The sequence below is a fragment of the Mesorhizobium mediterraneum genome (genome assembly GCF_002284565.1).
Taxonomy (GTDB): Bacteria; Pseudomonadota; Alphaproteobacteria; order Rhizobiales; family Rhizobiaceae; genus Mesorhizobium; species Mesorhizobium mediterraneum.
Map to the genome: position 1 here is coordinate 1 of NZ_NPKI01000004.1, position 57263 is coordinate 57263.

Sequence of the window (57263 nt, forward strand, 5' to 3'; positions counted from 1 at the left end):
CATCCCGAATCTCCCTGCTCCAACCTTCACCACAGAATCACCGTTCGGCTTCTGTGCAAAGGTCTCACAAGGGGAGAAGGGAAGAACTCACCCTGCCATTGTCTCCAAGGCTGGCAAATCCCTGCGGCGCGTCACCTTCATCGAACGGCATCATCGCCTGGCAAGCAGGAAGTCGATGAAGACGCGCAAGGCCGGCGGAACCTGCCGGGAGCTCGTATGATATAGGTAGAAGCCGGGAAATCGGGGCGACCAGGCTTCGAGAAAACGGATAAGCTTGCCGGCCTCGATCCACGGCCGAACCTGGTATTCCAGCATGTAAGCCACGCCGACCCCGTCCAGGGCCGCCCCGATCATCAGTTCCGTGTCGTTGACCGTCAGACCGCCGTTCACGGCTATTTCCAAAGCGCGCTGGCCTCGCGCAAACTCCCATCGATAGATGTTGCCGCCACCGGGCCATTGGAAATTGATACATTCGTGATGATGCAGGTCAGCGGGATGGCGGGGTATGGGGTGATGCTCCAGATAGCTGGGCGCCGCTACCGCGGCCATCTCCAGCTCCTCACTGAGCTTCACCGCCACCATGTCCTTATGCAGCCGCTCACCAAGCCTGATACCGGCGTCGAATCGTCCCTCCACAATGTCGGTCAGCATGTCATCGATGATTATGGTGAGGGCAATATCGGGATAGGTGCGGCGGAAATCGCCGAGGATGGGCGCGATGAAACGCATCGCGGCAATGCGTGGAACATTGATGCGCAGCGAGCCTGCCGGTCGATCGCGTGAAGCATGCGCGTCGGCGACAGCCCCTTCGAGCTCGCTGAATGCCGGAGCGAGGCGGGCAAACAGCGTTTCGCCTGTTGCGGTCGGCGACACGCTGCGGGTCGTGCGGTTGAGCAGCCGGACACCGACACGCTCTTCCAGCCCGCGTATCGTCTGGCTAAGTGCGGATGGGGAAACCCTGAGCCTGGCCGCGGCGCGGACGAAGCTGCCTTCCTCGACGATCGCCGCAAACGCGTTCAGCTCGGAGAACTCGGTTCCTCGCATTATGTACCCCAAACTTAACAAGCCTATTCGATAATAGGCTATTATCTGAGCAATAGCATGCCCCTAACTTCGACATGGCACTGCCGCCCGATTTGGTGCGGCCGCACACTCAGACGAACAAAGGGACAGCTATGTATCGTTCGCTTGAAGGCAAAACCGCGCTCGTGACGGGCAGTTCGCGCGGCATCGGACGCGCCATCGCCGAGGGGCTCGCGGCAAACGGCGCGGCCGTGGTCGTCAACTATGTCGGTAACGAAAAAGCCGCTCAGGAAGCCGTTGCTGCCATCCGCGAGAATGGCGGAAAGGCCGTCGCCATTCGGGCCGATATCTCCAATATTTCCTACATAAGCCGGCTTTTCGATGAGACCGAAAAGCAGATGGGGCCAATCGACATCGTTGTCGCCAATGTCGGCGTCGCCGTCATAAAGCCGTTCGTCGAGGCCACCGAAGCCGATTTCGACCATGTCTTCGGCGCCAATGCCAAAGGCACCTTCTTCACGCTTCAGGAAGCAGCGCGCCGCGTGCGCGACGGTGGCCGCATCATCGCCGTCTCCACCGGTGGAACCAAAATGTTCTTCACGCAGACGGCCCTTTATCTCGGCAGCAAAGGGGCCGTCGAGCAGTTCGTCCGCGTCCTCTCGCGCGAGCTCGGACCGCGCGGCGTCACCGTGAATACGCTTTCGCCAGGCTTTACCGACACCGACCTGCTTCCGGAGCGGGACCGGGCCGTGGCCGCCGACATGTCGCCTTTCGGCAGGATCGGAGCGCCGCGGGATGTTGCCGATGTCGCGGTTTTCCTCGCCTCCGACGAGGCGCGCTGGCTGACCGGCGAGAACATCCAGGCCGGCGGCGGCGTAGCCTGACCTGCGTATGGCCTAATCCGCCATCGTCTCCAGGCTGGCAAACCCCTGCGGCGCGTCGCCTTCGTCGAACGGCGTTGTCACCTCGACGAATGTGTCGGGATAGAAGCCGTTGAACCGTGTCCTGAGCGACAACGAATAGGCGCCGATATGGCCGATCTCGATCCAGTCACCGGTATCGACCGTTTCCGGCAGCCAGAACGGCCGCGACAGGATGTCGACGGAATCGCAGGTCGCACCGCACACCTTGAACGGCACGATGGTCTTCTCCACGCCATTGCGCGAGCGGATCGCCGGGTCTGGAATGAAGCGCGCCGGCAGCGTGATCTTGCCGGTCCATGAATCCGACAGCGACGCCCAGATGCCGTCATTGATGTAGAGCCGCTTGCCCTTGCGCAGCAGCACGCGCACGATCAGCGACAGGCAGCGCGCCACGATCACCCTGCCCGGCTCCGCCACCAGCGGCATCTGGTCGAACTGGTATTCCTTCAAATCGCCCGACAGCCGCGACATGATCTGGCCGAGCGACGGCATCTCGATCAGCTTGCGGTTGGGATCATGGCCGTACTCGGCGGGAAAACCGCCACCGACGTCGAGCCCGGCAATGTCGAAGCTGACGCGGTTGCGCACCCAGTCGGCCGAGGCCAGCGCCCGCTCATAAGTGTCGGGATCCTCGATCTGGCTGCCGACATGAAAGCACAGCCCGACCTTGTAGCCCGTCCGGTTCAGCCTTTCGGCCAGATCGACCGCATTGGCCGGCCCGGCGCCGAATTTCTTCGACAACTCGTAAGCCGCCGATCCTTTCGTCTGGATGCGCACGAACACCGTGATCGCACCCGGATCGATATCGAGCGCCCGAACCACGCGGGTCAGCTTGGTGATCTCGTCCTCATGGTCGAGCGAGATAACGCGGATGCCATATTTCTCCAGCGCCAGCTTGATGTCCGACTGCGCCTTGACCGGATGCATGTAGAGCATCTCGGCGTCGGGCGAGACCGCGCGCACGGCGGCGAACTCACCGGGCGAGGCCACGTCGAAGGCATTGACGCCGGCCTCGACCAGCGCCTTCAGCACGATCTGCTCGCCGTTGGTCTTGACCGCATAGGCGGTCTTGCCGGGAAACATGCCCATGAACTGCCTGGCGTCCGCCTTCAGCACCTGCGGGCGGAAGCAATAGATCGGATCGTCCGGGCGAAGCGCCAGCGCCGCCTCGCGGGCATTTTCGAATCGCTGCATGGACGAATCCCTTGACCTGAACTGCGCACAATTAATCCAACCTATGCGTGAATGAAAACAATTCTGTGTCTCGCGCCGCTGAAGCTGCGGCGCTACGCCGGATGACAGGCCAGACGACAGGAAAGCTAGCCCACCGATCTGGTTTCGGGTGGCCCTTGCCATCGAACAGGATATGGCCTGAACAGACGCTTGATTGGCTTGGCATTCAGGGCCATCTGGGAGGACGATCCATGGCGATCACAACCACGACTGTAATGCGCGGCCCAATGGCCCTGAAAGACTGGGGGCAGCTTCTGCTGCTCGGTGCGATCTGGGGCGGCTCGTTCTTCTTTGCCCGCATTGCCGTTGCTGAGCTCCCCCCGCTGGTGCTGGTGCTGTTTCGCGTCGCCATCGCAGCGCTGGCGCTGCACCTCTATCTTGGCCTGCGCGGCCCGTCCTTCCGCCTCGCCTTGCCGCATGCCGGCCTGTTCTTCCTGCTGGCGCTCGTCAACAACGTCATTCCCTTCTCGCTGATCTTCGCCGGGCAGACCGAGCTTGGCGCCGGTGTCGCCTCGGTGCTCAATTCGACGACGCCGTTCTGGACGTTGATCCTCGCCAACGCGCTTACATCAGACGAAAAACTCTCCTGGAACAAGCTTGCCGGCATCGCGCTCGGCATCGTCGGCACAGCGGTGATGATCGGTCCCGGCCTGCTTGCCGGGCTCGGCGGACCGGTCTGGGCAAAATTCGCGCTGATCGGCGCGTCGCTGTCCTATGCCGTCGCCCTGATGGTGGCCCGCCGCTTCAAAGGCGTGCCGTCACCGATCATCGCCACCGGACAATTGACCGCCTCGACCATCATCATGATCCCGGTCGTGCTGCTCGGCTATGGTCCCGCCAACCTGTTTTCGGCCTCGCCGCCGGTCTGGGCGGCGGTGTTAGCGCTGGCGTTGCTGTCCACTGCCTTCGCCTACATTCTCTATTTCAACCTCGTCGCTTCGGCCGGCGCCACCAACGCCTCGCTGGTCACGCTCATCGTGCCGGCCAGCGCCATCCTGCTCGGTTTCCTGTTCCTGGGCGAACGGCTTGAATTGTTCGAGCTCGGCGGCATGGCGCTGATCGTGCTCGGCCTCGTAACCATCGACGGCCGCATGTTCAGCCGACGGTAGCGTCATTCCTGCGACATCGGTTTCGGGAACGACGGGTTGGCTCAGATGAAGCTGCGTCCCGATCGGTCGGTTCATGAGGTCGGCGAGCGGCACAGCCTGGCCTTGAGCGAGCACGCCCCCCTGCTCCACCTGTATGATGTCATCGGGGAAGACGTCGTCGATCCGTAGTACCCGCGACCCTTCGTAGAACCTGCTCATCAGTTGGCACCCGCGGGATTTTCGACGAGGACGGGGCCGGCGATCGGCGGAGCTGGAATGGTTGCTGTCATGGTTCCAAACGCGCCCTTGCAGACCGGACGTTGGCTAAACGCCTCGTGTTACATTGCTTTACGCTGGGTCAAGATAAAGCAAGCCGCGCATCGGGACAGTCGTCATATGCCGACTGTCGGCAATCCTGATTTCAGAACCGAAAGTCCGCGCAAAAGACGAATCCGGCTTTTGGGCCGACGCGGTAGCGCTGCCATCCTCGATATTGCCCAGGCTTCGCCACAATTTATTCACAGGTCCGAAGCCGGCTTTTGCCGAAGAGTTTCAATGCCTAACGGCAAAGAGCCGGTCGCAAATTCCACAATGTCGTCGCATTGCAACATATTTTCCGCTTGCCTGTGGCACAAATGACCCTAGACTCTGGCCATAGCTCTTTAAGAGGAGGCTATGACATGGGACTCACGAGGCCAATCAACGCATTGATGATTTGTGCTGCATTTGCATTTATCGGAGCCCTGATTATGGGCTTTCTTCCGTAAGACCCGCCAAGCGACGGAAGGCCAGCACCGAATAGTTCCAACTCATTGAAAAGGCCGGGTTTTTACCCGGCCTTTTTGGTTTTCAAAACGGCGATAGAGATTACGCCGCGGCAGACCCCGCAGCTTCCGCCTCATGCGAGCGGATGCCGATCATGTGGCAGATGGCGAACACCAGATCGGCGCGGTTCATGGTGTAGAAGTGGAAATCGCCGACCCCGCGCTCGACAAGGTCGAGCACCTGCTCGGCCGCAACGGCCGATGCCACCAGCGCGTGCGTCTGCGGGTCCTTCTGCAGCCCGTCGAAGCGCTCGGCCAGCCATGCCGGCACCAGCGCGCCGGCGCGCGACGAGAAATTGGCCACCTGGGTGAAATTGTGGACCGGCAATATGCCCGGCACGATCGGTATGTAAATGCCGGCCCGCCGCGCCCGCTCGACATAGCGCTCATAAAGATCATTGTCGAAGAAGAACTGGGTGATCGCCCGTGTCGCGCCATTGTCGACCTTGCGCTTCAGCATGTCGATGTCGGTGGCGAAATCCGGGCTCTCCGGATGCTTTTCCGGATAGGCGGAGACCGAGATGTCGAAATCGCCGACACCTTTCAGCGCCCCCACCAGTTCGGCACCGTTGGCGTAGCCGTCCGGATGCGGACGGTAGGCGGCGCCGACGCCCTCGGCCGGATCGCCGCGCAAGGCGACGAAGCGGGTGACACCCATCTCGGCGAATTCCTGAATGACCTCATCGACCTCGTGACGCGCCGCGTTGACGCAGGTCATGTGCGCCGCCGGCGTCAGCGCCGTTTCGTTGAGGATGCGCTTGACCGTGCGCGCCGTGCGCTCTCGCGTCGAGCCGCCGGCGCCATAGGTGACGGAGACGAATTTCGGCTTGAGCGGCTCCAGCCGGGTGACTGTGTCCCACAGCCTTGCTTCCATCTCGTCGCTCTTCGGTGGGAAGAACTCGAATGAAACCCGGATCTTGTCGCCAATGTCAGGGCGGCGGGAGAAGCGGAACTGGTTCATCAGGCGGTTTCCCCTATCGGATAGGCATTGGCCGGTTGTGCGTGGCTGGAAGGATCGGCGATCAGCATGCGCTGGTCACGGCCGAGCCACAGCTTTACGGTGAGCCTGGCCTCGTTGCCGCCGCGCGGCTCGAATTCCTGGCTGTCCTCGAGGTCGAGCCCGGCCTCGGAAAACCACTCAGTGATCTGGCGGTCGGAAAAGCCGAGCCGCACATGCGCGTGTGCATCGCGCAGGAATTCCAGCGCATGCGGAGCGAAATCGACGATCACTAGCCGGCCTGCCGGGCGCAACAGCCGTGCTGCCTCGCGGATGGCGCGGGCGGGATCGTCGAGATAGTGCAGCACCTGGTGGATGGTGACGAGATCGAAGGCATCGCGCTCGACCGGCGGCGCAAAAATGTCGCCCTGGCGCACCTGCGCATTCGAAATGCCTGCCTTGTCGAGGTTGGCGCGCGCCACGGTCAGCATCTCGCGCGACATGTCGATGCCGACGCCGCGCCGGTAGAGCGGCGAAAAGATTTCGAGCAGCCGCCCGGTGCCGGTGCCGAGATCGAGCATCGACTGGAACGGCCGCTTGCCGACGAGCTTGAGCAGCGCTGCCTCCACGGCGCGGTCCGGCACATGCAGCGAGCGGATATGATCCCAGCTTGCGGCATTTACGGAGAAATATTCGGCGGCGCGATCCTGCCGCTTGCGCTTGACCGCCGCCAGCCGCTCGAGGTCACGCTCGACCTGCGGGTCGGCGCCACGGATGCTGGAAACCAGCCGCAGCACGAAATCGCGCGCCGCATCCGAATCCGACAACCGGAAGAAGGCCCACGAGCCCTCCTGGTAGCGGCCGATCAGTCCGGCTTCCAGCAGCAACTTCAGGTGGCGCGAGACGCGCGGCTGCGACTGGCCGAGGATTTCGGTGAGATCGGAAACGGTCAGGTCACCGCGCGACAGCAACGCCAGGATGCGCAGCCGGCTGGATTCGGCCGCCGCCTTCAATGTATCTACCATAGTGTCGAGAGCGACATGCATGCGAGCATTCTCTTTGAAAAAGATATAAACATATGTTTATGTCGATTTTGATGGCCTTGCAAGCGCTATGTCGCTTCCGGACAAGAAAATGACGCATGCGTGGTGGATTGCGCAAAGCTGGAAGCATGATCGAGGCGAAAACTATGTTCGAGACGCGCAACGGCGAAAAGCTTCTGGACACCGATCCGGCTGATATGCCGCCGGACGGCCATATCGTCTTCATCGGCCGTATCGCCTCGCCCTGGACCGCGCGGGAAACTTGCCCCAAGAACATGAAAGCCGCGCGGGAGACGGGACAGCCGGCGGTTCTCACGATCGACCAGCCCTATCGTGACGGACTGCTCGGGCTGGAGCGTGCCAGCCACGTCATCATCCTGTCCTGGCTCCACCACGCGCCGCGGGCCCTGATTGTCCAGAAACCCCGCCATGCGGCTGAACCGAAAGGCGTTTTTTCGCTGCGCTCCCCTGCCCGGCCGAACCCGGTCGGGCTGCATATCGCCAAGCTCGTCGCACTCGACATCGACACCGGCCGCATCGATCTCGACGCCATCGACGTGCTCGACGGCACGCCGGTCGTCGACATCAAGCCCTACTTCGCCTCGACCGACGCCTTCCCCGAGGCAACCGTGGCCGGACGGGACGAGCCCGGAAGGGTCGAACGATGAGCGCGCCGACCGGCCGCCGCCGGGCCATCGCCAAGGCGCTGACAGCCCTTCTGCCACTGGCGCCCTATGCCGACATGGAAAAGATCCGCGCTGACGCCGGCGCGGTGCACATGAAGACCTTGCCGCCGACGATCGCCGTGTGGCTGGCGACGACAGCCCATATCCGTCATGTGCACACCGACTACGAAAAGCTGCTGGCAGAAGGCTACGACCGCGACTCGGCGCGCTTCTTCGTGATGGAACAGATCAACGTTGTGCTGACCCGCTGGCGCGCCACGCGTCTGCTCGATGACAACGAGGAAGAATAGCTGGTTCTTCGATGGCCCAGCAGCCAATGGTCCAGTGGCAAGCCCAGCCTGTGTCTTGTGCCACCCACCGTGCCGCTCTATTCCGCCATCTGGTCGGCGAAAACGACCAGAGGGGGGCGTGATGAGCAAGTCGATCGATCCGCAAGCCAACCGCCTGCCTGAGCTCTCCGCTCATCATCAAGACCCGCACTCCTATCCGGATGGCATTGCATTCCTGGACGGGCAATATCTGCCGATGTCGCAAGCCAAGATCTCGGTGCTGGATTGGGGCTTCCTGCATTCCGACGCCACCTATGACACCGTGCATGTCTGGAACGGCCGATTCTTCCGTCTCGACCTGCATCTCGACCGCTTCTTCGGCGGGTTGGAAAAGCTGCGCATGACGATCCCGTTCGACCGCGAAGGCGTGGCCGAAATCCTCCACAATTGCGTGGTGCTGTCGGGTCATCGCGCCGCTTATGTCGAGATGCTGTGCACGCGCGGCGTCTCCCCGACCTTCAGCCGTGACCCGCGCGACGCGGTCAACCGCTTCATGGCTTTCGCCGTTCCCTTCGGCTCGGTCGCCAATGCCGAGCAATTGCAGCGCGGCCTTCATGTGGCGATCAGCGACAAGGTGCGCATCCCACCGGCCTCGATCGACCCGGCTATCAAGAACTATCATTGGCTCGACCTGGTGCGAGGCCTCTACGACGCCTATGACCGCGGCGCGGAGACAGCACTGGTCCTCGATTTCAACGGCAATGTCGCGGAAGGCCCCGGTTTCAACGTCTTTTGCGTGAATGATGGCAAACTGTCGACGCCGGCCGTCGGCGTGCTGCCCGGCATCACCCGCCGCACCGTCTTCGATCTCTGCGCGGAGGCAGGACTTGCCGTCACAGCGGCCGATGTCAGCGTCGCCGCGCTGCGTCAGTCCGACGAGATCTTCATCACCTCGACCGCCGGCGGCATCATGCCGGTGACGGTGATCGACGGTGTTCCGGTCGCGGACGGCAAAGTCGGCGCGATTACCAAGCGCCTCATGGCGATGTATTGGCAGAAGCACGAGGACCCGGCCTGGTCGAGCCCGGTGCGCTATCCCTGACCCCTGACCGACATCTTCTGGCGTCGGGTCTCATCAACAAAATGTGCTCGACCTTGGAAAAACGGAGCGTGCTTCGTATATGCCGGAAGCGGAGCAGCCTCCGTTTAGACCATGATCCCGAACCGAAGGTCCGCGTCAGTGAAAAGTGGAATCCGGTTTTCGGAATATCATGGTCAGACAAGAACTCACAATCAAAGACCCGCAAGGGCAGGAACTGGTGGATCATGACATACAAGGTTTGGTTTATTACCGGATCGTCGAAGGGTTTCGGCCGCGTCTGGGCGGAAGCCGCGCTCGCCCGCGGTGACCGCGTCGCGGCAACGGCCCGCAATGTCGGCACGCTCGCCGATCTCGTCGATAAATATGGTGACCACATCGCCGCAATAGAGCTTGATGTCACCGACAAGAAAGCCGTCGATGCCGCCATTGCCGAAGCGCATGGCCGTTTCGGCCGGCTCGACGTCGTCATCAACAATGCCGGCTATGGCCATTTCGGCGCCATCGAGGAAGTCAGCGAACAGGAAGCCCGCGACCAGATCGAAACCAATGTGTTCGGCGCTCTTTGGGTGACCCAGGCCGCCCTGCCGATCATGCGGGCGCAGCGTTCCGGCCACATTATCCAGATCTCGTCGATCGGCGGCGTCAATGCCTTTGCGTCGCTCGGCCTCTATCATGCGTCGAAATGGGCGCTGGAAGCGTTTAGCCAGTCGCTCAGTATCGAGGTCGCGGAGTTCGGCATCCATGTGACGCTTGTCGAGCCGGGCGGGTTCTCCACCGACTGGGCCGGCCCGTCCGCCAAGGTTTCGAAGCCGATCGCTGCCTATGAGCCGGCCCGTGCCGCGATGGCGGAGCGCCGCAAGCGCTCGGTGGCTGGTGATCCCGCCGCCACCGGACCGGCAATGCTTGAAATCGTCGATGCGGCCGAACCGCCGCTGCGGGTATTCTTCGGCGATGGCGGCCTGCCGATGATCCGCCAAGAATACGCCAACCGCATCGCGCTCTGGGAAAAGTGGGATCACGTGTCCGTCATGGCGCAGGGCGAGAACAAGAACCGCAAGGCCGCCTAGAGGCGATCCGGAAATCGCTACGCCGCCATGGCGGCGTAGCCCCAGTCTCACCTGCCCTAAGCTCGGTAAATCCACTGCTCCGGCACGCGCACCGAAATCTCCTCGCCTGCCGTGATGCGGCCTGGCTTTTCGACCCAGGCGACGAGGCCGCGCAACCGCTTTGCCACCTTCGGAAACAGCAGCGCGCCGGCCTCATGGTCGGCCATTCCGGCATTTTCGGCGACCGAGCGTCCGGCGATGCGGCAAGGCCCGTTCTGCGCGTCGACCTTGATGGTGACGCCGCCTTTGAAGAACAGCAGCGTGCCGGACGGCAGCATGGAGAGATGCGGCAAGCCTTCGATCAAGAGGTTGGCGCCGATCCACTCCGGCTTGATCTCGGCGATGCCCATCCGCTGGGCGACGATCGCCAGCTCGTCCGCCGCCACGACGGACAATTGCCGCTCGTTGCGCATTTCGGTACCGCGTGGATACCAGGGTTCGCGCCCGCCGGAGCGCCGCGTCGCGCCGGCGTGGAAATCGCCGTCGATGCCGTCGAAGCCAAGCCGCAATTCATTCACCGCGCGGGTCTCGAAATGATCCGATGGCGCGACGTAAAGCGCTGCCACCTGCGCGGCAAGCTTCCGCGCCGGGATGATTTCGATCGGATTTTCGGCCTCGGGGAAGAGATCCAGCATAGGCTTCGCTCCTTGCGTGATGCCGCGCAATTAGCCGCAGTCAGCTCATCAGGTCCAGTCTAAAGCGCTGATGCTCCGATCAAGGAGACTGATGCGATTGTACCGGCTCGTTCCAATGCTGACGCGTACGCGCCAAAATAGATCAGAGCATGCGCAATAGCGCCCCGCCAATCGAATAGCCGGCACCGAAGGCGCAGAGCAGGCCGTAGTCTCCGGCCTTCATGTCGGCGTGGTTCTCCGACAGGGCGACGATCGCGCCGGCGCCGGCGGTGTTGCCGAGGCGCTCCAGCACCATCGGCGCGCGGTCATGATCGACCTCGTGGCCGAACGACAGTTTCAGGATCATGGCGTTCATCCGCGCATTGGCCTGATGCAGCCAGAAGCGCCGGATCGCCTGCGGCGTCAGCCCGTGTTCGGCCAGGAACTCGACGATGAATTTATGCCCGGCAACGGTAACTTCCTTGAACACCTTGTTGCCGACCTGCTTGATCAGATTGCCTTCCAGATTGATCATATACGGATCGTCCTGGGCGGTGCGCGTGTGGTAGCCGAGATTGGTGCGGATATTGTTGGACATCTGCGTCCAGGTGCGCGTGTCGAGCACTTCAAAACGTCCGGGCCGCTTCTCGCCCTGGGCAAGCCCCCCGACGATCATCGAAACAGAGGCATCGCCGAAGATGAAATGCGTCTGCCGGTCGCGGAAATTGAGATGGCCGGTGATGATCTCGGGCGTCGTCACCAGCACGCGCCTGTGGGCGCCGGCCCGCACCAGATTGACCGCAATGTGCAATGCCGCCGCCGCCGACGAGCAGCCAAGCCCCATGTCGAAGCCGGCGCCCTTCGTGCCCATCGCCTGCTGCATCTCGATGGCGATCGCCGGATAGGGCCGCTGGTGATGCGAGGCCGAGCAGATCACCAGGTCGATATCCCCAGGCTCCAGGCCGGCATGGTCGAGCGCTTTCCTGGCCGACGCGATGCCGAACTCGGCTTCCAACGACAGCGCATCGTCCGGCCGCGCCGGAATGCGCGGCGCCATGCGGGTCGGGTCGAGAATGCCTTCCCGCTCGATCACATGGCGGGTCTGCACGCCCGAAGCATGAACGATGAAGGCGCTGTCCGACTTCTGCAGCAGCGTCTCGCCCGTGGCCCGGCGGCGGACATTCTCCATGTCGACCCAGGCATTGAAGCTGCCGACCAGTTCTTCATTGGTGATCGAAGGCTCGGGGATTTCAACGCCGATGCCGCTGATGATGACGCGATGCATTTTCAGTTCGTCCCCATGCGCAGGCGTTGCGGCTTGATGTGGGCGCCGCGAGAGCTCGGCGCAACATCTTTCGCATCAAGCAAGTTTATGCGGGCTTAAATCAAGTGCCTGAGCAAAGCGGCGCGCCGCGCGACGATGAAGAGGCGGGGAAAGCGCAGCAGCACCTTGCCGTTCGCCGTCTTCGGATAGGCTTGCGCGATCGCTGCCGTGTAGCGGTTGAGGAAAAGCCGCCGCTCGTCCTCGTCGAGCGGATCGAGGAACGGCTTCAGCCCAGTCGACTTCAGCCACTCGACGATGGCTTCGGCATCGGCCAGCGGGTGATTGTAGGCCGTGTGCCAGATGTCGAGCCGGTCGGAGAACGGCGACAAAAGATCGTAGTAGAACGATACCGGCGGCAGTTGCCCGCGCGCTGCATTCCTCAGCTTGTCGGCAAACGGCATTTCGGCCGCCGTCTCCCGCATCAGCCGGTGCGAGGGCTCGCTCATATTGTCGGGCATCTGCACGGCAAGCGCGCCGCCGGGCGCCAAAAATCCTATCAGCCGCTGCAAGATCGCCGGATGCTCGGGCAGCCACTGGAACACTGCGTTGGCGAAGATCACGTCGACCGGTTTTTCGGGCTGCCACGCCGCCGCATCGGCCAACTCGAAGGTTACATCAGGCAAACGTGCCCTCGCCTTCTCGATCATGTCGGGCGAGGTGTCGAACCCGCTGACCTGCGCGCTCGGCCAGCGTTCGACCAGCAATCCGGTCGAATTGCCAGGTCCGCAGCCGATATCGACCACCCGCTGCGGTGCCTCCACCGGCACCTGCGCGACGAGATCGCGCGACGGCCGCGTGCGCTCGTCCTCGAATTTCAGATATTGGGCGGCGGACCAATCAGCCATTTCAGCTCCTCAGGTCATTCGAGAATTCGCCGCCCGATATGCGCACTCTACCTCGTCAGCCGCTTATACGTCATCCTGTGCGGATTGACGGCATCGGGGCCCAGCCGGCGGATCTTGTCCTGCTCGTAATCCTCGAAATTGCCCTCGAACCATTCGACATGGCTATCGCCCTCAAAGGCGAGGATGTGCGTCGCCAGCCGGTCGAGGAACATGCGGTCGTGCGAGATGATGACGGCGCAGCCGGCGAAGTTTTCCAGCGCGTCTTCGAGGGCCGCCAGCGTTTCCGTATCGAGATCGTTGGTCGGTTCGTCGAGCAGCAGCACATTGCCGCCGGTCTTCAGCATCTTGGCCAGATGCACACGGTTGCGCTGGCCGCCGGACAGATTGCCGACCTTCTGCTGCTGGTCGCCGCCACGAAAATTGAACGACGCGCAATAGGCGCGGGTGTTGGCCTCGAACTTGCCGAGCTTGACCACTTCGGCGCCGCCCGAGATTTCTTCCCACACGGTCTTGGTTGGGTCGAGTGCGTCGCGGCTCTGGTCGACGTAACCGAGCTTGACCGTCTCGCCGACGCGGATCGTGCCGGCATCCGGCTTTTCCTGGCCGGTGATCATGCGGAACAAAGTCGTCTTGCCGGCGCCGTTCGGGCCGATGACGCCGACGATGCCGCCCGGCGGCAGCTTGAATTCGAGATCGTCGATCAGCAGCGTGTCGCCAAAGCCCTTCGACAGGTCGTCGACCTCGATCACCACATTGCCGAGCCGCTCGCCATGCGGAATGACGATCTGTGTGTCGCTCGGACGCCGCTTGTCGGCTGCGTCCAGCAGATCCTGGAACGCCTGGATGCGCGCTTTCGATTTGGTCTGCCGGGCCTTCGGGCTGGACTGGATCCACTCGCGCTCGCGGCCGATCGCCCGCTGGCGTGCGTCGTCCTCGCGGCCCTCCTGCTTGAGCCGCTTGGCCTTGGCTTCGAGATATTTAGTGTAGTTGCCCTCATACGGAATGCCGCGGCCGCGGTCGAGCTCGAGGATCCAGCCGGTGACATTGTCGAGGAAGTAGCGATCGTGGGTGATGATCATCACGGCGCCCGGATAGGCGCGCAGATGCTTTTCCAGCCAGGCTGTGGTCTCGGCGTCGAGATGGTTGGTCGGCTCGTCTAGCAGCAGAAGGTCGGGCTGGCGCAGCAGGAGCTGGCAAAGCGCGACGCGGCGGCGCTCGCCGCCCGACAGCTTGGTGACGTCGGCTTCCTTAGGCGGACAGCCCAGCGCTTCCATCGCCATCTCGACCTGTTGTTCGAGATCCCACAGGTTGAGCCGGTCCATCTCGTCCTGGAGCTTGGCCGACTCGTCGGCCGTGTCGTCGGAATAGTTCATCATCAATTCGTTGTAGCGCTCGATGATGGCAGTCTTGGCGGCGACGCCTTCCATGACGTTCTCGAACACGGTCTTGCTCGCATCGAGTGCCGGCTCCTGCGCCAAGTAGCCGACGGTCGCGCCTTCGGCCAGCCACGCCTCACCGCTCCACTCCTTGTCGATGCCGGCCATGATCTTGAGGATCGTCGACTTGCCGGCGCCGTTCGGACCGAGGATGCCGATCTTGGCATCCGGGTAGAAGGAGAGGTGGATATTCTCGAGCACCTTCTTGGTGCCATAGGCCTTGTTGAGGCCGGCCATGTGATAGATGAACTGGCGTGCCACGCGCGCTTTCCCTGAAAAGTCGACTGGAATGTCGGATTGAATGGAAGTTGCGCGCTATGTAGGCGATGCCGCGCCGAACGGCAAACTGTTTTGGCATTTGTGGCTCATCTTCGGGCCGAAGACGCTCATCGAACTGTCGCCGCTTTCGGTTCGCTGCATAGCCCGGCGCAAGCTCCGGTTAACCATTCCGCGTCAAAAAGGTGTCGGATGGGGAATCGCCGGCAAGCCGCGATTTCTGCGGTGAAAGATCGGATCGACGGCGTTGTTGAACAGTTGCCTGCTCCTTGCCGAAGCGGTTCTCTATTTCGGTGTCATGGTCACGCTTTTCCGGTTCAGGCACCGCATCGGCCTCGGCGTGTTTGTCTGCGCGCTCGGGGTCATGCATTTCCTCGAAACCTACCTCGCCAGCGTCTTTTACGTCGCGCTACCGTTCGGCATGGTTTCGCCCGGTTCCGCCGTGCTGTTTTCCGGCAAGCTTGTGATGCTCCTGCTGCTTTACATCAAGGAGGACGCGGCAACCGTCCGGCAGCCGATCTACGGCCTGTTGCTCGGCAATGCCCTGATGATCGGGCTTGTGCTCGTCCTGCGCCTGCATGAGATCGCACCGCTTCCCAGTGGCAAGCTTCCCGACATCGGCTTCATCGACCAGATGGGCTGGCTGATGGTGTGGGGCACGATGCTGCTCTTCGTTGACGCCATCCTGATCATCCTGCTCTACGAAAAGCTTGGGCGTTATCTTCGCAAGGCGCTTTTTACCCGCATCCTGGTCTCCGTCGCCTGCGTGCTGACATTCGACCAGGCTGGGTTTTTCACCGCGCTGCACTTCGTCACCGGCGCACCAATCGCGGTTTTCTTCGGCGGCGGGTTCGCCAAGATGGGCGCGGCGCTTGCCTACAGCATCATGCTTGTCGCTTACATCAGATGGTTCGAGGCGCGGCAGATCCCGGCCCCGCGCGGGCTGTCCGACATATTCGACACGCTGACCTACCGCGAGCGCTATGAGGCGCTGATCGAGCATGTCGGCCGCGACGGCCTCACCGGCCTGCTGCACAGAGGACGCTTCGACAGCGACGGCGAAGCGGCCGTTGCCGCCAGCCTGCGAACGGCCAAGCCGCTCAGCCTGCTGATCATCGACGTCGACCACTTCAAATCGATCAACGATCGCTTCGGCCACGCCGAGGGCGACAAGGTGCTGAAATCCGTCGCCGCCCTGCTCGGCGAGATTGTCGGTCCCGAGGATCAGGTGTTCAGGATCGGCGGAGAGGAATTCGCCATCCTCTGCTCACGTCCGCATTCGGTCGCCAGGCTGCTTGGCGAAAGCATCAGGCACGCGGTCAAGACATCCGCAAACACCAGCCGGTTCGACATCACCGTCAGCGCCGGCATCTCCACCGTTAGTGAGACAACCCGCTGCCTTGCCGATCTTTTTGCGCTGGCCGACCAGCGCCTCTACAAGGCCAAATCGACCGGGCGCGACCGCGTCGTCGGCGAACCGGGCGGCCACGAGGCCGACAGCCTCACCGCGTGGACCAGGTCAGGGCGCAGCGCCGAAGCATAATTTCCGGCCTGCCTGCTGGCTTGCCTGTTATTGGAATCCTGTGGGATCGACAACGCCTTTCGGGCAGCCGGCTTTGCTTGTCGGCGCGGCAGCCTGCATCAGGTCGCCGAGCCGACTGCTCGGACCGATTGGGCCGGTGAGGCCAAGCGTCAGCTCACCGATCAGCCGCCTACCACTCGTCGAATCGACCAGGCAGGATAGCCGGACCCGCTCACCTGCCCCGGCGCCAAACGCGCTATCGAAGGCACTGCGGATCTGATCCGACGTCAGTTGCTTGCCGATGTTCTTTGCAAACAGATCACGCACCGTTGAAGCATTTACCGCGCGCGTCAGGTTCAGCGCATCGGAAAAATACTCTTGCTGGCTCTTGCCGTAGCAGGTGCCATGCTTGATCCATTCATGTCTTTCCAAGTCTGATGCGGTGCCCGGCATCACCCGATCGAGTTCCGAACGCGTGTTCGGGGCGAGCTCGACCGGCGGCAGATCCTGCCAGTGCGCCGGATTGTCGTTCGCCTTGTCGGCCGCTGCCACCTGGCAATAGAAATTTCCGTTCGGCTGCGGCCACAGCCCGTGCAAAGTGAAATGCGTGGCGTCGAAACCGGCCGCAGTCTGCGCCTTGCATTCAGTCTTGCCGGGCCTGGTTTCGCAAAAGGCCGGCTGCCAGCTCAGCGCGAGGACATATTCGGGCTTTCCCGAAACCGGCGCAGCAGATTTGTCCCCTTCGGTCGGCACCGGCGCGGCCGTGGATGCGCTGCCACCCGAAACATGGCCGCAATCGACCTTCACCCATCGGCGCTCCGGATCCGCACCCGGCACGCGGATCAGATAATGCGTGGGAGCATCCTTGTTGCCGGCCAGAAGCTCGTAGCTCTGTCCCGCATCGGTCGAGATGTCGCCGGGGTTCTTGCCGCTCTTGATGGCCTGCGTCGCTGGACAGGTGGCGTCGGCTACGAAAGAGCCGCTCATCTTGACCTCGGCCCGCGCAGCACCCGTTAGCAACGCGGCGACAAGCGCCAATCCGAAAACAAGACCTGTCCGCATGCGCATAGAAGGACCCCCGGCTGAAAGATGCTGCGGCAACAGACTGCCGCCCTCTCTCGGTATCAAATTTTCCATGTCAGAATTGCGATACCGCGCGTTGCGACGCAAGAACAGCGTTGCGAAAACACCGCCAACGGATTGACGCAAAACCGGCGTCGGCGCACACAAACGCCGGAGGCGCGAAAACGCGTTGGAGACGAAGCGACAATGTCATTCAGCCAGCAGCGCGTGCTCCGATCGCCGACCGGTGCTGCGCTAAACCTTTATGTGAAACGCGCCGAGGGCCGCCCGCGCGCCGCTGTCCAGATCAATCACGGACTGGCCGAACACGCCGCGCGCTATGTCCGCTTCGCTACCTTTCTGGGTGAGCGCGGCTTCCATGTCTACGCCCATGACCATCGCGGCCATGGCGCAACCAAGGCGCCAGACGCGCCGCTCGGCCAGTTCGCTCAATCAGATGGCGGCGCCAAGGTCATCGCCGATGTCGCCGCCGTGCACGATCTGATCGCCGACGAACATCCCCACCTGCCCGTCATCGTGTTTGGCCATTCCATGGGCGGCCTCGTCGCCCTGAATTTCATGCTTCATCATTCGAACCGCCTGCACGCCGCCGCCATCTGGAACGCGAATTTTTCAGCTGGGCTCGCTGGCCGTGCCGCGCAAATGATCCTTGCCTGGGAAAAGTTCCGGCTCGGCTCCGACATGCCGTCGCGCATGCTGCCGAGACTGACCTTCCAGGCTTGGGGCAAAGCCGTCCCCGATCACCGGACGCCGTTCGACTGGCTGTCGCGCGACGCAGCCGAGGTCGACAAATACATCGCCGATCCGCTGTGCCGCTGGGATGCCTCGGTGTCGATGTGGCGCGATGTGTTCGGCTTTGTCTTCCAGGGCGCCGCCGACGCCAATTTTTCCGGCGTCCGCAAGACCCTGCCGATCTGTCTGGTCGGCGGCCAAAAGGACCCCGCCACCGACGGCGGCAAGGCAGTCAGCGACCTCGCTGGACGCCTGCACAGGATGGGCTTTTCGAATCTCGTTTCAAAGGTTTACGCCGAGACCCGCCACGAAAGCCTGAACGAAGTGAATCGAGATATCATCATGGATGATTTCGCCGCATGGAGCGACCGCGTGCTGAAACAAGCGTGATCAAGATAGGCATGGCCGACATTGACACAATCGGATTGGCCTATCTCAAGGACCGTGACAGCAGCACGCGGGATTGATAGTGCATGTTGCCCAAAAGTGCGCAGCGGTTTTGGGACAACGACATGCACAAAAAAGAAATCCAAGGCTGCGCTTCCGACCAATCACGGTGATCCATGACTGAGCCTCCGCTGAAAGGCATCCGCGTAATCGAACTCGCCCGCATCCTGGCCGGGCCGTGGGCCGGGCAGCTGCTTGCCGATCTCGGCGCCGATGTCATCAAGGTCGAGAGCCCGGAAGGTGGCGACGACACCCGCAAATGGGGTCCGCCCTTCGTCATGAGCCATGACGGCGAGAACCTTTCGGCCGCCTACTACCATTCCTGCAATCGCGGCAAGCGCTCCATATCAGTCGATTTCTCGACGCCCGAAGGCGCCGAGACGATCCGCCGGCTGGTCGCGACCTCAGACGTGCTGATCGAGAACTTCAAGCTCGGCGGCCTGAAGAAATATGGGCTCGACTATAACAGCTTGCGCAAGAGCAACCCGCGGCTGATCTATTGCTCGATCACCGGCTTCGGCCAGGATGGGCCCTATGCGCCACGCGCCGGCTATGACTTCATCATCCAGGGCATGGCCGGCATGATGTCGATCACCGGCGAGGCTGGCCGTGAGCCGCAAAAGGCCGGCGTCGCCATCTCCGATATTTTCACCGGCCTCTATTCGGTGATCGCCATCCAGGCCGCACTTCGTCACGCCGAGAAGACCGGCGAAGGCCAACATATCGACATGGCGCTCTACGACACCCAGATCTCGGCGCTCGGCAACCAGAACCTCAATTATCTCGTCTCCGGCAAATCGCCTGTGCAGATGGGCAATGCGCATATGAACATCGCGCCCTACGAAGTGGTGCCGGTGAAGGACGGCCACATCATCCTGGCCATCGGCAATGACGGCCAGTTTGCCAAATTCTGCGCGGCCGTCGGATTGGTCGACCTGCCATCGAACCCCGACTTCGCCACCAATCCCGCTCGGGTCGCCAACCGGGCGAAACTGCGCGAACACATGATCGATGCGCTAAAAACCTTCGATCGCGATCCGCTGCTGACCAAGCTGGAGGCGGCAAATGTGCCTGCCAGCCCGATCAACACGATCGGCGAGATGTTCGCCGACCCGCAGACCATCGCGCGCGGCATGCGGCTCGACCTCGACGACGGCCACGGCAATCTCTTGCCCTCGGTGCGCGCGCCGATGGTCATGTCGGGCACACCGCTGGTCTATGAGCGGCCCTCGCCGCGTCTCGGCGAGCACACAGAAGAAATCCTAGCCGAACTGGAGAGGTCAGGAAAATGAAGACCGGCGGACAACTGATCGTCGATGCGCTCGAAGCCAACGGCACCGACCGCATCTATTGCGTGCCCGGAGAATCCTATCTTGCGGTGCTCGACGCGCTGCACGATTCGACGATCCGCACCATCGTTTGCCGCCAGGAAGGCGGAGCTGCGATGATGGCCGACTGCCATGGCCGCCTTACCGGCAAGCCCGGTATCTGCTTCGTCACCCGCGGACCCGGCGCCACCAACGCCTCGGCCGGCATCCACATCGCGATGCAGGATTCGGTTCCCGTCATCCTGTTCATCGGCCAGGTCGCCAGCCACGCCAAGGAGCGCGAGGCCTTCCAGGAGGTCGACTACGTCAGGTTCTTCGGTGACATCGCCAAATGGGTGGTCGAGATCGATGATGCCTCGCGCATCCCCGAATTCGTCACGCGCGCCTTCGCGGTGGCGACGTCCGGCCGCCCCGGCCCGGTCGTCATCTCGCTGCCGGAAGACATGCTGACCAGCCTTGCCGAGGCGCCAGCAGCCCTGCCCCACACGCCGGTCGAAACGCGGCCGGGCGAGGCCGAGCTCGATGCTCTCGAAAAGCTCCTCAACAGGGCGAAGCGCCCCTTCGTTATCCTCGGCGGCACGCGCTGGGATGCGGAGGCCGTCGCGCGGATGCGGACGATCGCCGAAGCCTGGTCGCTGCCGGTCGGCTGCTCCTTTCGCCGCCAGATGCTGTTCGATCATCTACACCCGAACTATGCCGGCGATGTCGGCATCGGCATCAACCCGAAGCTGGCCACCGCCATCAAGCAGGCCGACCTCGTGCTGCTCGTCGGCGGCCGCATGGGCGAGATGCCGTCCTCCGACTACACGCTCCTGAAGAGCCCCTACCCCGACCAGACGCTGGTCCATGTCCATGCCGATGCCGGCGAGCTCGGCCGCGTCTACCGGCCAACGCTGGCGATCAACGCCTCGCCGTCCGCTTTCGTCGAAGCCTTCGCCGGGCGCAAGCCGGCCGCCACGCCGGTCTGGGCGGATGAAACGCCAAAACTTCACGCCGCCTATCTCGACTGGTCGACACCGCCGGAAAGCGGTCCCGGCTCCGTCCAGATGGGGCCGATCATGAACTATCTCGAAACGGTGCTGCCCGACGACGCCATCCTCACCAATGGCGCCGGCAATTATGCCACCTGGGTCCACCGTTTCCACCGCTCCCGGCGCTTTGCCACGCAGGCAGCCCCCACTTCCGGCTCGATGGGCTACGGCACGCCGGCCGCGGTCGCCGCCAAGGAGCTCTTCCCCGATCGCGACGTGATCGCCTTTGCCGGCGACGGCTGCTTCCTGATGAACGGGCAGGAATTCGCCACCGCCGTGCAATACGATCTGCCGATCATCGTCATCGTCGTCAACAACGGCATCTACGGCACCATCCGCATGCATCAGGAGCGCGAGTATCCGGGCCGCGTCGTCGCCACCGATCTCAGAAATCCCGACTTCGCGGCTTTGGCTCGCGCCTATGGCGGCCACGGCGAAACGGTCGAGAAGACGGCCGACTTCGCGCCGGCCTTCGAACGCGCCCGCGCCAGCGGCAAGCCGTCGATCGTCGAGATCAGGCTCGACCCCGAGGCCATCACGCCGACCCGGACGATGACCCAGATCCGCGACAAGTCCTGAGCGTCAGACGCATAGGCCGAGTCCCTTCGCGCCCCCCTCTGTCCTACCGGACATCTCCCCCACTGGTGGGGAGATTGGATGTCGCGACTGCTTTCGCCAATTTTCGAAGTTGAACAGGCGCCAACGCCAAAGCTGCCGATCTCCCCCCTTGTGGGGGAGATGTCCGGCAGGACAGAGGGGGGCGCTGTCCCGCAAACTTCGACGGGCTAATGCAGCGCTATAGTCACCCTCGGGCGACATTGCGCTACATCGTCGCCGCCTTCTCGATCTGCCCGCGGATCTCGCCATCCTCGTGGGCCGCCGTATGGATGTTGATGTAATATTTGCCGGCCATCAGGTCGGCAGCCTGCGCGTCGGTCAGCACCGCCGCCCCCTTGAACGGGCTTTTCGGAGCGCCCTTGAACGGGACGGCGACGCCGGCATTTTCACCCTTTGCTGCCGGACCGTGAATATGTCCGGCCGTCGCAGGCCCACTGAGACCTGAATACGTCACGTTCCAGGTGAGCTGTTTCGTGGCGGTGTCGAAGACGAGAGCGGCGGTACCCTTGCCCTCGGTGGTGATGGGCGGATTCTGCTGAGCGCCATCCAGCGTCGCCTTCATCTTCATCATGTCGGCCAAAGCCGGTGAAGCGCACAGGAACGAAGCCGAAACGGCCAGCGCCGAAAGCATCGGCGAGAAGGATTGCATGCGCATGGAAATCTCCGTTGTGGCGATGACATCCGCTGAAGCTGGATGCACCGCAACAACGGTTGTGCGAGCAGATGTTTCCACCGGTAACGGCTATTTTACGTCCCAACAAAAAGGGGCGGTCGCCCGCCCCTTTTCGAATGCAGGCTTCAGAAGCCCAGTTGATCGCCCTACTTGATCGCCTTGTCGGTGATGGCGGTCGTGTAGGCGCCGGTCGGCTCCTTGGTGATGATCTTCTGGTCAAGCAGCGCCTTGGCGGTGCGTGCGTAGGTCGCCGGGTCGAGCTTGCCGTCGGCGTTGTCGATCAGCTTGGCGACTTCGCCCATCATGCGCTTCTGATGGTTCTCGTCCTGGCCGCCATTGTCCATGACGATGCCGGCCGCCTCGTCGGAATTGTCGACGGCGTATTTCCAGCCCTTCATCGAGGCGCGCACGAAACGCACCATCTTGTCCTCGAAGGCCGGATCCTTGAGCTTGTCCTCGGACGCATAGAGCCCGTCCTCAAGCAGGTCGTTGCCCATCGCCGAGTAGTTGAACACGATCAGCTCTTCCGGCTTGTAGCCGGCGTCGATGAGCTGCCAGTATTCGTTGTAGGTCATGACCGAAATGCAATCCGCCTGCTTCTGGATCAGCGGCTGCACGTCGAAACTCTGCTTCAGCACGGTGACGCCGTCCGGACCGCCGTCGGTCTTCAGGCCGAGCTTGTTCATCCAGGCGTAGAACGGATATTCGTTGCCGAAGAACCAGACGCCGAGCGTATGGCCCTTGAAGTCGGCTTCGGTCTTGATCGGGCCATCCTTCGGACAGACCAGCTGCATGCCGGCCTTCTTGAACGGCTGGGCGATATTGACCAACGGCACGCCCTTTTCGCGTGCGGCGAGCGCGCCGCCCATCCAGTCGACGATGACATCGGCGCCGCCGCCGGCGATCACCTGCTCGGGCGCGATATCGGGGCCGCCCGGCTTGATCTCGACGTCGAGGCCTTCGGCCTCATAGAACCCCTTGTCCTTGGCGACGTAGTAGCCGGCGAACTGGGCCTGCGTGACCCATTTCAGCTGCAGCGTCACCTTGTCTGCAGCCATCGCCTGGAACGCGGCAAGCGACATCGCGCCGGCCAGCATCGAAATAACAAGTCTTTTCATGTTTTTACCCTCTGAAGTTAAGTGTTCACCCTTTAGGATCAGGACCTTCAATGCGCTCCTGATTCCAAACCCGCCACCGCCCTATCCACCACGGACGGAGGGATGCCAAAACGTGACTGCTCTCTCGAAAAGAGCGACCACGCCATAAAAGACCGAACCCGCAAGTGCTGCAACTGCGATTTCGGCCCAGACCATGTCGATGTTCATCCGTCCGACCTCGGTCGAAATCCGGAATCCCATGCCGACCACCGGTGTGCCGAAGAACTCCGCGACGATGGCGCCGATCAACGCCAGCGTCGAATTGATCTTCAGTGCGTTGAAGATGAAGGGGGCTGCCGCCGGCAACCGCAGCTTGAACAGCGTCTGCCAATAGCTCGACGCATAGGTGCGCATCAGGTCGCGCTCCATATGGCCGGAGGCGGCAAGGCCGGCGACCGTATTCACCAGCATCGGGAAGAAGGTCATGATGATGACGACGGCGGCCTTCGACTGCCAGTCGAAGCCGAACCACATGACCATGATCGGCGCCACGCCGATGATCGGCAACGCCGACACCATGTTCCCGATCGGCAGCAAACCGCGGCGCAGGAACGGCACGCGGTCGGCCGCGATGGCGGCGAGGAAGCCGGCACCGCTGCCGACGACATAGCCGAAGATCACCGCCTTGAAGATGGTCTGCCGCACGTCGGCGGCCAGGACCGGCAGCGAATTGGCGATACGCACGCCGATGGCGCTTGGCGGCGGCAGCAGGATGAAAGGAATGCCCGCGCCGCGCGTCACCGCCTCCCAGATGATCAGGATCCAGGCACCGAAAATCGCCGGGATGATCAGCCTCAAAGCGGTCGCCGCCCAGCGCGAGGTCGGGCGAAGCGCGGACAGAACCGTCACGCAGCGCCAGGCCAGAAGCCATGCCGCGGCAAGCATCAGATAGAAGGAGGCGCGAGCGCTCCCCTCATTGCCGGTTATGCCGGCGAGCAGCAGCCACGCCGCGCCATGCGCGCCAATGAAAAGGAATATTGCCCTGGCTACGGGCGGAAAATGGTCAAACTGAATTGCGAGGAGCAGCAGGAAGAAAATCAAAACACCAGTCGTCACATCGTAACCGGGAGTGACATCGACAAGCGGCCAAAGAAGGAACGCGCCGGCAAGGAGGGCAAGCGCTGCAAACCCCTGCCATGAACGAGGCGCGATCGACGAAAGGCTGAGGAGATCGCTCATGCCGGCCTCCCGCCCATGGCGCGATCGACGATGCGCCCGGCGATGCCGACGACCATCACCAGCAGAGCCGCCACCACCGAGCCGGCCACCAGCGCTGACCAGATGTCGATGGTCTGGCTATAATAGGCGCCGGCGAGCAGCTTGGCGCCGATGCCGGCAACGGCACCGGTCGGCAGTTCGCCAACGATGGCGCCAACCAGGCTGGCAGCGACCGCGACCTTCATCGAGGTGAACAGGAACGGCACCGAAGCCGGTACGCGCAATTTCCAGAAGGTCTGCGAAGGGCTGGCATTGTAGGTGTACATCAGATCGAGATGAGTGAGCTCGGGCGAACGCAAACCCTTGACCATGCCGACGGCGACCGGGAAGAAAGACAGATATGTCGAGATCAGCGCTTTCGGGATCAGGCCGGTGACGCCGACCGCCGCCAGCACGACGATGATCATCGGCGCCACCGCCAGGATCGGAATCGTCTGCGAGGCGATGATCCATGGCATCAGGCTGCGGTCGAGCGTCGCCACATGCACGATGCCGACGGCGATGACGATGCCGAGCGCGGTGCCGAACGCGAAGCCGAGCAACGTCGAGGACAGCGTCACCCAGGCATTGTAGACAAGGCTGCGGTTGCTGGTGATCTTGCGCAGAAACGTGTTCTCGAAGAAATTCACCGCCACCTGATGCGGCGCCGGCAGTGTCGGCTTCGGCTGCGACATCGTCTTGCCGATAAATTCCACAACATCAGGCGTCTCGCCGGCGCGGCGATCGAGATCGCGCTGGAACGGCGCGTTGAGGATGACGGCCATAATGTACCAAACGACCATCACGCCCGCGAGGATCGAGGTCACCGGGATGAGCTTGTCGCGGAAGGAGTCCATCAGCGGCCCTCGCCAGACTGGCGCACGCTCTGCGTGACGCGAGAGGGTGACCGCGCTTTCGTCATCCTAGGGCAGAGCACCCGCGAAGCGGCGTGCGCAGACCCTAGGATCCATGCCGTGACGTTGGCCGAAAAACCCAAACGCTTCAGAATGTCCGCAGGGCAAGCCACGACGGCTGATGGTTTCTTTAGGTCGGGAGCAATGTTTCGCACCGTTGCGGGGCGGGAAGGTAACGGCATGGATCCTAGGGTCTGCGCCGCGTCGCTTCGCTCCTTGCTTCGCCCTAGGATGACGAGGGCGTGGTTTGGCGCTCCCTTTACGCACGCCGGTTCGCGGCGGGTCCGCCCTAGGATGACGAAGGGAGGGTCAGCCACTCCCCCGTCAGGAGGCAGCCCATTCTCCACCGCCTCAATCATCATAGCTGTGCCCTGCCCTGAGGCCATCACGCACGCGCGCGGCGATCGCCAGGAATTCCGGCGTCTCGCGGATGTCGAGCGGCCGCTGCTTGGGCAGCGTCGATTCGATGACGTCGCTGACGCGGCCCGGACGCGGCGACATGACGATGATGCGCGTCGAAAGGTAGACCGCCTCGGGAATGGAATGGGTGACGAAGCAGATGGTCTTGTTGGTCCGTTCCCACAGTTCCAGCAGTTGTTCATTGAGATGGTCGCGCACGATCTCGTCCAGCGCGCCGAACGGCTCGTCCATCAACAAAAGATCGGCATCGAAGGCCAGCGCCCGCGCGATCGAGGCGCGCTGCTGCATGCCGCCGGAAAGCTGCCAGGGGTATTTCTGCTCGAAGCCGGACAGGTTGACGAGATCGAGCGTGCGCTTGATCCGCGCCGCCTGCTCTGCCTTTGACAGGCCCATGATCTCCAGCGGCAGCGCCACATTGCGCGAGATCGTGCGCCACGGATAAAGGGCGGCCGCCTGGAAGACATAGCCATAGGCGCGGCTCTCACGCGCCTGCTCGGGCGTCATGCCGTTGACGGAGATGGCTCCCGAGGTCGGCTTCTCCAGATCGGCGATGACCCGCAGCAAGGTCGTCTTGCCGCAGCCGGATGGCCCGATGAAGGACACGAATTCACCCTTGCCGATGGTCAGGTCGACATTCGACAATGCCTGCACCGGACCGTCACTGGTTTGGAAGGTCAGGCCGAGCTTGCTTGCCGAAACGACGGCTGGCGATGCTCCCGTCATAGGCCGCAGCCTGCCTTTTCGCACCGCTGCCGCGCCGGTCGGAATCCGGTTGATCTTTCCTCGATGTTGCTTTCCACTCGCCCTGTCCTATCCGGCTGAGAGTTCCCACTCGATCGAGAGTCGCCCCGATGTCGCCCAAACCCACTTGTCATCTTATCCGCCCTGAAAGCTCTTATGAAGGCAAGCAGGGACTGAGTTATTTCACCGGCATCGCCGCCGAGACCGTCGGCTCCTCCGGTATCTGCATGCACCTGCTCACCATGCCCCCCGGTGCCCGCGCCAAGGCGCACATGCATGAAAGCCATGAGACGGCGATCTATGTGCTCTCCGGCGAGGTCCATACCTGGTATGGCGACCGGCTCGAACAGCACATTATCGTCAAGGCCGGCGACCTCTTCTACATCCCGGCCGGCGTCCCGCACCTGCCCGCCAATCTGAGCGACAGCCCCTCTTCGGCGGTCATCGCCCGCACCGATCCCAATGAGCAGGAAAGCGTCGCTCTGCTGCCGGAACTGGATGCTCTGGTCGCCTGAGGCGAAAACCAAGCAGCTCAAACCCCGGTCGCCGGAATACCTGTGCGTTCCACTTTGCGCGGCGCAGAAATCTCCTTCCAGGTCGACAGCGCCCGGTTGACCGCTGCATTCGGCTCGCGGCCGACGAACTCGCCATGGCCGGGCTTCGCCTTGACCTCAGCCTCCTGGATCGACAGTTCGCCGCGCGAGAAGACAAAGCGCGGCAGGCCGGTGACCTCAAAACCTTCGAAGACGTTGTAGTCGATCACCGATTGCTGTTTCTTGGAGGTGATCGTCTTCTTTCGCTTCGGGTCCCAGACGACGATGTCGGCGTCCGCGCCTTCGACGATGGCGCCCTTCTTCGGATACATGTTGAGGATCTTGGCGATGTTGGTCGAGGTCACCGCGACGAATTCGTTCATCGTCAGCCGGCCGGTGTTGACGCCCGCCGTCCACAGCACCGGCAAACGGTCCTCGAGCCCGCCGGTGCCGTTCGGGATTTTGGTGAAATCGCCGACGCCGTTGCGCTTTTGGCTGGTGGTGAAGGCGCAATGGTCGGTCGCCACCACTTGCAGCGATCCGGCCTGCAGGCCCGCCCACAGCGAATCCTGATGCAATTTGTTGCGGAAGGGCGGGCTCATCACCCGGCGCGCCGCATGGTCCCAGTCCTTGTCGAAATATTCGCTCTCATCGAGCGTCAGATGCTGGATCAATGGCTCGCCAAACACGCGCATGCCTTTCTGTCGCGCTCTGCGAATGGCTTCGTGGGCCTGCTCGCAGGAGACGTGGACGACATAGAGCGGCACGCCGGCCATGTCGGCGATCATGATGGCGCGGTTGGTCGCCTCGCCTTCCACTTCCGGCGGGCGCGAATAGGCGTGCCCTTCGGGGCCGTTATTGCCCGCGGCCAGCAGCTTCTGCGACAGGGCGGCAACCACGTCGCCATTCTCGGCATGGACCAGCGGCAGCGCGCCAAGATCGGCGCAACGCTGGAACGACGAATACATCTCGTCGTCATCGACCATCAGCGCCCCCTTGTAGGCCATGAAGTGCTTGAACGAGGTTATGCCCTTGTCGACGACGGTGGCCATCTCGTCGAACACCTGCTTGCCCCACCAGGTGATCGCCATGTGGAAGGAATAGTCGCAAGACGCTTTCGAGGTCTTGTTGTCCCACATCTGCAAGGCCTCGAGCAGCGACTGCTGCGGCGCCGGCAGGCAGAAATCGACCACCATCGTGGTGCCGCCGGCAAGGGCGGCGCGCGTGCCGCTCTCGAAATCGTCGGCCGAATAGGTGCCCATGAACGGCATTTCGAGATGGGTGTGCGGGTCGATGCCGCCCGGCATCACATAGCAGCCGGTGGCGTCGAATTCGTGGTCGCCATGCAGGTCCGGGCCGATGGCGATGATCTTGCCGTGCTTGAACAGCACGTCGGCCTTCCAGCTGCGGTCGGCGGTCACGATGGTGCCGTTCTTGATGACTTTGGACATTTTCTTGTTCCCTTCTTCTCTTCGCGCTTCTGGCGAGCGGCGTTCGGAATCTTGGTTTCCTAGCTCACTCCACGATGACAGCCGTCTCCACCACCGCATGGAACAAAACATCGGCGCCGGCCGCCGCCCATTCCTTGGAGATCTCTTCGGCCTCGTTGTGCGACAGCCCGTCGACGCAGGGGCACATCACCATCGCCGTCGGCGCGACGCGGTTGATCCAGCAGGCGTCGTGGCCGGCGCCGGAGACGATGTTGCGGTGCGTATAACCCAAGCGCTCTGCCGCATCCCGCACAGCCTTGACGCAGCCCGCATCGAAGGTCACCGGATCGAAATGGCCGACCTGGTCGATTTGATATTTGATGTCGAGCGCCTCGCAGATCGTGTCGATCCCCTCGCGGATGCGGCCATCCATGGCGTCGAGCACTTCCTTTTCCGGCGAGCGGATGTCGATGGTGAACACGGTGCGGCCGGCGATGATGTTGCGCGAATTCGGATAGACCTCCATGTGGCCGACCGCGCCGACGGCGTCGGGCTGGTAGTCCATGGCGATCTCGTGCACCAGCTCGATCACCCGCGCCATGCCGAGCCCGGCATTGCGGCGCTTAGGCATCGGCGTCGAGCCGGTATGCGCCTCCTTGCCGGTCAGCGTCACCTGCAGCCATTTCAGCCCCTGGCCATGGGTGACGACGCCGATGTCGATGCCCTCGTCCTCGAGGATCGGGCCTTGCTCGATATGCAGCTCGAAGAAGGCGTGGATCTTGCGATCACCGACTTTCTCGGCGCCCTTCCAGCCGATGCGTTCGAGCTCCTCGCCGAATTTCTTGCCGTCCTTGTCGACATGCGAATAGACGTCGGCTTGGTCGAGGACGCCGGCAAAAACGCCGGACGCCATCATGGCCGGCGCAAAGCGCGCGCCTTCCTCGTTCGTCCAGTTGGTGACGACGATCGGATGTTTGGTCTTGATGCCGAGCTCGTTGAGCGAGCGCACGATCTCCAGCCCGCCAAGCACGCCGAGCACGCCGTCATACTTGCCGCCGGTCGGCTGGGTGTCGAGATGGCTGCCGACATAGACAGGCGGCAGATCAGGCTCGGTGCCCTCGCGGCGGGCAAACATCGTGCCCATCTCGTCGAGGCCCATTTCGAGCCCCGCCGCCTCGCACCAGCGCTTGAACAGATGCCGCCCCTCGCCGTCCTCATCGGTCAATGTCTGGCGATTGTTGCCGCCGGCAATGCCGGGGCCGATCTTCGCCATCTCCATTATCGAATCCCACAAACGGTCTGAATTGATTCGCAGATTCTCGCCGGGTGCGGCCATTTTCTAAAACCTCATCGATTGCAGCACGCCGGCGTCTCCCTCCCCCTCGAGGGGAGGGTGGCCGCGAAGCGGTCGGGTGGGGTCGCCGAACATGCGCGCGACTTTCTCCTTGACCGCCTGCGCCACATGCCAAGCGCTGTTTATGACATCGGGCTCATCGACGCGAAAGATATCGAACCCGAGCGATCGCAAATAGGCGTCACGGACAGCGTCATGCCGTTTGCCCCTCTCCTGTTCGTGCAAGTCGCCATCCACTTCCACCACCAGCTTTACCGCAAGACAAGCGAAGTCGACGATATAGGGTCCGATCGGGCACTGGCGGCGGAACTTGAACCCGCCCGATTTCAATTCGCGCAGTTCATACCACAGCAGAGATTCGCCCTTGGTCGCGTGAATTCGAAGCGCGCGCGCCTTTTGGCGCATTTCGAAGCTCACGCGGGTACGGGGCATCAGAAGCGCCCTCGCAGCAAAAGGTCAGGTCGGCGCGCGTCGCCACCGAACCCACCCGACCGCTTCGCGGCCACCCTCCCCTCAAGGGGGAGGGAAAGCTGCGCCCAGTTTCTCAATCCACTGCCCTCAGCACCTCACGCACATGGTCGATCAATTCATTGATCTGGCCCTTGGTGATGATCAGCGGCGGCGACAGCGCGATGATGTCGCCGGTGGTGCGGATCAAGGCGCCGCGCTCGAACGCCTTGACGAAGGCCGAGAAGGCGCGCTTGGTCGGGCTGCCGGGAATGGGCGCCAGCTCGATCGCGCCGATCAGGCCGATGTTTCTGATATCGATGACGTTCGGCTCGCCCTTCAGCGAATGCAGCGCGTCTTCCCAATACGGCGCCAGTTCCTCGCCGCGGGTCAGCAGCCCCTCTTCCTTGTAGGTGTCGAGCGTGCCTAGCGCCGCCGCACAGGCGACCGGATTGCCCGAATAGGTATAGCCGTGGAAGAACTCGATCATGTGCTCGGGGCCGGTCATGAAGGCGTCGTGGATCTCCTTCTTGACGAACACCGCGCCCATCGGGATGACGCCGTTGGAGACGCCCTTGGCCGTCGTCATGATGTCGGGCGTGACGCCGAAATAGTCGGCGGCGAACGGCGTGCCGAGCCGGCCGAAACCGGTGATGACCTCGTCGAAGATCAGAAGGATGCCATGCTTGGTGCAGATCTCGCGCAGCTTCTCAAGATAACCTTTCGGCGGCAGGATGACGCCTGTGGAACCGGCCACCGGCTCGACGATGACGGCCGCGATGGTCGAGGCGTCGTGCAGCGCAACGATGCGCTCCAACTCGTTGGCCAATTCCGCGCCATGTTCGGGCACGCCCTTGGTGAACGAATTCTTCTCCGGCAGATGCGTGTGCGGCATGTGGTCGACGCCGCCGAGCAGCGTGCCGAACATCTTGCGATTGGTGACGATGCCGCCGACCGAGATGCCGCCGAAATTGACGCCGTGATAGCCGCGCTCGCGGCCGATCAGGCGGGTGCGCGAGCCCTCGCCTTTGGCGCGGTGATAGGCGATCGCCATCTTCAGCGCGGTCTCGACCGATTCCGATCCGGAATTGGTGAAGAACACATGGTCCATGCCCTTCGGCGCGATGTCGACCAAGCGGTTCGCCAGCTCGAAGACGATCGGATGGCCCATCTGGAAGGCCGGCGCATAGTCGAGCTCGGCGGCTTGGCTCTGGATCGCTTCGGTGATCTTCGGCCGGCAGTGGCCGGCATTGACGCACCACAGGCCGGCGGTGCCGTCGAGAACCTTGCGCCCGTCGCTCGTCGTGTAATGCATGTCCTTGGCGGACACCATCATGCGAGGCGCCTGTTTGAACTGCCGGTTTGCCGTGAACGGCATCCAGAATGCGCTGAGATCGTTCGGCGTGACTTTCAGCCGGTTGGACATGACCAAGACTTCCCCTTGTAACCTGTTTCGGTGCGGCTAACGCTTGGTCTTTCCGACACTTGGTCTCTGCTGCGTTTTCGTGCTACGCAAATTTTGACCGATTGGACAAACGTTAGCACCGCCCTGTCGGCGGTCAAGGGATTACTAGCGGAAATGCGGCATCTGAAGCGCGCTCCACAGGCCGGGGAAAAACTGGTCCAGAGAATTGGTCCAGATCGCCCTCCAACTCAAGGTCTGCCGGGGTGACGGCCGATATGGAAGTCCCCGCCCCTCGCCGCACCCGCATCCAGCAGGAAAAGCGCGAGCTCATCCTGGAGGCGGCGCTCGAAGTCTTCTCGACCAACGGCTTTCGCGGCTCGACCATCGACCAAATCGCCGAAGCCGCAGGCATGTCGAAGCCTAACCTGCTCTACTATTTCCGCCGCAAGGAGGACATCCACGAGACGCTGATGCAGCGGCTTCTGGATACCTGGCTCGCGCCGCTGCGCGAGCTCGACGATATCGGCGACCCGCTGACCGAATTGCGCAGCTATATCAGGCGCAAGCTCGAAATGGCGCGCGATTTCCCTAGGGAAAGCCGGCTGTTCGCCAACGAGATCTTGCAGGGCGCGCCGCGCATCATGCCGATGCTGGAGGGCGAGCTGAAGACGCTGGTCGACGAGAAGGCCGCCGTCATCAAAGGCTGGATGCGCGCCGGCAAGATCGCCCGCACCGACCCCTGGCACCTGATCTTCTCGATCTGGGCGACAACGCAGCATTATGCCGATTTCGACGTTCAGGTCCGTGCCGTGCTCGGCCCCAACCGCGGCGGCGACGGCCGCTTCGAGGATGCGGCAAGGTTTCTGGAACAGCTGTTCATCGACGGGCTGAAGCCGAAAACCTAACTCTCGTTTCGTCATCCTGGGATCTGCGCTGCATCGCTTCGCGGCTGCTACGCCCTGCGATGACGAAGCTTACGGGGCTGCGGCCAACCATCGGCTGATTGCGTCGGGGAATCCATCGACGCCATTATAGCAGTATGGATGCCAGGATAATGTTTGAACTGTTTGAGGCGTGTCGGATGCCCCATCTTCCACCCAGAGCAACAATGTGGAGGCTCAAGCATGGAACTGAACGACAAGACAATCCTCATCACCGGATCGACCGACGGCGTCGGCCGCGTGGTTGCGCAAAGGCTCGGCGCCGGCGGCGCGCGTGTCCTGGTGCATGGCCGCGATGCGACACGAGGCAAGGCGACGGTCGCCGAGATCGAAACCGCCGGCGGCAAGGCCGAGCTTCTCGTCGCCGACCTTTCGTCGCTCGCCGAAATCCGCCGTCTCGCCGAGGCTGTCCGCGCCCGCACGGATCGGCTCGATATCCTCATCAACAACGCCGGCATCGGCACCGCCGGCACCAAACGACAGGTCAGCGCCGACGGCTACGAACTGCGCTTTGCCGTCAACTACCTCGCCGGCTTCCTGCTCACATCGCAGCTTCTGCCGCTGCTCAAGGCGAGCGCGCCGGCGCGCATCGTCAACGTCGCCTCGGCCGGCCAGCAGGCGATCGATTTCGACGATGTCATGCTGACCCGCAGCTACGATGGCGTCCGTGCCTACTGCCAGAGCAAGCTGGCGCAGATCATGTTCACCATCGATCTGGCGCAGGAGCTGAAGGGCAGCAATGTGACCGTCAACAGCCTCCATCCGGCAAGCTACATGAATACGACCATGGTCCGGCAGGCCGGCGTCACGCCGTGGAACTCGGTCGAGACCGGCGCTGACGCCATCCTTAACCTTGCGATATCGCCTGACCTGGAAGGGCGGAGCGGCCTGTATTTCGACGGTCTGAGGGAAGCCCGCGCCAACGCGCAGGCCTATGATGCAAAGGCAAGACAGCATTTGCGGACATTGAGCCTCGATCTGGTCGAGCGTCAGCCGGCCACCTTAACATCGAAGGGATAACGTTCACGAGCGAGAAACCCTCACATGCCGTGATCGTCGGCGGCTCTTCCGCTTCGGCCTCGCGGCGCGGAAACTGGCATGTCGCCACAGACCGTGGCGGCTGCCGCCGCGAGGCGGCCGTCCGAACCGTCAAAGCGGCTGCGCCACCAGCGCCAGGAACCCTCCAGTCAACGCCACATTGCCGACAAAGCCGTTGATGCGGGACGCCCGCTCGGGCCCCTGATGATCCCAGAAATTGTGGAACATCGGCGTGGCGACAATCAGGAACAGCACCAGGCACAAGGCGGCGGCAGCGGTCCAGACACCTGATATCACCAGCGCTCCGGAGACGACCTGCAGGACGATACCCAGCCACAGCATCAGCCGCGCCTGCGGCACGCCGCGTGTCGTCATCAGCTGGGTCAGGAAGGTAGCGTTCTGGATGTTGCGCAGACCGGCAAAGACAAAGGCGCCGCCAAGCAGCAGGCGGGCGGCAAACAGAATTTCATTCTCAAAATTTGCCATCATGTTCTTGATCCTCAAACAAAAATGGCACGCGGCGCCCAGGCCGCGCGCCGGTTCGACCGCTCAGGCAGCTTTCGCCGCCGGCATCGGATGAATGGCCTGGAACGGGATGCAAAGCCGGTTCCAGGCGTTGATCATGCCAAGCGCGACAGACAGCTTGACCAATTCCTCTTCCGAGAAATGCTCGAGCGTGCGCGCATAGAGTTCGTCCGAGACACCGTTATCGGCGATCTTCGTCACCGCTTCGGTCCAGGCGAAGGCAGCGCGTTCTCGTTCGGAAAACAGCGGCGATTCCTTCCAGGCGGAGACGAGATAAAGCCGCTGCTCGGTCTCGCCGTCATGGCGCGCCTCGCGGCTGTGCATCTCGACGCAATACGAACAGCCATTGATCTGCGATGCCCGCAGCTTGATCAGATGCAACAGGCTTTCCTCGAGCCCGCATTCGTCGACCGCCTTGTTGAGCGCCGATACCGCTTTCATGATTTCCGGCGCAGCGCCGAAGAATTGCAGCCTCTGTTTCATCGTCTTTGCCTTTCACGCTTGCTTGGTTGAACTCTGCGGTCGCTGATGGCGCTCGACAAAGGCGCAGTTCGCGGCGACTGAACGGGGATCGGCATCGCTCACATATTCCGCCACGATGTCCGACAGCCGGGCCTCGGCAAGAGCGGCGCGATAGGCGCGCTCAGCCTTCATCATCGCGACGCTGATGCCGCAGGGTTTGACATAGGCGGAAGCATCGAGCCTGGCCGGTCCGCGCTGCCGGATTTCGCCGCAGCGAAAGGCCGGATCGCGCCCTTCGACGGCGAGCACGATGTCGAGCAGCGTTATGCGCTCCGCCGGCCGCGCCAGCCGGTAACCGCCCGATGGCCCGGGCACCGATTCCAGTATGCGCGACGCCGTCAGCGCATTGAGATGCTTGAGGAGATAGCTCGGCGACAGGCCGAACGCTTCGGCCATGGCAGCACCCGGCATGGTCGCCGTGCCTTGCACGCCGGCAAGCATCGCGGCGCAATGGATGGCCGCTTCGACACCCTCACCCAGCTTCATTGTGCCGATCTCCAATTCATGGATACAGTTTATCGTGGATAATTATTATCCGCAATAGCCATTTAAAAAAAGCGGCGCATGCAGGCGCCGCTTTTCAAAACGGGCTGCGCCCTATTCCGCAGCCACCTTGGCCATCGGGTTGTTCGGATGCGTCGTCCAGTTGGCGTAGACCGGCGATACCGGTCTGCCGGTGCGCTGGTCCATCACGCCGGCCGCCAGCGGCTCCATGGTGATGCAGTTCTCGACCGGGCAGACATTGACGCAGAGATTGCAGCCGACGCATTCGGCCTCGATCACCTCGAAATGCCTGACGCCGTCGACCATGCTGGTGATCGCCTGGTGCGAAGTGTCCTCGCAGGCGATGTGGCAGCGGCCGCATTTGATGCAGGCCTCCTGGTCGATATGCGCCTTGGCGACGTAGTTGAGGTTGAGATATTGCCAGTCGGTGACGTTGGGCGTGGCGCGGCCGATTATATCGTCGAGCGAGGCATGGCCCTTCTCGTCCATCCAGTTTTCCAGGCCGGCGATCATCTCCTGCACGATCTTGAAGCCATAGGTCATCGCCGCCGTGCACACCTGCACATTGCCGGCGCCGAGCGCCATGAATTCGGCAGCGTCGCGCCATGTGGTGATGCCGCCGATACCGGAGATCGGCAGCCCATGCGTTTCCGGATCACGGGCGATTTCGGCCACCATGTTCATGGCGATCGGCTTCACCGCCGGCCCGCAATAGCCGCCATGCGAACCCTTGCCGTCGATCGTCGGCTCCGGCGCAAAACTATCGAGATTGACGCCGGTGATCGAATTGATGGTGTTGATCAGCGACACCGCATCCGTGCCGCCGGCAAGAGCGGCGCGCGCCGGCTTGCGCACATCGGTGATGTTGGGCGTCAGCTTGGTGATAACAGGCATTCGCGTGTTGGCCTTGCACCAGCGCACCACCATTTCGATGTATTCCGGCACCTGGCCGACGGCGGCACCCATGCCGCGTTCCGACATGCCGTGCGGGCAGCCGAAATTGAGCTCGATGCCGTCAGCCCCCGTCTCTTCGACGACCGGCAGGATCGCCTTCCACGCATGCTCCTCGCAAGGCACCATCAACGAGACGACGATGGCGCGGTCGGGCCAGTCCATCTTGACTTGCTTGATCTCGCGCAGGTTGACCTGCAGGTCGCGGTCGGTGATCAACTCGATGTTGTTGAGGCCGAGCAGGCGGCGATCGGCGCCCCAGATCGCGCCATAGCGCGGACCGTTGACGTTGACCACCGGCGGGCCTTCTTCGCCGAGCGTCTTCCACACCACGCCGCCCCAGCCCGCCTTGAAGGCGCGGATGACGTTGTAGGCTTTGTCGGTCGGCGGCGCCGACGCCAGCCAGAACGGATTTGGCGATTTGATGCCGACGAAATTGTTGCGGATGTCTGCCATGCTCATGCCCTCCCGTTCGAGGTCAGTGCCCGGTGGATCGATTCAGCCGCGTCGCGGCCTTGCGCGACGGCGGAGACGGTGAGGTCGTCGCCGCCAAAGATGCAGTCGCCGCCGGCCCAGACGTTTGGCAGCGAGGTGCGGCCTTCGGCATCGGCCTTTATGCGGCCGGCCTCCAAGGCAAGCAAGGCCCCGCTGCCGTTGAGCGCCGAGGGAATAAAGCTCTGGCCGATCGCCTTGAACACCTGATCGGCGGTAAGCGTCAGCCGCTCGCCGGTGCCGACGAGCTTGTCGCCATCCATCGCCGTATATTCGAGCTCGATGCCCGAGACTTTGCCGCCTTCGGCAATGACCCGCTTCGGCTGCAGCCAGTGACGGATGGTGACACCGTTGGCGGCGGCGAGATCCTGTTCAAATTCGGAGGCGTTCATGTGCTCTTGGCCACGCCGGTAGCAGATCGTCACCTCTTCGGCGCCGAGCAGCTTGGACTGCACCGCCGCGTCGATCGCCGTCATGCCGCCGCCAATGACGACGACGCGCCGGCCAACCGGCAGGCTGGCAAGGTCGCTGGCCTGGCGAAGCTCGGCGATGAACTCCACCGCATTGGTGACGCCTTGCGCCTCCTCGCCATCGGCGCGCAGCGCGTTGACGCCGCCAAGCCCCATGCCGAGAAACACCGCGTCGTAATTCCTGGTCAGGTCCGACAGCTGGTAGTCACGACCGAGCGCCTTGCCGTTCTGAACCTCGATGCCGCCGATCGACAGGACGTAATCCACCTCGGCCTGGGCGAAATTGTCGATGCTCTTGTAGGCGGCGATGCCGTATTCATTGAGACCGCCGGCCTTCGGGCGGGCCTCAAGGATGGTCACCTCATGACCATGGCGGGCGAGCCGATGCGCGGCGGCAAGCCCCGCCGGTCCGGCGCCAACCACGGCGACCGTCTTGCCGGTCGGCTCAGCGCGCCGGTAAAACTGCTTGTCCTGCGCCATCGCGACATCGGTGGCGTAGCGTTGCAGGCGGCCGATCTGCACCGGCTTGCCTTCGGCCACTTCGCGCACGCAGACCTCTTCGCACAGCGTCTCGGTCGGGCAGACGCGGGCGCACATGCCGCCCAAAATGTTCTGGTCGAAAATCGTCTTGGCCGAGCCGATCGGATTGCCGGTCGATATCTGGCGGATGAACAGCGGGATGTCGATCGAGGTCGGGCATGCATTCATGCACGGCGCGTCATAACAGAAATAGCAGCGATCGGACTCGACCAGCGCCTCGTGATGATCGAGCGGCGGATGCAGGTCGGAAAAATTATCCGCATATTGCTCAGGCGAAAGCCGGCCGCCGGCAATGCCCTGCTTGAAATGACCAGTCGCCATTCCGCTTCCCCATTTCTTGTGGTTTTGAGGAAGGCTAACACGTTTTGATTTTTTATCAATTGGTCAATTTTCGATGCAAGCCGCTGAAAAGGCTTGATAAAAACATGATAGATATACTCATGTTTTTATTTCACGCGCGATCACTGTGCAGACAGGAGGCCCATTCCGGGGGCACGGCCGTGAATCGACCTGATCTCGTTCGCGACCAGTTCCTGCAGCCGCCACAAATTGCGATCGCGAATGCCGAATTCTTCCAGATGATGGACGGTGTTGTAGAGATATTCCGCGCCGGACCCGACATGCCCGCACGCCCGCGCCAGCACTTGTGCTACCTTCTCAAGCGGCTGGTTGAGCGACGTGCCCCTGCCGGTCACACCCACCCAGAAGCCCAGCGCCCTTAGCCTGCCTTGAGCCGTATGCACGGGAAGCCACCTGACTGAGCCGATACTCTCGTGATCGCTGATCTCGCGCCGCAGCAATCTTTCGATCTGCAGCGGTTTTTCGCCTTCCGGCAAGCGGTAGATCACGCCGTTGCACCGCCCGCCCCGTTCGAGCGCCATCATCAAGCCCGGCTGCTCGGCACTGCCGCGCCAACGGACCATGTCGAGGCAAAAAGATCGATGCCAGCCGAAAGCGGTGGCGCGCTGCTGTTCGACGGACTCGAAGGCCGGCTTCCAGATCAGCGAGCCATAGGCGAACACCCATAGCGGTCCCTCGTCCGCCTCGCCTGACAGCCGGGAGGCAAGCGTCTGGAAATCCTCATCGGTCAGTTGCGTCCAGCTTCCATCGGGACCGGGATCGGCCTCCTCCCGATGGCATAGCGCGACAAGCTCTGAAGTGAGCGACATCCGGCGCATGGATCAACAACCCTCGTTGGCGGCAAGCAAAGTCGAAAACCGCGACTTGCGCAAGATTACGAATGAGGGGGGCGCCTTGCCGCCATCGATTTCTGGCCCAGATGTCGGATTTCCGTCGCCAAGATCGTCCTAGGATGAATCGAACCACAATCCACAACTGGAAACCGCCCACGACTGGAAACGCAAGGAGCACGACAATGCCAAGTCCCCGATGCCCTTTTTCTGGTACGAACTGATGACCACCGATCTCGACGCCGCCGAAGCGTTCTACACCGCTGTCGTTGGCTGGAAAGCGCAACTCTTCGAGGCGCCCGGCATGCCGCGCTATATCGTCATGAATGTCGGCGAGCGCGGCGTCGGCGGGCTGATGGCGCAGCCGGACGAAGTGCGCAAGATGGGTATGCCGCCAGCCTGGATCGGTTACATCCACACCAGGGATGTCGATGCTTCGACGAAATCGTTGAAGGAAGCCGGCGGTGCGGTTCACCGCGAACCCGACGACATTCCGGGCGTCGGTCGCTTTGCCGTCGTTGCCGATCCGCAAGGCGCGGCCTTCAACTTCCTGCAGCCGGATGGCCCCGACCAGCCGCCGCTGCCATTGGCGACGCCTGGCAACATCGGCTGGCATGAGCTCTATACGACCGACTGGCAGGCCGCGTTCGATTTCTATGCCGGGCAATTCGGCTGGACCAAGGGCGAGGCCATGGATATGGGGCCGATGGGCACCTACCAGCTCTTCGCCGCCGGCGGCGAACCTATTGGCGGCATGATGAACAAGCCCGAGCAGATTCCGGTGCCGGTCTGGCAGTTCTATTTCAATGTTCCGGCCATCGACGCGGCGGCCAAGCGCGTGACCGACAATGGCGGCAAGATCCTGATGGGCCCGATGGAGGTTCCCGGCGGTGGCTGGATCGTGCAGTGCACGGATCCGCAAGGCGCTCATTTCGCGCTGATGGCGCCGGTCAGGTAGGCGTCCTGACCAACCGAGTGCTGCCGCTGGATCATTCCAGCGTCAGCACCGCAACTTTTTGGTGCCGCTGAGTTGGACGGCTATGTGTCGTTCGGCGGCGGCAAGAATTGGGAGCGCGAGTTAGCGAAAGAGCTTCGGGAGCCGGAGGTACCATTCGATCCGGGCGACGTTCTTAGAGCAATTCCAGGAAAAGTGCGTAGCGGTTTTCCGTCCGGAATTGCGTAAGAACAAATACTTAGAGCGGTTCGGCGATTCTATCAAAAGCTGAACCGCTCTAGGCGAAATCTATCGTGCCCATGGCGGAGGCTCACCCGTATTTCGCGCTGATCGCGCCGGGACGCTGAACCAGCCCGATACCTATCAAAATTGAACAGCCGCACCGCACCGTTGGTGCGATGCGAGCAGATGAATTGCCTCAGGGCGCAAAGTCATTCCGGCGCCAGTACAGCAATCTTGAGGGTCTCGTTCTTGGCGCCGCTGAGCTGGACCGTCGCCGGGCCGGCGGCCAGCTTGAAGCGCACGCTCTTGCGAATCCCCGGACAGGTCTTCATACCGCTGAAACCAGCCAATTTTACAGCTTTGCCGTCCTGAACGACATCGACCCAGGCCTCATCGGACAGGCTGATCTGGAGCTCTCCCTCCGGGGGCACGGCCACGCTTGCCGTCGCGCCGAATGTACCGGCTGCCGGCGCGCGTTCCGGCGGAACGGTGAAGCTGATCGTGTCGACCGGCGCCAACGCCACATCTGCAGCCTCGCCGACCGAAAGGTCAGCGCCGGACTGCGCAGCGGGCGCTGCCGCAAACAGAGCCTCCTCGCGCGTCACCGGTCATTTGAAAGCAGCACAGCCGGCGTCGTCGGCCATGGCGACGCTGGTGCCTGCAAGGATAGCGAATAGGCTGACGACGACTTTTCTCATGGCAAACGGAACCCACATGGTTGGAGTGTCTGGCTATCAATACAACTATAGCGATTTTATGCAACCATAGCGAGAAAAATATTGAGGGACGAGGAACATTTCCAATCACCGATTGTTGATGGCAGGCCGTGCGAAGTGAATGGTCCCTTGCCGGGCGATAATCTATGGCCAGTTCGGGGTAAAATGGAGCCTAGATGAAGCTTTTCGACGGTCTCGCCAGATATCAGCGGCAGGCTCTGGCTGTGCTTCGCATCATGACCGCGCTGCAGTTTATGGAGCACGGCACCCAGAAACTGTTCAATTTTCCCGTCAGCGATCATGCCGGCGCCCTGAGCGGCCTATCGCTGACCGCGGGCATCCTCGAATTCGCCGGCGGCATCCTGCTGGTATTGGGGCTGTTCACCAGGCCGGTCGCGTTCCTTCTCAGCGGCGAGATGGCGATCGCCTATTTCATGGCGCACATGCCAAGCGGCTTTTTCCCGGTCAACAATGGCGGCGATGCGGCAATCTCCTTCTGTTTCATCTTCCTCTATCTGGTGTTCGCCGGTCCCGGCGCTTTTGCGCTGGACAACCGCCGCAGCGCTTGAGGCGCCGACAAGCGGCGCCTTCACCCCCGCATCCGCTTGAGATTGGCGTCGAACAGCGGCGACGGCTGCACGCGCGCGCGATAACGCTTACCCAGCAGCTCAATCTCGAAGCCGTCGGCTTCGTCGGCGATCTCTTTCGGCACATAGCCCATGGCCACGGACGTCTTCGAATGGTGCGCGTAGCCGCCTGACGTGACCCAGCCGCGCACGACGCCGTCGAACCAGATCGGCTCGTCGCCGATGACGTCGGCGTCGGCCGCATCGACGACAAAGGCGCGCAGCCGCAGCTTGCCGCCTTGCTGGCGCTCGGCGAGTGCCGCTTGCTTGCCGACAAAATCGGTTTCTTTCCCGTAGGCGACGAAGCGATCGAGACCGGCCTCCAGCGGCCCGTAGATCGGCCGGTATTCGCGCGCCCACGAGCCGTAGTTCTTTTCCAGCCGAAGCGCGTTGAGCGCGCGCGAGCCGAACAGACCGATGCCGAATTCTTCGCCCGCCGCCATCAAGGTCTGGTACGCGGAACGCTGATATTCCGGCGCCACCCAGACCTCGTAGCCAAGATCGCCCGTGTAGCTGACGCGGCCGACCAGACACGGTGCCATGCCGATGTCCATCTTGGCCGCGGCCATGAACGGAAACGCCGCATTCGACACATCCGCCCGCGTAACCTTTGCCAGCACGTCCCGCGCCCTCGGTCCGGCGATCGACAGGCCCGTTAGCTTCGCCCCCAGCGCCTCGATACGGACCGAGCCATCTCGCGGCAGATGGGCCTCAAACCAGCGCATGTGATACTGCTCGGCAATGCCGGAGCCGGCGAGAAACCAGCCCTCCCCGTTGGAATTGGGGTTGCCGAGATTGGCCAGCGAGAAATCGCCGATCAGCCTGCCGTCTTCCTTCAGCATCGGCGCCAGCGTCATGCGGCCGGGTCTTGGCAGCTTGCAGGCAAGCAGGCGGTCGAGCCAGACCGCAGCGCCCTCGCCGGTCACCCTATATTTGGCGAAGTTCGAAATCTCCGACAGGCCGACACTTGTCCGCACCGTTCTCACCTCGTTTGCGACATGCTCAAAATCGCTTGAGCGCCGCCACGAGAACTCATCTTTGACGCCCTCGGGCGCATACCAAAGCGGCACTTCCAGTCCAAAGGCCACGCCCCATTGCGCGCCCTTGGCCGACAAGAGGTCGTAGACCGGCGTGGTCTTGAGCGGCCGCCCGGCAGGCAGCTCCTCATTGGGGAAGCGGATGGAAAAACGCCGCGAATAATTCTCGCGCACCTTGGCGTTGGTGTAGGCCATCGTTGCCCAGTCGCCGTAGCGCGAGACGTCCATCGCCCAGATATCGGCGCCGGGGTCACCCTCGATCATCCAGTTCGACAGTGCGAGGCCGACGCCGCCGCCCTGCGAAAAGCCGGCCATGACGCCGCAGGCGACCCAGAAGCCCGGCAGGCCGCGCACCGGCCCGACCAGCGGGTTGCCGTCCGGCGCGAAGGTGAAGGGACCGTTGATGATCTGCTTGATGCCGGTGTTCTGGAAGGCCGGGAAATGCCTGAAGCCGACTTCCAGCGACGGCGCGATGCGGTCGATGTCGGGCTCCAGCAGTTCGTGGCCGAAATTCCACGGCGTGGAAAATTCGGACCATGGCTTGTTGGCCTTCTCATAGGTGCCCATCAGCATGCCGCCGCGCTCCTGGCGCAGATAGAGCTCGCCGTCGAAATCGACCGCGTGGATGATCTCCGTGCCGGTCTTCTGGTTCCAGGCGGCGACTTCCGGCATGTCCTCGGTGATCAGATACATGTGCTCCATGGCCAGCACCGGCAGCTCCAGCCCGACCATGCGGCCGACCTCGCGCGCCCACAGACCGCCGGCATTGACGACATGCTCGGCCACCACCTCGCCTTTGTTGGTGATGACGCGCCACAGCCCGTCGGCGCGGCGCACGATGTCCTCGACCTTGGTGAAGCGCTCAACCTCGGCGCCAAGCTTCCTCGCAGCCTTGGCATAGGCATGGGTGACCCCTGAAGGATCGAGGTGGCCATCCTCCTTGTTGCGGACAGCGCCGACGAACTGCTTCGGGTCGAGCAGCGGCATCAGCTCGGCCGCTTCGTTAGGCGAAATCTCCTCGAGATCGATGCCGAGATAGCGGCCCTTGGCGACGACGCCGCGCAGCCAGTCGAGCCGCGCCTCGGTCGCCGCCAGAAGCACGCCGCCGGTCAGATGCACGCCGGTCGCCTGGCCGGACAGTTCCTCGATCTCCTTGTGGAGCGAGATCGTGTATTTCTGCAGCTTGGCGACGTTGGGATCGCCATTGATCGTGTGCATGCCGCCGGCCGCATGCCAGGTCGAACCGGAGGTCAGCTCATCGCGCTCCAAAAGCACGACGTCGGTCCAGCCGTGACGCGCCAGATGGAACAGCACGGAACAGCCGACGACACCGCCGCCTATGACCACGACCTTTGCATGCGATTTCATGGGTTTTCTCGTTATTTCAATGAGTTGGAGGGGAACGATGAATCGGGACGGGAGGAGCCAAGCCACCCCCCTCTGGCCTGCCGGCCATCTCCCCCTCAAGGGGGGAGATCAGCAGCGACGGCGCCGCCATGCTTCTTTCAACGTTGGTGATTGGCGAAGGAAAACGTGACAGCCAATCTCCCCCCTTGAGGGGGAGATGTCCGGCAGGACAGAGAGGGGTATACGAGCGCAAACCTGTGGCCATCACGGCTCACCCGCCCCAATCGCTTCCTTGCGCTTCGCCACATACGCCTCCAGCGCCTCGCGCACAGAAATATCCATCGTCGGCTCGACATAATCTTCCAGCGCTTTCTTCCACAGCCGCGTTGCGCGCGCCGTGGCGTCGAGCCCGCCGGCCTCTTGCCACGCCTCGTAGTTCTGCCAGTTGGAGAGCATTGGCTGGTAGAAGGCGGTGGCGTAGCGCTCCAGCGTGTGCGGCTCGCCGAAGAAATGGCCGCCGGTCGGCACAGCACCCAGCGCCTCGACGGCGAGTTCCGCCTCGTTGACTTCGATCGGGCGCAAAAATTCCATCATGTGCTGGATCATCTCGACGTCGATAATGAACTTCTCGAACGACGCGGTCAGCCCGCCTTCCTGCCAGCCGGCTGCGTGGTAGACGAGATTGCCGTGGCCGAGCACCGCGCCCCACAGCGCCATCAGCGTCTCATAGGCGCCTTGCGCGTCGGCGGCGTTGGAGGCCGAACCCGGCGTTGTCCGGTAGGGCAGTCCGTAACGCCTCGCCAACTGCCCGGAAGCGATGTTGGCCTTGGTGTTCTCCGGCGTGCCGAAGGCCGGGGCGCCGGACTTCATGTCGACATTGGATGTGAAGGCGCCATACATGACCGGCGCGCCGGGTCGGACAAGCTGCGTCAAGACCACGCCGAACAATGCCTCGGCGTTCTGCTGCGCGAGCGCGCCGGCAAGCGTCACCGGGCTCATCGCGCCCATCAGCGTGAACGGCGTCACCGCGACCGACTGGCCGAACTCGGCCATGGTCATCAGGCCTTCGGCCATCATCTCGTCGAAGCGGCGCGGCGAGTTGACCGAGATGATGGTGGTGACGCCGGGATCATCGCGCATCTCATCAAGCGTCAGCCCTCGCGAAATCGCCATCATTTCGATGCCGTCGAGCGCCCTGCCCCGGCCGATCGCCGAGACGTGAAAACTTTTGTCGGTCAGCGTCAGATTGGCGAAGTAGGTGTCGAGATGGCGTGAATTGGCCGGCAGGTCGACAGGCGCGCAGACCTGATTGCCCAGCATGTGGATGCAGTTGAAATGCTGCGCCAGCCGGGTGAGATCGTCATAGTCGCGCAAGTTTCCGGCGCGGCGGCCACGTTCCATGTCATGCACATTGGGCGGTCCGGCGACCAGAGTGAAGTTGATGGTGTTGCCGCCGAGATGGACGGTATGGGCCGGGTTGCGCGGCGTAAGCCGGTAGCTCGACCGCGTCGTCTTCAGTGCCTCGTCGACCATGCCCCGGTCGATGCGGATTGTCATCGGCGCATGATCGACCTTGGCCCCGGCCTTCTCGAACAGCGAAAGCGCTCGCGGGCTCATCACCTCGATGCCGAAATTCTCCAGAATGTGCATCGACGCCTGGTGGATCGCCTCGATCTGGTCGGCCGAAAGCATCGCCATTGGCGGATAGGGATTGGTGACGCGCCGCAGCGGCAGTTGCGGGATGGCAACCGGTCCCCTGTTGCTGGTTCGCTCGGCGCCGCGCTTGCGTCTCGGTTCGGTCATGCGGCGCATCAAAGCGCCAGCACGAGGATCGGGCTGTCAGAAATCCGCCACCTTCGGGCGTGATTTTAGCCAAGGCGGCATTTTGGGAATTTCATTCCAACAAAAGCGACAGAAAACGTCGGAATATCCATCCTCGCTGTGCCCCGGCCAAAGCAGCCGATGAGCCGTTAAGAAACGCCGCAAGATTCCCTTTATGTTTTCGGCCTAATCCTCCTCCGATGCGTAGGTCAAGTTTTAGTAAAATTGTAGCTGTTACCGTGCTGCTCGTGCTGTCGGCCTGCGCGACGCCGCCGAGCCATATCAACGATGTCTGCGCCGTCTTCGACCAGAATGACGGTTGGTTTGACAACTGGCAGGCAGCGGCCGAACGCGCCGAGCAGAAATACGGTGTGCCAGTTCCTGTGCTGATGGCGACGGTGCGCAAGGAATCCGGCTTCAAGAGCAATGCCAGGCCGCCGCGCACCAAGCTTCTCGGCTTCATTCCCTGGAAACGTGTCTCCAGCGCCACCGGCTTCTCGCAGGCGCTCGACGGCACCTGGGCGCAGTACCAGAGCGAGACGGGCAGCTGGGCGGCGCGCCGCACCAGGTTTGCCGATGCCGTCGATTTCGTCGGCTGGTACCATTCCAAGACATCAGACACGCTCGGCATCGCCCGCAACGACACCTATAATCTCTATCTAGCCTATTATCTCGGCTGGACAGCCTACGGCCGCGGCAATCGCGGCGACGCCGGCGTGCAGCGCTACGCGCGGGCCACCGAGCAGATGGCGCAGGACTACGCCGCGCAGCTACGCCAGTGCGCGCGTTGACGGCGCCACGGATCTAACCCTCCGTCAGCTTCGGCCGCTTTCCATGTGGACGCTTGGGCGGGGTGCCGGCAAAGCCCGGACCCACACCTTGCGGCGCGTCGTCCGGCACGCCTTCATTGGCGGCATGCTCCTTGTCGAACTTGATCACCGGCTCCATTTTCGCCAGCACATCGTCGGCAAGCCAGCACAGGCTCATATGGCCGTCGCCGAGATGCTTGACCGGCGGCACCTGCGTCTCGCAAAGATTGTCCGGCACCAGCTTCTTGTAGCCGCATCGCGTCTGGAACGGACAGCCGGTCGGCGGGTTCATCGCTGACGGAATGTCGCCCTCCAGCACGATGTGCTTCTTGATCACACTGGTGTCGGCGATCGGGATCGCCGACAGCAGCGCCTCGGTATAGGGATGATAGGGCGGCGAAAAGATCTGGTCGGTCGTGCCCTGCTCGACGATATAACCGAGATACATGACGACGACCCGGTCGGCGATGTAGCGCACCACCGACAGATCGTGGCTGATGAACAGCATCGTCGTCTTGTTCTTGCGCTGGATGTCCATCAAAAGCTCGGTCACCGCCGCCTGCACCGACACGTCGAGCGCCGAGACCGGCTCGTCGGCTACCACCACCTTGGCGTCGCCGGCAAAGGCCCGCGCCACGCCGATGCGCTGCTTCTGGCCGCCGGAAAGCTGGCGCGGCTTGCGGGTCTCGAACGCCCGCGGCAGCTTCACCAGGTCGAGAAGCTCCAGCATGCGCTTGCGGCGGTCGGCGACGGTGTTGCCGACGTTGAACTTTTCCAGCGTGCGGATGATCTGCGAGCCTACCGAGTGGCTGGGATTGAGCGTGTCGAACGGATTCTGGAACACCATCTGGATCGACGACACCGTCTCGACGCTGCGCTTCTCGACGCCGGTCGACTCGATCCGCTTGTTGCCGAGCGTCACAGTGCCGGAGCTTGCCGTCTCCAGCCCGAGCAGCACCTTGGCCAGCGTCGACTTTCCGCAACCGGACTCGCCGACGATGGCGACGGTCTCGGATTCGCGTGCCATGAAGGAGATCGTCTCGTTGGCCTTGACGACGCGGCCTTCGCTTGACCCGAACACTTCGCTGCCGCCGACCTTATAGTATTTCCTGAGGTCCTCGATCTTGAGCACCGGCGCGCCGGGCTCGACGCGCTCGTTGACCTTCTTGGCGCCGGGCGGCAGCGCTTCCCAGTCGATCTCGTTGAAGCGCACGCAGCGCGAAAAATGGCCTTCATGGCCGTCGACAGCGATCATCGGGATTTCGGCGGCGTTGCAGACGCCCTCGACGAAATGGTGGCAGCGGGGGCCGAAATTGCAGCCCTTCGGCCGCTCGTGCGGCAGCGGCAGTTGCCCCGGTATAGAGATCAGAGGCCGAGAATTCTTGTCGGCGCCGGGCAGCGGGATCGAGCGGAATAGGCCTTGCGTGTAGGGATGGCGCATTCGGTCGAAGACGTCCTTGATCTTGCCGGTCTCCACCGCTTCGCCCGAATACATCACCGTGATGCGGTCACAGGTTTCCAGGATCAGGCCAAGATTGTGCGACACGAAGATCATCGAGGTGCCGAACTTCTCGCCGAGCCCCTTGACCAGGTCGACGATGCCGGCTTCCACCGTCACGTCGAGCGCGGTCGTCGGCTCGTCGAGCAGGAGCAGCGCCGGCTTCGACAGCAGCGCCATGGCGATGACGATGCGCTGTTGCTGGCCACCGGAAAGCTGGTGCGGAAAGGAGCGCATCATGCGCTCGGGATCGGGCAGCCTGACCGAGCGCACCATTTCCAGCGCGCGTTTATAAGCCTCTTCCTTCGACACTTTGTCGTGGATCAGCGGCACTTCCATCAGTTGCTGGCCGACCTTCATCGCCGGGTTCAGACTGGCCATCGGCTCCTGGTAGATCATTGCGATCTTGTTGCCGCGGATGGCGCGCAGTTCCTCGTCGGACAGGTCGCCCATGTCCTTGCCCTGGAATTTTATCCGGCCGCCGACGATCTTTCCGATGTTGGAGAGGTCGCGCATGATGCCGAGCGACACGGTCGACTTGCCGCAGCCGGATTCGCCGACGATGCCCATCGCTTCGCCGGGCATGACCGTGCAGGAGAAGTCCATAACGGCCGGTATCTCACCCTTGCGGGTGAAGAAGGAGATCGACAGGTTCTCGATCTCGATGATCGGCCCATTGGTCGGCTTGGCGGGATTTCGAACTGCCTCATTCATGGGTCGCTCCAATCCTGGTTCTTCTAAGTAGGGTCGAAGACCCGTCCATCAATCTTTCATCGATTGTTCACGCAGCGAGTCTGCCAGGAGATTAAGGCCCAGCACGAACGACATCAGCGCGATCGTCGGCGGCAGCGCCGGATGGATGAAGGACCGCAGCAGCCGGCTGGCATCCTTGATCGCGGTGCCCCAGTCCGGGCTCTCTGGCGCCAGCCCCAAGCCGAAATAGCCGAGCGTGCCGAGCAGGATCGTGGTGTAGCCGATACGAAGGCAGGCATCGACGATCAGCGGCCCGCGCGCATTGGGAAGTATCTCCCACAGCATGATGTACCAGGGCGATTCACCGCGCGTCTGCGCCGCCGCCACATAGTCGCGCGTTTTGATGTCCATGACCAGGCCGCGCACGATGCGGAACACGCCGGGGCTGGACGCGAACACCACCGCCACGAAGATGTTGAGCTGGTTGGGATCAATGTGGATGATCCTGAACGGGTCGGCGTCGAAGACGAGGCCGGCGTAGACCCAGCCGCCAATGATCAGCGTCAGCCCCAGGAGGATGTACAGGCGGTCGGGCCGCTTCTTGTAGCGCGTCCAGAATAGCACGCTGAAGAAGATGATCGGGAACAGGAAGAACAGGCCGGCCATCATGTAGGGAATCGGTGTCTCCATGATGCCCGGCGTCACCAAGAGGTAGAACAGGAGGATCACCGGGAAGGCGAGCACCAGATTGGCGAGGAAGGACAGCACGGTGTCGATCCTGCCGCCGTAATAGCCGGCCGGCAGGCCGAGCGTGATGCCGACCATCAGCGCGAAACCGGTCGCCGCCGGCGCGATGATCAGCACGATCTGGCTGCCATAGACCATGCGGCTGAACACGTCGCGGGCAAGCTTGTCGCCGCCGAACAGGTAGACAAGTCCGGATTGCGGCTCGACCGCGCCCGGCAGCGCGTCCTTCATGATCGGGATCTGGACAAGCGGATTGAAGGGCGAGATGGTCGACGCGAAGATCGCCGTGAACAGCCAGAATAGGCAGATGCCGACGCCGACGATGCCGACGCTACTGTCGAACAGCTGACCGTAGAGGCCAAGCCTCTTCTTGTAGGCGAAGCTCGCCCCCATCACCAGGACGAGAGCGATCCAGACCGGCCAGAAACGCGCAAGCACGCCAAGCACCACGTTGAAGGCGCCGATATATTCAAGCTGCATCCGCCCGATCCCCTATTGAACTCTGATACGCGGATTGAGAAACGCATAGCCGACATCGGAAATGAGCTGCGTGATCAGGACGATGAACACCGAGACCAGGGAGCAGCCGAGCAAAAGATCGATGTCGTTGTTGCCGGCCGCCTCGACCAGCGTGTAGCCGAAGCCTTGATAGCGGAACATCACCTCGACGATGACGACGCCGGTGAGCAGCCAGGGAAATTGCAGCATGATGACAGTGAACGGCGCGATCAGCGCGTTGCGCAGCGCGTGCTTGACCACGACGCTGCCGAAGGAGAGGCCCTTCAACCGGGCGGTGCGGATATATTGCTGCGTCATCACCTCGACCATCGAGGCGCGGGTCATGCGGGCGATGTAGCCGATACCGTAGATCGCCAGCGTCATGACAGGCAGCGTGAAGTTGTAGAAGGTGATGCCCCGGCTGGCCGAAGCCGCCGAACCGTTCAGCAGGCCGAGCCATGAGGCGAAGATGACGGTAAAAATGACGCCCGACACATATTCGGGCGTCGCCGTCGAGGCGATCGAGGCGACGGACAATGTCCGATCGGTTCGCGACCCCTCGCGCATGCCGGCGAGGATGCCGATCAGAAGCGAAATCGGCACCATCACCACAAGCACCCAGAACATCAGGATGCCGGTGGCGCCGAGCGCCGGGAAAAGCTTCGACGCGACCGTCGTCTTGAACTTGGTCGAGCAGCCGAAATCGCCCTGCAACACGCCGGAGAACGTCGGCTCGACAGGATCGTTGCAGAAGGAAAAACGTCGCCCGGGCTTGCCCGTTGCCGGGTCTGTGACCGGCTGCTTGGGCACGACACCCAGCCATTGGCCGTAGCGGGAGAAGAAATTCTGGCGGTAGCCATGATTGACCAGCCAGCTTTCGAGCTGCTCGGCCGAGGTGTGCATTTCGGTCTGGCTAATCGCCAGCTTTTTCAGATTGGGGTCGAGATTGATCAGGAAGAACACGACCAACGTCAGGCACAGCATCGTCAATGCCATGGTGCCGAGGCGTCGAAGGATGAAAGAAAGCATGGCGGTCCCCTGCCGGTCTGGTTGGGGTTGAGGCCGGCTTGGAACCAGCTCAGCCGCTATCGGCGGAGCTGGCTGTCAAACGGACCCTCAGAATGCGATCAACCGTGTCTTATTGCACGCCCTCATCCGAAGAGTTTGCGCTTTTTTGCTGCGCCGACTTTCGGTTGTGGGATCATGCATGGCGTGGGTGGAAGGGGCGAACCGCCCCTTCCACGATCGATCCGATCAGGCCTCGTCGAGCCAGACCTTGCCGTAATCGCGCTCGAAGGTCGGGTGCATGGCGTAGTTCTTAACCGCCGCGACCGAATGGCTGTACAGCTTGCGCCAGTAGGGCTGGATGATGATGCCGGAATCCTGCAGGATCTGCTCGATGTCCTTCATCATCTCCTTGCGCTTGGCGGCGTCGGCGACCGAAAGCGCGGCGTTGAGCTTGGCATCCCACTCGGGATTCGACCAGGCAGTTTCGTTCCAGGCTTCTCCGGTGCGGTAGCCGATCGCCAGAACCTGGACGCCGAGCGGCCGCATGTTCCAGTTGGTCATCGACAGCGGATACTTCGTCCAGTCGTTCCAGAACGTCGAACCCGGCAGCACCGTGCGCTTCACCTTGATGCCGGCGTCGCGCATCTGCGCGGCGATCGCATCGCCGGTGTTCTTGTGCCAGTCTTCGTCGACCGTGATCAGCTCGTGCTCGAAATCGGCCTGCCCGGCTTCCTCCATCAGCGCCTTTGCCTTAGCCGGATCGCGGGCAATCTTCGGCAGCTCGTAATATTCCGGATGGATCGGGGCGACATGGTGGTTTTCGGCGACAGTACCGGCATCGCCACCCCCCAGCTGGAGCACGACAGCGTTGTCGACTGCGAGCTGCAGCGCGTTGCGGACCTTCTGATCATCATAAGGCTTGTTGGCCACGTTGGTGCGGCAGACGATGGTCGCTGCGGTGACCACCTCGTACTTGACCAGGTCGACACCGTCGAGGATCGACACATAGTCGGCTGACGTCTCGAAATTGGTATGGACCTCTCCCGATTCGAAGGCGCTGACCGTGGCCGCCGGATCGGTGCCGTAGTCGATGAACTCGATGCCGTCGAGAAAGACCTCGCCGTCCCACCACTTGTTGTCTTCGCGGCGCTTGTAGACGACTTTCTGGCCGACATCGTAGGAGACGAGCTCGAAGGGGCCGGTGCCGATCGGGCAGGCTTTGAAATCGCCACCCTTTTCGTCGAAGGTCTTGTGGACGACGAGACCGGGATAGTCGCACACGTTGGGGATGAGGGCGATATCCGGCGTGCTGAGCTTCAGCTTCACCGTCAAATCGTCGACCTTGGTGACTGCGCTCTCATCCAGCTTGTCGTCCTTGACCAGCGAGCCGAGACGGCCGGGCATGGAATTGCCTTCGGCCTTCTTGTCGGCCCAACGCTTGAAGTTGAAGATGACATCGTCTGCGGTGAACGGATCGCCGTTGTTCCAGGTGACGCCCTGGCGCACATGCAGCGTGTACTCGGTGGCATCGTCGTTGACGTCCCAGCTCTCGAGCAGGTAGGGGCGGAACGTGTATTCGTTTGTGTACTTGACCAACGGCTCGAGCGCCTGGCGCTCGGCATTAGCGATTTCCGACCAGTCGGCCTTGCGCGGATCCTTCGGATCCTTGATCCACATAGCGACCTTCAATATGCCGCCCTTCTTGCCCTCCACGTCCTGCGCTCTCGCCGGCGTCGGGTCGGCGAGGCCGAGCATGCCATAGGCCATCGCCGTGGACGCGCCGAAGACGCTGGCCAAAGCGAGAAACTCGCGGCGATCGACACGTCCGGCCCTGGCTTCTTCGGCCATTACGTGGATGTGATCCGGAACGCGATCGCCATTACTCTTGTAGATTGTCATCACGAACTCCCATTGTTGGCTTTCTGCCTTTTACCATTCCGCATCCGGGCCATGATGTCAAAAACGGCACGGATTGGGAACATGCCAAGGAATGTGCAACTTTGGAAGGGAAGCAGTTCGCGTGATAACGACAGTCTTGGCGCAAAATTGCTATTGCCCGGCAGATTTCGCTCGAATATCCGGCATCGATTAAACTGAGACATTCACTACAGCGCCGCGCGTCCTCGTGGACGCGCAAAGGACGCTGTAGCGCTTTGATTTTGCGCATAATCTTTTGCCGAAAATCGATTTCGATTTTCGGGGTCATGCGCGAAGGTCTGCACGGCGCCAGTTGATCGCGGATGTCGTGCAAAAACGGCGGCGGCGGCAGGCTTCAGTACTCGCGCTCGTAGAAAACGCCGCCCTTGGCTTCGCCGGCGTCGGTGGCCTCGCCGCGCAATTTGACGCCGCGCCCGACGTCGAGATCGATCGCCGCCTTGCCCGAACCCGGCTTGTCGCCTTTCTGGATCGTCACATAGGTGCGGTCGTTGAGATATTTGCCGGCCGAGACCGCGGTGCCGCCCTCCTCGTCCGTGATGACGTCGAGATCGTCGACGCCGATCGCGCTGCGCAGGTTCTGGAGCAGCGACGTCGAGCCGCCGACACCGGCCAGTTGCGCGGCGGCTTCGGCAAGCTGGGCGATCTGCAGCGGCGACAGGTTCGACATCGAGCGGCCGAAAATCAGTTGCGCCAGAACCTCGTCTTCCGGCAGCGCCGGCACCGACGAGAAATTGAATTTCGGATTGGTCGCCTCGCCCGATACCACGATGGTGACGGTGGCGCTGCTCGTCGTCGATGTCGCTGTGAGGTTGAGATAAGGCACCAGAGACCCTGAAAAGCCGACCGTGCCTTCGGTGAAGGTCAGCCGCTTGGCAAGGATCGTCAGCCGCCCGCGCTGCAAGGTGAAGGTGCCGACCGCTTGCGGCGACGACGCCGGGCCGGTCAGCCGCAGCGAGCCGCCAAGCTCGGCATCGACGCCCCTGCCCTGGATGAATATCTGGCTCGGCGCGTTGACCGTGACATCAAGATTGAGGCCGCTGCCACCGCTGCTGCCGCTCGCCGTCGCCGGGCGCAACGCCTTGTCCTGCGCGCGCACGGCGGCCGGTGCATTCTTGTGCTTGACGTCGAGCGCCGCCAGCGAGCCCGGCAGTTTTTCGGGAACGGTGATGACGGTCTTGGCCAGGTTGACCGTGCCCGAAATCACCGGCGCCGATGCGAGCGGACCCCTGATAGTCAGGTCGCCGCCGAGATTGGCGGTGACCACCCTGCCGTCGGTGTAGCGGCCGTCGACGAGCTTGACCGTCAGGTCGGCCGGAAAACCTTGCGCCGGAACGATGCCGACGGTGCCGCTGGCAGACAGGCTGCCGCGCGTCGACAGCGTGCCGGTCAGGCGGTTGATTCTGGCGACGCCGCCGCCGATTGCGACATCGGCGGCGATATCGTTGATCGCAAGGCCCGAGCGTGCATCGATCAAACGGGCACCTGACGTGCGGACCGTGCCTGAGATCACCGGCGATGTCGCCGGGCCGCGCACCTGCAAATTGACGTCGGCCGTGCCGCTCAAGGACAGGCCTTGCGCAGCGAGTGTCCGAGTGAGGAAGGCGAACGGCACCTTGCCGGAGAAGTCGAGATCAAGGGTGGGCGTGCCTGATGTCGTCATCGTGCCGCCGCCCTTGAGACCGAGGCCGGCGCCGTCGCTCATGTCGGCGTCGAAGGCCAGTCTGTTGCCCGAATATGTGCCGGAGGACGAAACACCCATGCCGCCGAAACCGGCACCGCGGGTCTGCGACGTCTGGACGCCTGCGGCGTCGATCTTGAAGGCAACGGCCGGATTGGCCGGCGCGCCCGTCACCTTAACCGTGCCCGAGATCGAGCCGGCGGCATCGAGGCCCGGCGAGAAACTGTTGGCGAGCGAGATCGGCACCCGGGCCAGCGTCGCGTTGAGATCGAGCGCCTGCCCAGCTTTGCCCGTGACCGTCGCCGTGCCGCCGCCGAGGTTGAGCACGAGCCTGTCCAGGTTGGTGGTGCCGTTGGCGATGGTGATGGTCGAGGCCTGGGCGATCGCCGCCTTGATGCCACGCATGGTCGCCTCGCCGGAGGTGAGCTCGACCGTCGTCGTGCCACTGGCGATCCTGACGCGGCCGGCGGCCCTGGCCGGAATATCCTTGACGGTGGCGCCGCCGGAAAAGCCGGTCCAGTCGGCCTCGCGCGTGAGGTCGACATCGATGCCGCGAATGACGGTGCCGCCGGAGGTGACGCTGTCGGCACGGATTTTTCCGGAGATCACTGGCGCGGCGAGATAATTGGCGATCTGCGCATCGATAGTGACCGTCTTTGCCGAAAGATCGCCGCGCGAAATCGAAGCCGTCGAAGCCTTGATGGTGACTTCAGGCGCATTGCCGGTCTTCGAGAAGACGATCGTGCCGCGCACGTCGCCTTCCGCCTTTTCCAGCGCAAGCGCTGCGAGCGGTCCGATATCAGGCAGGTCGAGCGCCACGGTGCCATCAGGCACGAAGGCATTGTCAAGTGCCAGGTCGCCCGATATCCGGTTCTTGCCGAGCGACAGCAGAAGCCCGTTGATGGCGCGCTTGCCGTCGGACGTCGCCAGCACGGCACTGCCTTGCAGGGCCTGGCCCGCGACATTTCCGGTCAGTTGCACATTGGCCGCCGGGTTGGCGGCATCGGCCTTGCCGGTGGCGGTGAGCCTCAGCCCGGTGATCTCGCGTTCAGCCACCGAAAGCCGGTCGCTGTTCACCGTCAGCGACAGGTCGGGCGCCGTGCCGGCGCCTTGCGCGTTGAGCGCGAAAGCGATGGCGCCCTTGGCATCCCCGGACAGAAGCGAGATGTCGGCCAGCACGCCCTTGATGTCGGCGGCGAGTTTGTTGTCGGCAAGGCTGGCCTGCCCGTCGGCGGTCAGCGCGCCGGATACCAGCCGGATCGCGTTGGCGGTGACATTGCCATTGGCGTCGCGCTTCAGCGCGGCACTGAGTTCCGTCCGCTCCGCGAGCACACCGCGCGCTGCCGCCGGCAGCGCTGCGGAAGCCGCATCCGCGCTAAGGTTGAGATCGATGGCGCCGTCGGCCAGCGAGACCCTTCCGTTGAAGCCGGTGTTCAGCGCGTCGCCCGTCACCGACCCGCTGTCGATGACGATGGTGTCAGCGGCGAGACTGCCCGCGACCTTGGCGGTGATCTTGCCGGCGATCAGCGGCGCGATGGTCGGATTGTCCAGGCCGATCTTGTCCGCCGTCACCGTGCCGGAGATCGGCCCTGTCCGGCTTTTCACGTCGAAGGCGTCCGAGTGCAATGCCAAGGTGAGCCTCTCGACCTTGGTAAAGTTCGTCGCGACCGAAGGCAGGACAGCGGAGATATCGAGCTTCGACTGCGTGCCCTGCCCCGCAGCCTTTACCGAAAGCGCCTGCAGCTCGAGCTTGACCGGGCTTTCGGTGCTGCCAAACGCCAGCGGCAGGCTCGGGCCGGTCGAGGCCAGGTCGAGCGCAAAATCGCTGATGCCGTTCGGATTGATGGTGCCGGCGGCCTTGCCGGAAACTTTATCTCCGGTAAGCGTCGCTTGATCGATGGCGATGCCACTGGCGGATGAGAAGCTGCCTGCCGCATCGACATTGAGCGGACCGAGTCCCGCCTGGCGTGTCTGGCTGGTTTCGGCACCGTTGAGTTGCGCATTGAAACGAATGTCGGGGGCAGCCGACGGTCCCGTCACTTGCGCCGTGCCGCCGAGCGTGCCCGCGGCGTCGAGGCCGGGGGAAAAATCATTGGCAAGGGCGGCCGGCAGCGCTGAAAACTCTGCCGCGAGGTCGAGCGTCTGGCCGGCAGTGCCGGACACGGACACCGATCCGCCGCCGACATCGAGCATCAGCCTCTCAATGCTGGCTGTGCCATTGGCGATGCTCAAGCTCGACGGCTGTGTGATCGCTGCCTTGATGCCGCGGATGGTCGCTTCGCCCGAGGCGATCTCGACGCTGGTCGTGCCGTCCGCGATCTTCACCCGGCCTTCGGCTGTGGCCGGAATGCCAGATACGGTGGCGCCGCCGGAAAACCCGGTCCAGTCGCCGTCACGCTTCAAATCGACCCCGATGCCGCTGATGACGGTGGCCCCGGATGTGACCGTATCGGCCTTGATCGAGCCGGAGATCGCCGGGGCCTTGAGATAGTTGGCGACCAGTGCGTTGACGGCAATGGTCTTTGCCGCCAGATCGCCGCGCGAAATAGACCCGCTCGTCATATCGATCGCAACCATCGGCGCGCCGCCATCATTCGAGAGGCGGATGCTGCCCTGCACGTCGCCCGCCGCCGCCTGACCGGCAAGGGCGGCCAGCGGGCCGATATCGGACGCTTCGAGTGTCAACGTCCCGAGCGGCAGCAAGCTGTCGTCGAGAGCGAGATCACCCGAGATCTT

50 protein-coding genes (1 of these 50 running past the window's edge) are annotated in these 57263 nt (G+C 62.8%); 18 read left to right on the forward strand and 32 right to left on the reverse strand.

The genetic code is table 11. The features are described 5' to 3' along the window. Window positions 1-150: 150 nt before the first annotated feature. On the reverse strand, window positions 151-1044 hold the full coding sequence (locus CIT25_RS01805; RefSeq protein ID WP_095482868.1) for a LysR family transcriptional regulator: 894 nt from the start codon (window positions 1042-1044) through the stop codon (window positions 151-153). Window positions 1045-1175: 131 nt separating this feature from the next. Between CIT25_RS01805 and CIT25_RS01810 the strand changes: the two genes are divergently transcribed. Continuing rightward, entirely contained in the window at window positions 1176-1907 is a 732-nt protein-coding gene (locus CIT25_RS01810; protein ID WP_095482943.1) for an SDR family oxidoreductase, read from the forward strand. A gap of 12 nt (window positions 1908-1919) precedes the next feature. Here the strand turns inward: CIT25_RS01810 and CIT25_RS01815 are convergent, their stop codons facing one another. Then, entirely contained in the window at window positions 1920-3140 is a 1221-nt protein-coding gene (locus tag CIT25_RS01815; RefSeq protein ID WP_095482869.1) for an alanine racemase, read from the reverse strand. Between the two features lie 230 nt (window positions 3141-3370). Here CIT25_RS01815 and CIT25_RS01820 point away from each other — a divergent pair, with 230 nt between their 5' ends. Next, window positions 3371-4288, forward strand: coding sequence for a DMT family transporter (locus CIT25_RS01820; RefSeq protein ID WP_095482870.1), 918 nt, complete (start codon window positions 3371-3373; stop codon window positions 4286-4288). Window positions 4289-4324: 36 nt separating this feature from the next. Continuing rightward, complete coding sequence (locus tag CIT25_RS38050) at window positions 4325-4456, forward strand: hypothetical protein (RefSeq protein ID WP_280953341.1); 132 nt, start codon at window positions 4325-4327, stop codon at window positions 4454-4456. Between the two features lie 678 nt (window positions 4457-5134). Here the strand turns inward: CIT25_RS38050 and metF are convergent. Beyond that, the gene (metF, locus tag CIT25_RS01825; protein WP_095482871.1) at window positions 5135-6052 is read right to left on the reverse strand and encodes a methylenetetrahydrofolate reductase [NAD(P)H]; all 918 of its coding nucleotides are present in this window, start codon (window positions 6050-6052) and stop codon (window positions 5135-5137) included. Continuing rightward, complete coding sequence (locus CIT25_RS01830) at window positions 6052-7074, reverse strand: ArsR/SmtB family transcription factor (protein WP_095482872.1); 1023 nt, start codon at window positions 7072-7074, stop codon at window positions 6052-6054. Before CIT25_RS01830 ends, metF begins: the two co-directional genes overlap by 1 nt. 143 nt (window positions 7075-7217) lie before the next feature. On the opposite strand from CIT25_RS01830, the gene tsaA reads away from it, so the two are divergent. From tsaA to CIT25_RS01850, 4 genes are all read left to right on the forward strand, one after another. Beyond that, window positions 7218-7739 (forward strand): tRNA (N6-threonylcarbamoyladenosine(37)-N6)-methyltransferase TrmO, encoded by a 522-nt coding sequence (gene tsaA / locus CIT25_RS01835; RefSeq protein ID WP_164759326.1) that lies wholly within the window; start codon window positions 7218-7220, stop codon window positions 7737-7739. After that, a complete protein-coding gene (locus CIT25_RS01840; protein ID WP_095482874.1) occupies window positions 7736-8047 on the forward strand; it encodes a DUF2293 domain-containing protein in 312 nt (103 codons plus the stop codon). Before tsaA ends, CIT25_RS01840 begins: the two co-directional genes overlap by 4 nt. Window positions 8048-8168: 121 nt before the next feature. After that, window positions 8169-9128, forward strand: coding sequence for a D-amino acid aminotransferase (locus tag CIT25_RS01845; protein ID WP_095482875.1), 960 nt, complete (start codon window positions 8169-8171; stop codon window positions 9126-9128). Between the two features lie 224 nt (window positions 9129-9352). After that, on the forward strand, window positions 9353-10195 hold the full coding sequence (locus CIT25_RS01850; protein WP_095482876.1) for an SDR family oxidoreductase: 843 nt from the start codon (window positions 9353-9355) through the stop codon (window positions 10193-10195). A gap of 56 nt (window positions 10196-10251) precedes the next feature. On the opposite strand, the gene CIT25_RS01855 is transcribed toward CIT25_RS01850, so the two are convergent. From CIT25_RS01855 to ettA, 4 genes are all read right to left on the reverse strand, one after another. Then, complete coding sequence (locus tag CIT25_RS01855; protein ID WP_095482877.1) at window positions 10252-10869, reverse strand: MOSC domain-containing protein; 618 nt, start codon at window positions 10867-10869, stop codon at window positions 10252-10254. A gap of 142 nt (window positions 10870-11011) precedes the next feature. After that, entirely contained in the window at window positions 11012-12133 is a 1122-nt protein-coding gene (locus tag CIT25_RS01860) for a beta-ketoacyl-ACP synthase III (protein WP_095482878.1), read from the reverse strand. A gap of 95 nt (window positions 12134-12228) precedes the next feature. After that, on the reverse strand, window positions 12229-13017 hold the full coding sequence (gene tam / locus CIT25_RS01865; RefSeq protein WP_095482879.1) for a trans-aconitate 2-methyltransferase: 789 nt from the start codon (window positions 13015-13017) through the stop codon (window positions 12229-12231). Window positions 13018-13064: 47 nt separating this feature from the next. Then, entirely contained in the window at window positions 13065-14714 is a 1650-nt protein-coding gene (gene ettA, locus CIT25_RS01870) for an energy-dependent translational throttle protein EttA (protein ID WP_095482880.1), read from the reverse strand. Between the two features lie 40 nt (window positions 14715-14754). Here ettA and CIT25_RS01875 point away from each other — a divergent pair, with 40 nt between their 5' ends. Together CIT25_RS01875 and CIT25_RS01880 are read left to right on the forward strand one after the other, a co-directional pair. Then, entirely contained in the window at window positions 14755-14958 is a 204-nt protein-coding gene (locus tag CIT25_RS01875) for a hypothetical protein (protein ID WP_095482881.1), read from the forward strand. Window positions 14959-14976: 18 nt separating this feature from the next. Beyond that, complete coding sequence (locus CIT25_RS01880) at window positions 14977-16272, forward strand: GGDEF domain-containing protein (protein WP_095482882.1); 1296 nt, start codon at window positions 14977-14979, stop codon at window positions 16270-16272. Window positions 16273-16299: 27 nt separating this feature from the next. On the opposite strand, the gene CIT25_RS01885 is transcribed toward CIT25_RS01880, so the two are convergent. Continuing rightward, entirely contained in the window at window positions 16300-17313 is a 1014-nt protein-coding gene (locus CIT25_RS01885) for a ribonuclease T2 family protein (protein ID WP_095482944.1), read from the reverse strand. Between the two features lie 207 nt (window positions 17314-17520). Between CIT25_RS01885 and CIT25_RS01890 the strand changes: the two genes are divergently transcribed. The 3 genes from CIT25_RS01890 (at window position 17521) to CIT25_RS01900 (ending at window position 21451) form a co-directional block, all read left to right on the forward strand. Next, entirely contained in the window at window positions 17521-18456 is a 936-nt protein-coding gene (locus CIT25_RS01890; RefSeq protein ID WP_095482883.1) for an alpha/beta fold hydrolase, read from the forward strand. Window positions 18457-18629: 173 nt separating this feature from the next. Next, window positions 18630-19805, forward strand: coding sequence for a CaiB/BaiF CoA transferase family protein (locus CIT25_RS01895; RefSeq protein WP_095482884.1), 1176 nt, complete (start codon window positions 18630-18632; stop codon window positions 19803-19805). Then, window positions 19802-21451: a thiamine pyrophosphate-binding protein gene (locus CIT25_RS01900; RefSeq protein WP_095482885.1), complete on the forward strand. Its 1650-nt coding sequence runs from the start codon at window positions 19802-19804 to the stop codon at window positions 21449-21451. Before CIT25_RS01895 ends, CIT25_RS01900 begins: the two co-directional genes overlap by 4 nt. Before the next feature lie 244 nt (window positions 21452-21695). Here CIT25_RS01900 and CIT25_RS01910 read toward each other — a convergent pair whose 3' ends face one another. The 5 genes from CIT25_RS01910 to CIT25_RS01935 form a co-directional block, all read right to left on the reverse strand. Then, complete coding sequence (locus CIT25_RS01910; protein ID WP_095482886.1) at window positions 21696-22145, reverse strand: CHRD domain-containing protein; 450 nt, start codon at window positions 22143-22145, stop codon at window positions 21696-21698. A gap of 164 nt (window positions 22146-22309) precedes the next feature. After that, window positions 22310-23281: an ABC transporter substrate-binding protein gene (locus tag CIT25_RS01915; protein WP_095482887.1), complete on the reverse strand. Its 972-nt coding sequence runs from the start codon at window positions 23279-23281 to the stop codon at window positions 22310-22312. 81 nt (window positions 23282-23362) lie between these two features. Beyond that, a complete protein-coding gene (locus CIT25_RS01920; protein ID WP_095482888.1) occupies window positions 23363-24499 on the reverse strand; it encodes an ABC transporter permease in 1137 nt (378 codons plus the stop codon). Then, a complete protein-coding gene (locus tag CIT25_RS01925; RefSeq protein WP_095482889.1) occupies window positions 24496-25374 on the reverse strand; it encodes an ABC transporter permease in 879 nt (292 codons plus the stop codon). Before CIT25_RS01925 ends, CIT25_RS01920 begins: the two co-directional genes overlap by 4 nt. 408 nt (window positions 25375-25782) lie before the next feature. Next, window positions 25783-26574, reverse strand: coding sequence for an ABC transporter ATP-binding protein (locus CIT25_RS01935; RefSeq protein WP_095482891.1), 792 nt, complete (start codon window positions 26572-26574; stop codon window positions 25783-25785). A gap of 128 nt (window positions 26575-26702) precedes the next feature. Between CIT25_RS01935 and CIT25_RS01940 the strand changes: the two genes are divergently transcribed. After that, window positions 26703-27107 (forward strand): cupin domain-containing protein, encoded by a 405-nt coding sequence (locus CIT25_RS01940; RefSeq protein ID WP_095482892.1) that lies wholly within the window; start codon window positions 26703-26705, stop codon window positions 27105-27107. Between the two features lie 17 nt (window positions 27108-27124). Here the strand turns inward: CIT25_RS01940 and hydA are convergent, their stop codons facing one another. From hydA to aptA, 4 genes are all read right to left on the reverse strand, one after another. Next, window positions 27125-28576, reverse strand: coding sequence for a dihydropyrimidinase (gene hydA, locus CIT25_RS01945; protein WP_095482893.1), 1452 nt, complete (start codon window positions 28574-28576; stop codon window positions 27125-27127). 64 nt (window positions 28577-28640) lie between these two features. Then, complete coding sequence (locus CIT25_RS01950; protein WP_095482894.1) at window positions 28641-29891, reverse strand: Zn-dependent hydrolase; 1251 nt, start codon at window positions 29889-29891, stop codon at window positions 28641-28643. A 3-nt stretch (window positions 29892-29894) separates the two neighbouring features. Continuing rightward, a complete protein-coding gene (locus CIT25_RS01955; RefSeq protein ID WP_095482895.1) occupies window positions 29895-30341 on the reverse strand; it encodes an endonuclease domain-containing protein in 447 nt (148 codons plus the stop codon). A gap of 112 nt (window positions 30342-30453) precedes the next feature. After that, on the reverse strand, window positions 30454-31782 hold the full coding sequence (gene aptA, locus CIT25_RS01960; RefSeq protein WP_095482896.1) for an omega-aminotransferase AptA: 1329 nt from the start codon (window positions 31780-31782) through the stop codon (window positions 30454-30456). A gap of 254 nt (window positions 31783-32036) precedes the next feature. Here aptA and CIT25_RS01965 point away from each other — a divergent pair, with 254 nt between their 5' ends. Then, complete coding sequence (locus tag CIT25_RS01965; protein WP_095482945.1) at window positions 32037-32666, forward strand: TetR family transcriptional regulator C-terminal domain-containing protein; 630 nt, start codon at window positions 32037-32039, stop codon at window positions 32664-32666. A 219-nt stretch (window positions 32667-32885) separates the two neighbouring features. Continuing rightward, window positions 32886-33722, forward strand: a complete 837-nt coding sequence (locus tag CIT25_RS01970) for an SDR family oxidoreductase (RefSeq protein ID WP_095482897.1) — start codon at window positions 32886-32888, stop codon at window positions 33720-33722. Window positions 33723-33851: 129 nt separating this feature from the next. On the opposite strand, the gene CIT25_RS01975 is transcribed toward CIT25_RS01970, so the two are convergent. The 6 genes from CIT25_RS01975 to CIT25_RS02000 form a co-directional block, all read right to left on the reverse strand. Then, the gene (locus CIT25_RS01975) at window positions 33852-34229 is read right to left on the reverse strand and encodes a DoxX family protein (RefSeq protein WP_095482946.1); all 378 of its coding nucleotides are present in this window, start codon (window positions 34227-34229) and stop codon (window positions 33852-33854) included. Between the two features lie 60 nt (window positions 34230-34289). Then, the gene (locus tag CIT25_RS01980; RefSeq protein ID WP_095482898.1) at window positions 34290-34748 is read right to left on the reverse strand and encodes a carboxymuconolactone decarboxylase family protein; all 459 of its coding nucleotides are present in this window, start codon (window positions 34746-34748) and stop codon (window positions 34290-34292) included. 12 nt (window positions 34749-34760) lie between these two features. After that, window positions 34761-35273 (reverse strand): RrF2 family transcriptional regulator, encoded by a 513-nt coding sequence (locus CIT25_RS01985; protein WP_095482899.1) that lies wholly within the window; start codon window positions 35271-35273, stop codon window positions 34761-34763. A gap of 111 nt (window positions 35274-35384) precedes the next feature. Then, window positions 35385-36698 (reverse strand): NAD-dependent dihydropyrimidine dehydrogenase subunit PreA, encoded by a 1314-nt coding sequence (preA, locus tag CIT25_RS01990; RefSeq protein WP_095482947.1) that lies wholly within the window; start codon window positions 36696-36698, stop codon window positions 35385-35387. Window positions 36699-36700: 2 nt separating this feature from the next. Next, on the reverse strand, window positions 36701-38065 hold the full coding sequence (locus CIT25_RS01995; RefSeq protein ID WP_095482900.1) for an NAD(P)-dependent oxidoreductase: 1365 nt from the start codon (window positions 38063-38065) through the stop codon (window positions 36701-36703). Window positions 38066-38205: 140 nt separating this feature from the next. After that, a complete protein-coding gene (locus CIT25_RS02000) occupies window positions 38206-38922 on the reverse strand; it encodes a gamma-glutamylcyclotransferase (RefSeq protein WP_095482901.1) in 717 nt (238 codons plus the stop codon). 211 nt (window positions 38923-39133) lie between these two features. On the opposite strand from CIT25_RS02000, the gene CIT25_RS02005 reads away from it, so the two are divergent. Continuing rightward, window positions 39134-39892 carry a VOC family protein gene (locus CIT25_RS02005; protein WP_095482902.1) on the forward strand — a complete coding sequence of 253 codons (759 nt, stop codon included), beginning with the start codon at window positions 39134-39136 and terminating at the stop codon, window positions 39890-39892. A gap of 428 nt (window positions 39893-40320) precedes the next feature. Here CIT25_RS02005 and CIT25_RS02010 read toward each other — a convergent pair whose 3' ends face one another. Then, the gene (locus CIT25_RS02010) at window positions 40321-40716 is read right to left on the reverse strand and encodes a hypothetical protein (protein WP_245329739.1); all 396 of its coding nucleotides are present in this window, start codon (window positions 40714-40716) and stop codon (window positions 40321-40323) included. Window positions 40717-41003: 287 nt separating this feature from the next. Between CIT25_RS02010 and CIT25_RS02015 the strand changes: the two genes are divergently transcribed. Further along, window positions 41004-41396, forward strand: a complete 393-nt coding sequence (locus tag CIT25_RS02015; RefSeq protein ID WP_095482903.1) for a DoxX family protein — start codon at window positions 41004-41006, stop codon at window positions 41394-41396. Between the two features lie 20 nt (window positions 41397-41416). Here CIT25_RS02015 and CIT25_RS02020 read toward each other — a convergent pair whose 3' ends face one another. Together CIT25_RS02020 and CIT25_RS02030 are read right to left on the reverse strand one after the other, a co-directional pair. Further along, window positions 41417-43858: a GcvT family protein gene (locus tag CIT25_RS02020; RefSeq protein ID WP_095482904.1), complete on the reverse strand. Its 2442-nt coding sequence runs from the start codon at window positions 43856-43858 to the stop codon at window positions 41417-41419. Between the two features lie 243 nt (window positions 43859-44101). After that, window positions 44102-45640, reverse strand: a complete 1539-nt coding sequence (locus CIT25_RS02030; protein ID WP_158302498.1) for a trimethylamine methyltransferase family protein — start codon at window positions 45638-45640, stop codon at window positions 44102-44104. Window positions 45641-45858: 218 nt separating this feature from the next. Between CIT25_RS02030 and CIT25_RS02035 the strand changes: the two genes are divergently transcribed. Next, window positions 45859-46449, forward strand: coding sequence for a transglycosylase SLT domain-containing protein (locus CIT25_RS02035; protein WP_095482907.1), 591 nt, complete (start codon window positions 45859-45861; stop codon window positions 46447-46449). 13 nt (window positions 46450-46462) lie between these two features. On the opposite strand, the gene CIT25_RS02040 is transcribed toward CIT25_RS02035, so the two are convergent. The 5 genes from CIT25_RS02040 to CIT25_RS02060 form a co-directional block, all read right to left on the reverse strand. Then, a complete protein-coding gene (locus CIT25_RS02040; protein ID WP_095482908.1) occupies window positions 46463-48679 on the reverse strand; it encodes a dipeptide ABC transporter ATP-binding protein in 2217 nt (738 codons plus the stop codon). Window positions 48680-48727: 48 nt separating this feature from the next. Further along, complete coding sequence (locus CIT25_RS02045) at window positions 48728-49885, reverse strand: ABC transporter permease (protein WP_095482909.1); 1158 nt, start codon at window positions 49883-49885, stop codon at window positions 48728-48730. A 12-nt stretch (window positions 49886-49897) separates the two neighbouring features. Further along, a complete protein-coding gene (locus CIT25_RS02050; protein WP_095482910.1) occupies window positions 49898-50932 on the reverse strand; it encodes an ABC transporter permease in 1035 nt (344 codons plus the stop codon). Window positions 50933-51157: 225 nt separating this feature from the next. Next, complete coding sequence (locus CIT25_RS02055) at window positions 51158-52810, reverse strand: ABC transporter substrate-binding protein (RefSeq protein ID WP_095482911.1); 1653 nt, start codon at window positions 52808-52810, stop codon at window positions 51158-51160. Between the two features lie 373 nt (window positions 52811-53183). Continuing rightward, on the reverse strand, window positions 53184-57263 hold the 3' portion of the coding sequence (locus tag CIT25_RS02060) for a translocation/assembly module TamB domain-containing protein (protein ID WP_095482912.1). 1971 nt of this gene lie beyond the right edge of the window; the window shows 4080 of its 6051 coding nt (coding positions 1972-6051); its start codon lies beyond the right edge, outside the window; it ends in the stop codon at window positions 53184-53186.

Excerpts from the sequence above, each read along its gene's own strand:
- CIT25_RS01805 (WP_095482868.1), bottom strand. The coding sequence starts at position 1,044 with ATGCGAGGAACCGAGTTCTCCGAGCTGAACGCGTTTGCGGCGATCGTC.
- CIT25_RS01810 (WP_095482943.1), top strand. The coding sequence starts at position 1,176 with ATGTATCGTTCGCTTGAAGGCAAAACCGCGCTCGTGACGGGCAGTTCG.
- CIT25_RS01815 (WP_095482869.1), bottom strand. The coding sequence starts at position 3,140 with ATGCAGCGATTCGAAAATGCCCGCGAGGCGGCGCTGGCGCTTCGCCCG.
- CIT25_RS01820 (WP_095482870.1), top strand. The coding sequence starts at position 3,371 with ATGGCGATCACAACCACGACTGTAATGCGCGGCCCAATGGCCCTGAAA.
- metF (WP_095482871.1), bottom strand. The coding sequence starts at position 6,052 with ATGAACCAGTTCCGCTTCTCCCGCCGCCCTGACATTGGCGACAAGATC.
- CIT25_RS01830 (WP_095482872.1), bottom strand. The coding sequence starts at position 7,074 with ATGCATGTCGCTCTCGACACTATGGTAGATACATTGAAGGCGGCGGCC.
- tsaA (WP_164759326.1), top strand. The coding sequence starts at position 7,218 with ATGTTCGAGACGCGCAACGGCGAAAAGCTTCTGGACACCGATCCGGCT.
- CIT25_RS01840 (WP_095482874.1), top strand. The coding sequence starts at position 7,736 with ATGAGCGCGCCGACCGGCCGCCGCCGGGCCATCGCCAAGGCGCTGACA.
- CIT25_RS01845 (WP_095482875.1), top strand. The coding sequence starts at position 8,169 with ATGAGCAAGTCGATCGATCCGCAAGCCAACCGCCTGCCTGAGCTCTCC.
- CIT25_RS01850 (WP_095482876.1), top strand. The coding sequence starts at position 9,353 with ATGACATACAAGGTTTGGTTTATTACCGGATCGTCGAAGGGTTTCGGC.
- CIT25_RS01855 (WP_095482877.1), bottom strand. The coding sequence starts at position 10,869 with ATGCTGGATCTCTTCCCCGAGGCCGAAAATCCGATCGAAATCATCCCG.
- CIT25_RS01860 (WP_095482878.1), bottom strand. The coding sequence starts at position 12,133 with ATGCATCGCGTCATCATCAGCGGCATCGGCGTTGAAATCCCCGAGCCT.
- tam (WP_095482879.1), bottom strand. The coding sequence starts at position 13,017 with ATGGCTGATTGGTCCGCCGCCCAATATCTGAAATTCGAGGACGAGCGC.
- CIT25_RS01875 (WP_095482881.1), top strand. The coding sequence starts at position 14,755 with ATGGAAGTTGCGCGCTATGTAGGCGATGCCGCGCCGAACGGCAAACTG.
- CIT25_RS01885 (WP_095482944.1), bottom strand. The coding sequence starts at position 17,313 with ATGCGGACAGGTCTTGTTTTCGGATTGGCGCTTGTCGCCGCGTTGCTA.
- CIT25_RS01890 (WP_095482883.1), top strand. The coding sequence starts at position 17,521 with ATGTCATTCAGCCAGCAGCGCGTGCTCCGATCGCCGACCGGTGCTGCG.
- CIT25_RS01895 (WP_095482884.1), top strand. The coding sequence starts at position 18,630 with ATGACTGAGCCTCCGCTGAAAGGCATCCGCGTAATCGAACTCGCCCGC.
- CIT25_RS01900 (WP_095482885.1), top strand. The coding sequence starts at position 19,802 with ATGAAGACCGGCGGACAACTGATCGTCGATGCGCTCGAAGCCAACGGC.
- CIT25_RS01910 (WP_095482886.1), bottom strand. The coding sequence starts at position 22,145 with ATGCGCATGCAATCCTTCTCGCCGATGCTTTCGGCGCTGGCCGTTTCG.
- CIT25_RS01915 (WP_095482887.1), bottom strand. The coding sequence starts at position 23,281 with ATGAAAAGACTTGTTATTTCGATGCTGGCCGGCGCGATGTCGCTTGCC.
- CIT25_RS01920 (WP_095482888.1), bottom strand. The coding sequence starts at position 24,499 with ATGAGCGATCTCCTCAGCCTTTCGTCGATCGCGCCTCGTTCATGGCAG.
- CIT25_RS01925 (WP_095482889.1), bottom strand. The coding sequence starts at position 25,374 with ATGGACTCCTTCCGCGACAAGCTCATCCCGGTGACCTCGATCCTCGCG.
- CIT25_RS01935 (WP_095482891.1), bottom strand. The coding sequence starts at position 26,574 with ATGACGGGAGCATCGCCAGCCGTCGTTTCGGCAAGCAAGCTCGGCCTG.
- CIT25_RS01940 (WP_095482892.1), top strand. The coding sequence starts at position 26,703 with ATGTCGCCCAAACCCACTTGTCATCTTATCCGCCCTGAAAGCTCTTAT.
- hydA (WP_095482893.1), bottom strand. The coding sequence starts at position 28,576 with ATGTCCAAAGTCATCAAGAACGGCACCATCGTGACCGCCGACCGCAGC.
- CIT25_RS01950 (WP_095482894.1), bottom strand. The coding sequence starts at position 29,891 with ATGGCCGCACCCGGCGAGAATCTGCGAATCAATTCAGACCGTTTGTGG.
- CIT25_RS01955 (WP_095482895.1), bottom strand. The coding sequence starts at position 30,341 with ATGCCCCGTACCCGCGTGAGCTTCGAAATGCGCCAAAAGGCGCGCGCG.
- aptA (WP_095482896.1), bottom strand. The coding sequence starts at position 31,782 with ATGTCCAACCGGCTGAAAGTCACGCCGAACGATCTCAGCGCATTCTGG.
- CIT25_RS01965 (WP_095482945.1), top strand. The coding sequence starts at position 32,037 with ATGGAAGTCCCCGCCCCTCGCCGCACCCGCATCCAGCAGGAAAAGCGC.
- CIT25_RS01970 (WP_095482897.1), top strand. The coding sequence starts at position 32,886 with ATGGAACTGAACGACAAGACAATCCTCATCACCGGATCGACCGACGGC.
- CIT25_RS01975 (WP_095482946.1), bottom strand. The coding sequence starts at position 34,229 with ATGATGGCAAATTTTGAGAATGAAATTCTGTTTGCCGCCCGCCTGCTG.
- CIT25_RS01980 (WP_095482898.1), bottom strand. The coding sequence starts at position 34,748 with ATGAAACAGAGGCTGCAATTCTTCGGCGCTGCGCCGGAAATCATGAAA.
- CIT25_RS01985 (WP_095482899.1), bottom strand. The coding sequence starts at position 35,273 with ATGAAGCTGGGTGAGGGTGTCGAAGCGGCCATCCATTGCGCCGCGATG.
- preA (WP_095482947.1), bottom strand. The coding sequence starts at position 36,698 with ATGGCAGACATCCGCAACAATTTCGTCGGCATCAAATCGCCAAATCCG.
- CIT25_RS01995 (WP_095482900.1), bottom strand. The coding sequence starts at position 38,065 with ATGGCGACTGGTCATTTCAAGCAGGGCATTGCCGGCGGCCGGCTTTCG.
- CIT25_RS02000 (WP_095482901.1), bottom strand. The coding sequence starts at position 38,922 with ATGCGCCGGATGTCGCTCACTTCAGAGCTTGTCGCGCTATGCCATCGG.
- CIT25_RS02005 (WP_095482902.1), top strand. The coding sequence starts at position 39,134 with ATGCCCTTTTTCTGGTACGAACTGATGACCACCGATCTCGACGCCGCC.
- CIT25_RS02015 (WP_095482903.1), top strand. The coding sequence starts at position 41,004 with ATGAAGCTTTTCGACGGTCTCGCCAGATATCAGCGGCAGGCTCTGGCT.
- CIT25_RS02020 (WP_095482904.1), bottom strand. The coding sequence starts at position 43,858 with ATGAAATCGCATGCAAAGGTCGTGGTCATAGGCGGCGGTGTCGTCGGC.
- CIT25_RS02030 (WP_158302498.1), bottom strand. The coding sequence starts at position 45,640 with ATGACCGAACCGAGACGCAAGCGCGGCGCCGAGCGAACCAGCAACAGG.
- CIT25_RS02035 (WP_095482907.1), top strand. The coding sequence starts at position 45,859 with ATGCGTAGGTCAAGTTTTAGTAAAATTGTAGCTGTTACCGTGCTGCTC.
- CIT25_RS02040 (WP_095482908.1), bottom strand. The coding sequence starts at position 48,679 with ATGAATGAGGCAGTTCGAAATCCCGCCAAGCCGACCAATGGGCCGATC.
- CIT25_RS02045 (WP_095482909.1), bottom strand. The coding sequence starts at position 49,885 with ATGCAGCTTGAATATATCGGCGCCTTCAACGTGGTGCTTGGCGTGCTT.
- CIT25_RS02050 (WP_095482910.1), bottom strand. The coding sequence starts at position 50,932 with ATGCTTTCTTTCATCCTTCGACGCCTCGGCACCATGGCATTGACGATG.
- CIT25_RS02055 (WP_095482911.1), bottom strand. The coding sequence starts at position 52,810 with ATGACAATCTACAAGAGTAATGGCGATCGCGTTCCGGATCACATCCAC.